Annotated in this window: 54 protein-coding genes and 5 pseudogenes (1 of these 59 cut by a window edge); 32 read left to right on the forward strand and 27 right to left on the reverse strand. The window is 70.5% G+C overall.

The window, feature by feature from the left end; translation table 11 throughout:
• Positions 1-82 precede the first annotated feature (82 nt).
• Both ABZ567_RS30075 and ABZ567_RS30080 read left to right on the forward strand, forming a co-directional pair.
• Positions 83-1,042 (forward strand): annotated as a pseudogene (locus ABZ567_RS30075) (transposase); the annotation flags it as partial.
• A gap of 96 nt (positions 1,043-1,138) precedes the next feature.
• Entirely contained in the window at positions 1,139-1,525 is a 387-nt protein-coding gene (locus tag ABZ567_RS30080; RefSeq protein ID WP_360795890.1) for a hypothetical protein, read from the forward strand.
• 454 nt (positions 1,526-1,979) lie between these two features.
• On the opposite strand, the gene ABZ567_RS30085 is transcribed toward ABZ567_RS30080, so the two are convergent.
• The 5 genes from ABZ567_RS30085 to ABZ567_RS30105 all read right to left on the reverse strand — a co-directional run bounded on the left by ABZ567_RS30085 (position 1,980) and on the right by ABZ567_RS30105 (position 7,161).
• Positions 1,980-2,165 (reverse strand): DUF1737 domain-containing protein, encoded by a 186-nt coding sequence (locus ABZ567_RS30085; protein WP_360795893.1) that lies wholly within the window; start codon positions 2,163-2,165, stop codon positions 1,980-1,982.
• Between the two features lie 85 nt (positions 2,166-2,250).
• Positions 2,251-3,321 carry a class I SAM-dependent methyltransferase gene (locus ABZ567_RS30090; protein ID WP_360795896.1) on the reverse strand — a complete coding sequence of 357 codons (1,071 nt, stop codon included), beginning with the start codon at positions 3,319-3,321 and terminating at the stop codon, positions 2,251-2,253.
• A gap of 47 nt (positions 3,322-3,368) precedes the next feature.
• A complete protein-coding gene (locus ABZ567_RS30095) occupies positions 3,369-4,742 on the reverse strand; it encodes a hypothetical protein (protein WP_360795899.1) in 1,374 nt (457 codons plus the stop codon).
• The gene (locus tag ABZ567_RS30100) at positions 4,739-5,896 is read right to left on the reverse strand and encodes an MFS transporter (protein ID WP_360795902.1); all 1,158 of its coding nucleotides are present in this window, start codon (positions 5,894-5,896) and stop codon (positions 4,739-4,741) included. The genes ABZ567_RS30095 and ABZ567_RS30100 overlap by 4 nt, the downstream gene beginning before the upstream one ends.
• Positions 5,893-7,161 (reverse strand): ATP-grasp domain-containing protein, encoded by a 1,269-nt coding sequence (locus ABZ567_RS30105; RefSeq protein WP_360795905.1) that lies wholly within the window; start codon positions 7,159-7,161, stop codon positions 5,893-5,895. The genes ABZ567_RS30100 and ABZ567_RS30105 overlap by 4 nt, the downstream gene beginning before the upstream one ends.
• A 632-nt stretch (positions 7,162-7,793) precedes the next feature.
• Between ABZ567_RS30105 and ABZ567_RS30110 the strand changes: the two genes are divergently transcribed.
• Complete coding sequence (locus ABZ567_RS30110) at positions 7,794-8,135, forward strand: hypothetical protein (RefSeq protein WP_360795908.1); 342 nt, start codon at positions 7,794-7,796, stop codon at positions 8,133-8,135.
• 333 nt (positions 8,136-8,468) lie between these two features.
• Here the strand turns inward: ABZ567_RS30110 and ABZ567_RS30115 are convergent, their stop codons facing one another.
• Both ABZ567_RS30115 and ABZ567_RS30120 read right to left on the reverse strand, forming a co-directional pair.
• Positions 8,469-8,927 carry a hypothetical protein gene (locus ABZ567_RS30115; protein ID WP_360795911.1) on the reverse strand — a complete coding sequence of 153 codons (459 nt, stop codon included), beginning with the start codon at positions 8,925-8,927 and terminating at the stop codon, positions 8,469-8,471.
• Between the two features lie 637 nt (positions 8,928-9,564).
• Entirely contained in the window at positions 9,565-10,227 is a 663-nt protein-coding gene (locus ABZ567_RS30120) for a helix-turn-helix domain-containing protein (RefSeq protein WP_360795914.1), read from the reverse strand.
• Between the two features lie 108 nt (positions 10,228-10,335).
• Here ABZ567_RS30120 and ABZ567_RS30125 point away from each other — a divergent pair, with 108 nt between their 5' ends.
• Positions 10,336-10,911 (forward strand): class I SAM-dependent methyltransferase, encoded by a 576-nt coding sequence (locus tag ABZ567_RS30125; protein ID WP_360795917.1) that lies wholly within the window; start codon positions 10,336-10,338, stop codon positions 10,909-10,911.
• 697 nt (positions 10,912-11,608) lie between these two features.
• Here the strand turns inward: ABZ567_RS30125 and ABZ567_RS30130 are convergent.
• Positions 11,609-12,595: a GNAT family protein gene (locus ABZ567_RS30130; RefSeq protein ID WP_360795920.1), complete on the reverse strand. Its 987-nt coding sequence runs from the start codon at positions 12,593-12,595 to the stop codon at positions 11,609-11,611.
• A 52-nt stretch (positions 12,596-12,647) separates the two neighbouring features.
• Here ABZ567_RS30130 and ABZ567_RS30135 point away from each other — a divergent pair, with 52 nt between their 5' ends.
• The 3 genes from ABZ567_RS30135 to ABZ567_RS30145 all read left to right on the forward strand — a co-directional run bounded on the left by ABZ567_RS30135 (position 12,648) and on the right by ABZ567_RS30145 (position 13,982).
• The gene (locus tag ABZ567_RS30135) at positions 12,648-13,292 is read left to right on the forward strand and encodes a TetR/AcrR family transcriptional regulator (RefSeq protein WP_360795923.1); all 645 of its coding nucleotides are present in this window, start codon (positions 12,648-12,650) and stop codon (positions 13,290-13,292) included.
• Between the two features lie 139 nt (positions 13,293-13,431).
• Positions 13,432-13,692 (forward strand): putative immunity protein, encoded by a 261-nt coding sequence (locus ABZ567_RS30140; RefSeq protein WP_360795926.1) that lies wholly within the window; start codon positions 13,432-13,434, stop codon positions 13,690-13,692.
• 41 nt (positions 13,693-13,733) lie between these two features.
• Positions 13,734-13,982: a hypothetical protein gene (locus ABZ567_RS30145; protein ID WP_360795929.1), complete on the forward strand. Its 249-nt coding sequence runs from the start codon at positions 13,734-13,736 to the stop codon at positions 13,980-13,982.
• Positions 13,983-14,342: 360 nt separating this feature from the next.
• Here ABZ567_RS30145 and ABZ567_RS30150 read toward each other — a convergent pair whose 3' ends face one another.
• From ABZ567_RS30150 to ABZ567_RS30160, 3 genes and pseudogenes are all read right to left on the reverse strand, one after another.
• Positions 14,343-14,849 carry a replication-relaxation family protein gene (locus ABZ567_RS30150; RefSeq protein ID WP_360796054.1) on the reverse strand — a complete coding sequence of 169 codons (507 nt, stop codon included), beginning with the start codon at positions 14,847-14,849 and terminating at the stop codon, positions 14,343-14,345.
• Positions 14,850-14,894: 45 nt separating this feature from the next.
• Positions 14,895-15,059 (reverse strand): annotated as a pseudogene (locus tag ABZ567_RS30155) (IS30 family transposase); the annotation flags it as partial.
• 62 nt (positions 15,060-15,121) lie between these two features.
• Complete coding sequence (locus ABZ567_RS30160) at positions 15,122-16,405, reverse strand: MFS transporter (RefSeq protein WP_360795932.1); 1,284 nt, start codon at positions 16,403-16,405, stop codon at positions 15,122-15,124.
• A 73-nt stretch (positions 16,406-16,478) separates the two neighbouring features.
• On the opposite strand from ABZ567_RS30160, the gene ABZ567_RS30165 reads away from it, so the two are divergent.
• Complete coding sequence (locus tag ABZ567_RS30165) at positions 16,479-17,237, forward strand: DeoR/GlpR family DNA-binding transcription regulator (RefSeq protein WP_360795934.1); 759 nt, start codon at positions 16,479-16,481, stop codon at positions 17,235-17,237.
• Positions 17,238-17,243: 6 nt separating this feature from the next.
• A complete protein-coding gene (locus ABZ567_RS30170; protein WP_360795936.1) occupies positions 17,244-17,870 on the forward strand; it encodes an HAD family phosphatase in 627 nt (208 codons plus the stop codon).
• A gap of 165 nt (positions 17,871-18,035) precedes the next feature.
• Here the strand turns inward: ABZ567_RS30170 and ABZ567_RS30175 are convergent, their stop codons facing one another.
• Positions 18,036-18,986, reverse strand: coding sequence for an alpha/beta hydrolase (locus tag ABZ567_RS30175; RefSeq protein WP_360795939.1), 951 nt, complete (start codon positions 18,984-18,986; stop codon positions 18,036-18,038).
• Between the two features lie 281 nt (positions 18,987-19,267).
• Between ABZ567_RS30175 and ABZ567_RS30180 the strand changes: the two are divergent.
• Positions 19,268-19,396: pseudogene (locus ABZ567_RS30180) on the forward strand (WD40 repeat domain-containing protein); the annotation flags it as partial.
• Between the two features lie 306 nt (positions 19,397-19,702).
• Positions 19,703-20,950 (forward strand): serine hydrolase domain-containing protein, encoded by a 1,248-nt coding sequence (locus tag ABZ567_RS30185; protein WP_360795942.1) that lies wholly within the window; start codon positions 19,703-19,705, stop codon positions 20,948-20,950.
• A 637-nt stretch (positions 20,951-21,587) separates the two neighbouring features.
• On the opposite strand, the pseudogene ABZ567_RS30190 reads toward ABZ567_RS30185, so the two are convergent.
• The 3 genes and pseudogenes from ABZ567_RS30190 to ABZ567_RS30200 form a co-directional block, all read right to left on the reverse strand.
• A pseudogene (locus tag ABZ567_RS30190) lies at positions 21,588-22,006 on the reverse strand (transposase); the annotation flags it as partial.
• Positions 22,007-22,206: 200 nt separating this feature from the next.
• A complete protein-coding gene (locus ABZ567_RS30195; protein ID WP_360795945.1) occupies positions 22,207-22,605 on the reverse strand; it encodes a hypothetical protein in 399 nt (132 codons plus the stop codon).
• Positions 22,606-22,863: 258 nt separating this feature from the next.
• The gene (locus ABZ567_RS30200) at positions 22,864-23,835 is read right to left on the reverse strand and encodes a quinone oxidoreductase (protein WP_360795948.1); all 972 of its coding nucleotides are present in this window, start codon (positions 23,833-23,835) and stop codon (positions 22,864-22,866) included.
• A gap of 483 nt (positions 23,836-24,318) precedes the next feature.
• Here ABZ567_RS30200 and ABZ567_RS30205 point away from each other — a divergent pair.
• The 4 genes and pseudogenes from ABZ567_RS30205 to ABZ567_RS30220 form a co-directional block, all read left to right on the forward strand.
• Positions 24,319-24,414 (forward strand): annotated as a pseudogene (locus ABZ567_RS30205) (hypothetical protein); the annotation flags it as partial.
• 89 nt (positions 24,415-24,503) lie between these two features.
• Complete coding sequence (cas6e, locus tag ABZ567_RS30210; protein WP_360795951.1) at positions 24,504-25,250, forward strand: type I-E CRISPR-associated protein Cas6/Cse3/CasE; 747 nt, start codon at positions 24,504-24,506, stop codon at positions 25,248-25,250.
• Positions 25,251-25,710: 460 nt separating this feature from the next.
• Positions 25,711-26,388 (forward strand): hyaluronoglucosaminidase, encoded by a 678-nt coding sequence (locus tag ABZ567_RS30215; RefSeq protein ID WP_360795953.1) that lies wholly within the window; start codon positions 25,711-25,713, stop codon positions 26,386-26,388.
• 13 nt (positions 26,389-26,401) lie between these two features.
• Positions 26,402-26,563: a hypothetical protein gene (locus ABZ567_RS30220; protein WP_360795956.1), complete on the forward strand. Its 162-nt coding sequence runs from the start codon at positions 26,402-26,404 to the stop codon at positions 26,561-26,563.
• Positions 26,564-27,578: 1,015 nt separating this feature from the next.
• On the opposite strand, the gene ABZ567_RS30225 is transcribed toward ABZ567_RS30220, so the two are convergent.
• Positions 27,579-27,779 (reverse strand): MMPL family transporter, encoded by a 201-nt coding sequence (locus tag ABZ567_RS30225; RefSeq protein ID WP_360795959.1) that lies wholly within the window; start codon positions 27,777-27,779, stop codon positions 27,579-27,581.
• A 281-nt stretch (positions 27,780-28,060) separates the two neighbouring features.
• Between ABZ567_RS30225 and ABZ567_RS30230 the strand changes: the two genes are divergently transcribed.
• Together ABZ567_RS30230 and ABZ567_RS30235 are read left to right on the forward strand one after the other, a co-directional pair.
• Positions 28,061-29,608, forward strand: coding sequence for an FAD-dependent oxidoreductase (locus ABZ567_RS30230; RefSeq protein WP_360795962.1), 1,548 nt, complete (start codon positions 28,061-28,063; stop codon positions 29,606-29,608).
• 104 nt (positions 29,609-29,712) lie between these two features.
• Positions 29,713-29,991, forward strand: a complete 279-nt coding sequence (locus ABZ567_RS30235; protein ID WP_360795965.1) for a hypothetical protein — start codon at positions 29,713-29,715, stop codon at positions 29,989-29,991.
• A gap of 84 nt (positions 29,992-30,075) precedes the next feature.
• Here the strand turns inward: ABZ567_RS30235 and ABZ567_RS30240 are convergent, their stop codons facing one another.
• Positions 30,076-30,363, reverse strand: coding sequence for a DUF6296 family protein (locus ABZ567_RS30240; RefSeq protein WP_360795968.1), 288 nt, complete (start codon positions 30,361-30,363; stop codon positions 30,076-30,078).
• 200 nt (positions 30,364-30,563) lie between these two features.
• On the opposite strand from ABZ567_RS30240, the gene ABZ567_RS30245 reads away from it, so the two are divergent.
• Both ABZ567_RS30245 and ABZ567_RS30250 read left to right on the forward strand, forming a co-directional pair.
• Complete coding sequence (locus ABZ567_RS30245; RefSeq protein WP_360795971.1) at positions 30,564-30,815, forward strand: hypothetical protein; 252 nt, start codon at positions 30,564-30,566, stop codon at positions 30,813-30,815.
• 462 nt (positions 30,816-31,277) lie between these two features.
• Positions 31,278-32,474, forward strand: coding sequence for a serine hydrolase domain-containing protein (locus tag ABZ567_RS30250; protein ID WP_360795974.1), 1,197 nt, complete (start codon positions 31,278-31,280; stop codon positions 32,472-32,474).
• A gap of 232 nt (positions 32,475-32,706) precedes the next feature.
• Here the strand turns inward: ABZ567_RS30250 and ABZ567_RS30255 are convergent, their stop codons facing one another.
• On the reverse strand, positions 32,707-32,931 hold the full coding sequence (locus ABZ567_RS30255) for a hypothetical protein (RefSeq protein ID WP_360795977.1): 225 nt from the start codon (positions 32,929-32,931) through the stop codon (positions 32,707-32,709).
• 726 nt (positions 32,932-33,657) lie between these two features.
• Between ABZ567_RS30255 and ABZ567_RS30260 the strand changes: the two genes are divergently transcribed.
• Positions 33,658-34,893, forward strand: a complete 1,236-nt coding sequence (locus tag ABZ567_RS30260) for a PP2C family protein-serine/threonine phosphatase (protein WP_360795980.1) — start codon at positions 33,658-33,660, stop codon at positions 34,891-34,893.
• 93 nt (positions 34,894-34,986) lie between these two features.
• Here the strand turns inward: ABZ567_RS30260 and ABZ567_RS30265 are convergent, their stop codons facing one another.
• Positions 34,987-35,868, reverse strand: a complete 882-nt coding sequence (locus ABZ567_RS30265) for an NAD(P)-binding domain-containing protein (protein ID WP_360795983.1) — start codon at positions 35,866-35,868, stop codon at positions 34,987-34,989.
• 108 nt (positions 35,869-35,976) lie between these two features.
• On the opposite strand from ABZ567_RS30265, the gene ABZ567_RS30270 reads away from it, so the two are divergent.
• A complete protein-coding gene (locus tag ABZ567_RS30270; protein WP_360795986.1) occupies positions 35,977-36,549 on the forward strand; it encodes a TetR/AcrR family transcriptional regulator in 573 nt (190 codons plus the stop codon).
• 215 nt (positions 36,550-36,764) lie between these two features.
• Positions 36,765-37,145, forward strand: a complete 381-nt coding sequence (locus ABZ567_RS30275) for a DUF393 domain-containing protein (protein WP_360795989.1) — start codon at positions 36,765-36,767, stop codon at positions 37,143-37,145.
• Between the two features lie 368 nt (positions 37,146-37,513).
• Here the strand turns inward: ABZ567_RS30275 and ABZ567_RS30280 are convergent, their stop codons facing one another.
• On the reverse strand, positions 37,514-37,738 hold the full coding sequence (locus ABZ567_RS30280) for a hypothetical protein (protein ID WP_360795992.1): 225 nt from the start codon (positions 37,736-37,738) through the stop codon (positions 37,514-37,516).
• A gap of 322 nt (positions 37,739-38,060) precedes the next feature.
• Here ABZ567_RS30280 and ABZ567_RS30285 point away from each other — a divergent pair, with 322 nt between their 5' ends.
• Both ABZ567_RS30285 and ABZ567_RS30290 read left to right on the forward strand, forming a co-directional pair.
• Positions 38,061-39,161, forward strand: coding sequence for a cation diffusion facilitator family transporter (locus ABZ567_RS30285; protein ID WP_360795995.1), 1,101 nt, complete (start codon positions 38,061-38,063; stop codon positions 39,159-39,161).
• A 12-nt stretch (positions 39,162-39,173) separates the two neighbouring features.
• Positions 39,174-39,830 (forward strand): class I SAM-dependent methyltransferase, encoded by a 657-nt coding sequence (locus ABZ567_RS30290; protein WP_360795998.1) that lies wholly within the window; start codon positions 39,174-39,176, stop codon positions 39,828-39,830.
• A gap of 280 nt (positions 39,831-40,110) precedes the next feature.
• Here ABZ567_RS30290 and ABZ567_RS30295 read toward each other — a convergent pair whose 3' ends face one another.
• On the reverse strand, positions 40,111-40,788 hold the full coding sequence (locus ABZ567_RS30295; protein WP_360796001.1) for an alpha/beta fold hydrolase: 678 nt from the start codon (positions 40,786-40,788) through the stop codon (positions 40,111-40,113).
• A 193-nt stretch (positions 40,789-40,981) separates the two neighbouring features.
• Between ABZ567_RS30295 and ABZ567_RS30300 the strand changes: the two genes are divergently transcribed.
• Positions 40,982-43,225, forward strand: coding sequence for a LuxR C-terminal-related transcriptional regulator (locus ABZ567_RS30300; RefSeq protein ID WP_360796004.1), 2,244 nt, complete (start codon positions 40,982-40,984; stop codon positions 43,223-43,225).
• 194 nt (positions 43,226-43,419) lie between these two features.
• Here the strand turns inward: ABZ567_RS30300 and ABZ567_RS30305 are convergent, their stop codons facing one another.
• The 3 genes from ABZ567_RS30305 to ABZ567_RS30315 form a co-directional block, all read right to left on the reverse strand.
• Positions 43,420-43,668: a hypothetical protein gene (locus tag ABZ567_RS30305; protein WP_360796007.1), complete on the reverse strand. Its 249-nt coding sequence runs from the start codon at positions 43,666-43,668 to the stop codon at positions 43,420-43,422.
• A gap of 120 nt (positions 43,669-43,788) precedes the next feature.
• On the reverse strand, positions 43,789-45,471 hold the full coding sequence (locus ABZ567_RS30310; RefSeq protein WP_360796010.1) for an amidohydrolase: 1,683 nt from the start codon (positions 45,469-45,471) through the stop codon (positions 43,789-43,791).
• 90 nt (positions 45,472-45,561) lie between these two features.
• Positions 45,562-47,049 (reverse strand): APC family permease, encoded by a 1,488-nt coding sequence (locus ABZ567_RS30315; protein ID WP_360796013.1) that lies wholly within the window; start codon positions 47,047-47,049, stop codon positions 45,562-45,564.
• Positions 47,050-47,184: 135 nt separating this feature from the next.
• On the opposite strand from ABZ567_RS30315, the gene ABZ567_RS30320 reads away from it, so the two are divergent.
• The 4 genes from ABZ567_RS30320 to ABZ567_RS30335 all read left to right on the forward strand — a co-directional run bounded on the left by ABZ567_RS30320 (position 47,185) and on the right by ABZ567_RS30335 (position 50,910).
• Positions 47,185-47,928 (forward strand): TetR family transcriptional regulator, encoded by a 744-nt coding sequence (locus ABZ567_RS30320; RefSeq protein ID WP_360796016.1) that lies wholly within the window; start codon positions 47,185-47,187, stop codon positions 47,926-47,928.
• A 238-nt stretch (positions 47,929-48,166) separates the two neighbouring features.
• Positions 48,167-48,349, forward strand: coding sequence for a Ku protein (locus ABZ567_RS30325; protein WP_360796019.1), 183 nt, complete (start codon positions 48,167-48,169; stop codon positions 48,347-48,349).
• A 66-nt stretch (positions 48,350-48,415) separates the two neighbouring features.
• Positions 48,416-48,847, forward strand: coding sequence for a DUF6003 family protein (locus ABZ567_RS30330; protein ID WP_360796021.1), 432 nt, complete (start codon positions 48,416-48,418; stop codon positions 48,845-48,847).
• A 173-nt stretch (positions 48,848-49,020) separates the two neighbouring features.
• Complete coding sequence (locus ABZ567_RS30335; protein ID WP_360796024.1) at positions 49,021-50,910, forward strand: SMI1/KNR4 family protein; 1,890 nt, start codon at positions 49,021-49,023, stop codon at positions 50,908-50,910.
• A gap of 109 nt (positions 50,911-51,019) precedes the next feature.
• Here ABZ567_RS30335 and ABZ567_RS30340 read toward each other — a convergent pair whose 3' ends face one another.
• Positions 51,020-51,352 (reverse strand): DUF6422 family protein, encoded by a 333-nt coding sequence (locus tag ABZ567_RS30340; protein WP_360796027.1) that lies wholly within the window; start codon positions 51,350-51,352, stop codon positions 51,020-51,022.
• An 18-nt stretch (positions 51,353-51,370) separates the two neighbouring features.
• Entirely contained in the window at positions 51,371-51,700 is a 330-nt protein-coding gene (locus tag ABZ567_RS30345) for a DUF6422 family protein (protein ID WP_360796030.1), read from the reverse strand.
• 490 nt (positions 51,701-52,190) lie between these two features.
• On the opposite strand from ABZ567_RS30345, the gene ABZ567_RS30350 reads away from it, so the two are divergent.
• The 3 genes from ABZ567_RS30350 to ABZ567_RS30360 all read left to right on the forward strand — a co-directional run bounded on the left by ABZ567_RS30350 (position 52,191) and on the right by ABZ567_RS30360 (position 54,069).
• Positions 52,191-52,499 (forward strand): SRPBCC family protein, encoded by a 309-nt coding sequence (locus ABZ567_RS30350; protein WP_360796033.1) that lies wholly within the window; start codon positions 52,191-52,193, stop codon positions 52,497-52,499.
• Positions 52,484-52,678 (forward strand): SRPBCC family protein, encoded by a 195-nt coding sequence (locus ABZ567_RS30355; protein ID WP_360796036.1) that lies wholly within the window; start codon positions 52,484-52,486, stop codon positions 52,676-52,678. Before ABZ567_RS30350 ends, ABZ567_RS30355 begins: the two co-directional genes overlap by 16 nt.
• Before the next feature lie 875 nt (positions 52,679-53,553).
• Positions 53,554-54,069, forward strand: coding sequence for a GNAT family N-acetyltransferase (locus tag ABZ567_RS30360; RefSeq protein WP_360796039.1), 516 nt, complete (start codon positions 53,554-53,556; stop codon positions 54,067-54,069).
• A gap of 590 nt (positions 54,070-54,659) precedes the next feature.
• Here ABZ567_RS30360 and ABZ567_RS30365 read toward each other — a convergent pair.
• Positions 54,660-55,489: the 3' portion of a pyridoxal-phosphate dependent enzyme gene (locus tag ABZ567_RS30365; protein ID WP_360796042.1), read on the reverse strand. 151 nt of this gene lie beyond the right edge of the window; only the last 830 of its 981 coding nucleotides appear in the window; its start codon lies off the right edge, out of view; the stop codon is at positions 54,660-54,662.

Consider the following 55,489-nt stretch of genomic DNA (forward strand, 5'->3'; position numbering starts at 1 on the left):
TCTGAGGGATCGGAGACGGCGACCAAGCTGCGGCATGGCCACCACCCTCGCACGTGGCCCGATCACCGTGAAGTCAAAGAGACAGGCTCTAGTCGAGCGGCTGATCACCGCAGGCCAGTGGCAGGCCGGCAACCCGGACGTCCTGGTCATCGCGGACGCCGGATACGACGCACCCCGCCTCGCCTTCCTGCTGAAGGATCTGCCGGTGCAGGTCCTGGCCAGGATGCGGTCGGACCGCGTCCTGCGCAGGCCCGCACCCTCACGGCAGCCTCACACCAGGGGCCGTCCGCCGCGGCACGGCGGCGAGTTCGTCTTCGGGCAGCCCGACACCTGGGGCACCCCGGACACCGAAACCGTCACCGACACCCGCCTTTACGGAACCGCCCGAGCGCGCTCGTGGGACCGGCTCCACCCCAAGCTCACCCACCGTTCTTCCTGGGCCGCGGCCGACGGCACCCTCCCGATCGTCGAGGGGACGGTGATCCGCTTGGACATCGAGCACCTGCCCAGCGGAGCCACCCCGAAGCCGGTCTGGCTGTGGTGGTCGGGCACCGACGCAGACGCGGCGGACACCGACCGGCTCTGGCAGGCATACCTGCGTCGTTTCGACATCGAGCACACCTTCCGCCTGTTCAAGCAGACCCTCGGCTGGACCTGTCCGAAGATCCGAACCCCCGAGGCGACCGACCGCTGGACCTGGCTGATCCTCGCCGCCTACACCCAACTCCGTCTCGCCCGGCCGCTGGCAGCCGACCGGCGCCGTCCATGGGAAAGGCCCGTCTCCTCAGACAGGCTGACCCCGGCACGTGTCCGCCGCGACTTTCGGCACATCCGCCCGACAGCTGCCTGCCCGGCCAGAGCACCGAAACCCTCCCACCCCGGCCCCGGCAGGCCACCAGGCCGCAAGAACACTCGACCCACCCCACGACACGACGTCCACACCCCTCGCAAGACGGGCAGTGCCACGTCCCGGAACAAGAAGTCGACTACTCCACGGCCCCGCCGCACAGACCAAAGGACAAGTCAGCAACCCGAACGTTGAGGGAAAGCACACCGTCCCCATCCCATCTAGCCCCCCTAGGCGCATGAATCTAGGGGGGCTAGACTTCCTGTCATATCCTAACGGAAGGCGTCGAGTATGGATCTGCCTAAGATCGTGGCCCACCGGACCGAGGGCGGGTGGATGCTCGAAGCAGAGGGTCTTGCCCCCGCCTACGTTCGCCGCCTAAGCGAAGCGGCAGATTGCGGACACGCGCTGATGAAAGCTGCCAACGTGCCCGGGGCCGATAAGGGCATCCTGCTCACGGTCGACCTTGGCGACGAGCTCAACCAGCGTGTCAAGGCTGCAACCCAGGCAACGGCTGACGCCTACAAGGCGCAACTTCAGGCAGCGAGAGAACTTCGGCGAACGGCGTCAGCCCTCAAGAGCCAGGGCATGACCGGCCGGGACATCGCTCACGTCCTACACATCTCGCCTCAACGCGTCTCTCAGCTACTCGCTCAGTCCGCCACCGCCGAAGGTTAAAGATCAAGCTAGGACCGACCGCGGCAGGGACGACCAATGACTTGACGGAGCGTCATTTGCGGCTGCCGGGTGGGCAAGCGTACGCGGCCCCACGGGACCCCGCCCCCTCACAATCGAACACCAAGGTGACGCCCTGCGACGGCCCCCCGAGATCTGTGCCAGAACCCACAACTCGTGAAGAGAGCCAACCATGCCATCCCGACCACCGATGAGGATCTCGCCGGGATGCCGCCGGCGACCTGGACCACGCGGCGAAGACCATGGCCTCCCTCCTGCGCGACGGCTCGGGCGCCCACCGCCAGCGCACGGCCTTCACCCGCCACGGCGACCTGACGGACGTCCTGCGCCACCTGGCGGACGAAACGGAGGCCTTCTGATCAGCCCGGGGACGGGGCGGTCACCGGCACGGCCGAGGCCACGGCCGCGCCGGAGGCCCGCCGCCCCGGGCGGCCCGCTACGGCCGCGCTCGCCAGACCAGTGCCTGGGCGACGACGACGTGCTCGCCGTTGAAGGTGATGGCGGGGCCTTCGTACGGTTCGTAGCCGAGGGCGATCGCCTCGCTCACGCGTTGACAGAAGGTGGAGTCGTCCCGGCCGGTCAGCACTCGGTAGACGGGCAATCCTTCGGGTGGTGTGCTCATGAGGAAGAGGATGCCCTGCCGGCCGGGGCCGAAGCGGCGGTCCCCCGGGGCAACCGAGGGGACCGCCGCTCCGAGCGGAGCCGGGTCAGGAAGCCCGCTGCCCCCCGTCCAGCGGCTTCTGGAACAGGAGCATCGTCGAGGATCCGAACGCCTCGGTGTTGGTGTGCGTGCTGCTCACCAGGGCGAATCCGTACCGCGTGATCTCCTCGGCCAGGGCGCCGCCGGTCCGCTCCGAGAAGGGGAGCACCTCCAGGCCGATGTCCTTCTCGGAGTCCGCGACCCGGATCCTGCGGGAGATCACGTTCCCCGGTACGAGGGCGTCAGCGACCTCCGTGTAGTCGGGGATCGAGAAGAAGCCCTTGCCCCACTCGCTCGCGCAGTGGTCCACGATGAAGTGGCCGCCCGGGCGCAGGATGTCGTAGACCCGGGAGATGTGGCGTCCGCGCTGCTCCTCCTCGACGAGCATGTGCAGGCAGCCCATGTTCATGGCGAGATCGAAGCCGTTGTCCTCGAAGCCGCGCAGATGGATGACGTCGCGCTCCACGAACCCCGAGGGATCCAGGTCCGCGGCGGCGGCCCGCTCGCGCGCGCGGGCCAGGGCGGAGTGCGACACGTCGACCGAGACGACCCGGTGTCCCTGCGAGAGCAGGTAGAGGGAGTCGCGGCCCTCACCGCATCCCAGGTCGATGATCTGCCCGGCGAACACGTCCGGGCGCTCGCCCATCATCTGGAGGAGCGAGGCGTTGGGTTCCTCCGACTCCCACAGCTGGGCGCCGTTCTCGTACACCGTCCGGTAGCGGTCTTCGTAGCCGAAGTAGTAGTCGCCGATGGTGGCGACGATGGTCCGCACGTCGTCGGTGGTCGGCGAGAACTCCACCGGCGAGACGGTGACCTCCTCCTCGGCGTCCGCGCCCAGGACCATGAGCGCGGTGTCGTCGAGCAGTCCTATCGCCAGGAGGTACTGCGAGGCGTCGCATTCGACCGCTTCGCCCACCCCGAAGGGCGAACAACACTCTTTCAGCGCGTCCAGCGTCAGCGCGCCGGCTTTCTCACAGGTGAACAGGGCGGCCCGGCCCCGGGTCACCTTGACGGCGAAACCGGCCGGGGCGTCCAGCTGCCACACTGTGGTGGTGTCGGAAAGCTTGATCTCGGTCACGTTCGGACCGCCGGGTGCCGTTTCGCCAAGAATCGCTTGGTAGAGACTCACTTGGATACCCCCTGTGTGTGGTGTTCACGGTTTTCTCGGTGTGCGGATGTGCACAATTCCGCCAGGCGGGCCTCGTACTCCTGGAGTACGGGGCCCTGGTGGCGGAAGATTCTTCCGGATTCACGAAAGCGCTGGGCGATCTCGCCATCCTGGGAGCGGAGGGCGGCTTCTATACCGGTGAGCTCGATGACATCGCGCTGGGCATTGCTGCCGCCCATCGGGAAAGAGGCGTGGAACGACCTGGCCAGTCGGGCCGCGGAATCGGCGTAGTCGCCGGTCGTGAAGGAACGGAATCCGAGGAATACGTCGACCATTTCCTCGGAGACTTCCTTGCCCCGCGCCCGGACCGCTTCCAGGAGGGCGTCGGCGTGGCCGTACTCCCCGACCTGGCAGTAGGTGAGGTAGGCGTGGAAGTCGTTGAAGAGGTACCAGTTCTCCTCCAGGTAGGGCTTCCAGTCCTGGAAGAGCGCCTGCCAGTAGGCGGAGAGGTCGAGCGACGGCCTGACGAGGGCGAGGCGCCACAGCAGCGTGACGGCGTCCAGGTCCTCGGGCGACCGCAGGGACGTCTTCCTGCGGATGCCGATGCGGTAGCAGGCCAGTACGTCCTGGATGTTGCCCTCGTAGAGCTCGAACAGCGCGTAGTGCCACCAGATGTGGATGCGCATGGGGGTCGAGCCGTCCCTGCCGCGCATGTACTCCTGGATGTAGCGGGCGCCCTCCGCGTGGCGGCCCTTCTCGTAGAGGCAGTGCACCATCGCGTGCATCGCGTAGATGTCGTCGGGGTGCAGTTCCAGTGCGAGGCGGGAGCGTTCGATCGCCGTCTCGATCAGGCCGTTCTCCTCGAGGGCGAACCCGTGCAGTCCGTACAGGTAGCCGGTGACCGGGTCGTCGGGCGCGAAGGCCGGGACGGACTGCGCGATCGAGGCGAGCATGTGCGGTGCGTCGCCGATGTAGAAGTCCAGCATGTGCACGGTGTAGATCGACACGGCATCGCCCGGATGCGCGTCGACGACGCTCTGGAAGCCGTTGCGGGCCGCGGCCAGGTCTCCGGCGGCCCAGAAACCGATGGCGGAGAGCATCGCCCTGGTCCGCGGCTCGGTCGGCCCGGCCCCGGTGAGGGAGGCGCAGATCTCCGAGGCCGCCATGACCGCCGTGCGCTCCATGGCGCACAGGAGGTCCACGGCGAGCATGAGCTGGACGGCCACGGGCGGGGTGGATCCGTCGGACGGTCGACATCGCTCGTGGTCCAGCTTCATCGAGACCAGTTGGACGATCGCCTCCTCGACGAACTCCATGTCCGAGGGTCGTTCGACGAGATGCGGAACGCCCCGGGAATCGCTGAGCACGGTCATATCGCTGAGCACGGTCATACGGACACCTCCGTGGGGATGGGTCCGCTGCTCTTGCCCTGGGCCCTGCGGATGCGGTGGAACGCCAGGACGAGCAGCAGGGTCAGGACGAACGGGGCCAGCCAGATCAGCGAGGGGACGAGTCGTCCGCCCGCCAGGACGGCGGCCAGCAGCACGAGGGAGCAGGCGTTGGCGTTCGCCACGATCGAGCCGACCTGCCGCGGCGAGAACGCCGACGCCGCCTCCGCGCGCAGGATCACCCGCAGGGAGCCGAAGGCGCATCCGAGGGCAAAGATGGCGACCATCTGCGGCACCCCGAAGGCCGGCAGCAGGAGCCAGACCGCGATCGCCGCGGTCACGGCGCCGACGGCTCCCGTCAGGACCCAGCCCACGCCCAGGCTCTTGGTGAGGCGGTGGAGGAAGGTTCCCGCGACCGCCATTCCGATACCGAGGATCATGTCCATGATCCCCACGGTGAGCATGCCCTGGTCGTGGGCCAGGGCCTGCAGGGGCAGCATGAAGTTGAAGGTCCCGAGGATGGGCCAGATGAGCAGGAAGGCCAGCAGGTACAGGGCCTTGAGGCTGCCCGCGCCCTGCGGCCGGGCCTCCTTCTCGAGCTGCTCGGCGGTGGTCTCGGTGCGGTGCGATCCCAAGCTCAGGACCGCGACGCCCGCGAACAGCACGGCGCAGCCGACCAGGACCCACTGGGCGCTGACCACGCGCGTGAACAGGGGGGCGAACAGCGGTCCCACCATGAGGGCGACCTGGTTGACGGTCATGGTCAGCGAGCTGTGCCGGCGCAGGGTGGCGCCGTCGAGCCCGGAGGCCTCGTCGTTGAACCACACCTCCCAGGTCGACTCCAGGAAGAAGAAGAAGATCCACAGCACGAAGTTCAGGGCGACCAGCACGTGTACGTGGTCGTAGCCGGCCGCGATCAGGAGCAGGGTCAGGGAAACCCCGGCGAGTCCGGCGGCGGTCATCCTGGCCCCGCCGGCGATCGGGCTGAAGCGGACCAGCGGCGGGACGAACACGGCAGGCACGAAGGAGAGGGCGGTCGCGATGGCCAGCGCGTCGTAGCCTCCCCCTTGCGAGGAGGCGATGTGCCAGTTCAGGAGCAGCAGCACCACTCCGCTGAAGAACCGGTAGGAGCCGGAGTAGAGCGTGTACCGCTTCACTCGCCGACCGTCTCGCCCGCTCCGATCATGAAGATCTGATCGGAGAGTTCCTTGGCCGTGGTCACGGGCAGCCAGGTCTTCTCGCCGAACAGCTCGTCCCATTCGAGTTCGATGAGGCCCTCCCTGGTGCTCCAGTTCTTGGCCGCCTGGGAGAGGTCGCCGGGCTTGGCGCTGATGTTGATGCTCCGCACTTCCAGCGGCAGCGGCTTCCCGTCGAGGACCTCCTCGATCCGTCCGGGTTCGGCCTTGAGGAACGCGATCGCCGAGGTCCTGACGGGCTCCGCCGCGGCGACGACGTCGAGGAGGTCGTTCCCGAGGTACGAGCCGACGTGCAGCCAGTAGGGGTTGATCCCGTACGCCCGCTCGACCTGGTCCATGATCCCGTCGCCGCCGGGCCGGGCGGCGACCTCGATCACCCAGGCCGTCCCGTCCGCGTCGAACTTGATCTCGACGTGGGCGAGGCCCCGGTCGATGCCCAGGGCGGCGCAGGCCCGCACGGCGAGGGCGGTCAGCTCCGCGTCCCCGGTGCGGTGGCTCGGCACCAGGTGCGCGACCTCGGCGAACCAGGGGCGCGGGGACAGGTACTTCTCGGTCACGGCCAGTACCTCCGCACGGCCGGCCCCGCACAGGACCTCTACGGAGACCTCGTCGTCGGAGTCGACGCACTGCTCGACGAGGTACTTGTCGCCGAGGATGTTGAAGGCCGACCCGTACTGCGCGATCACGGCCTTCGACGCCGCGAGCCCGGCGACCGCCTCCTCGCGCGTGGTGGCCAGGACCACGCCCCCGCTGCCGCCGAAGTCGTACGGCTTGACGACCACCGGCAGCCCGATGGCCTCGACGGCTTCGAGCAGCTCCTCCTCGGACTCCACCAGCCGGGACCGGGGGGTCAGGACGCCGGCGGCCACGAGGGCCTGCTTCATGTCGTACTTGTTCCGGGCGTTGGTCACGGTGTCGGCGTCCAGCCCGCCCAGCCCCAGGGCCCGGTTCACGGCATTCGCCGAGTCCACCGTCCAGTCGTTGAGCGGCACGACGACCCTGGGGTGCCAGCCCTGCGCGGAGTACGCGCGAATGGCGCTCAGCAGGGATTCCGCGTCCCGGGGATCGGCCGACAGCATGTTGTCGAAGGTGCGGTTCAGCTTGCGTACGGCATCTTCCGTGGCCGCCCAGACGGGAATGTCGGTGGCGCGCTTTGCTCCGGAGAAGGCCCGTTCACGGAGATACTGGTCGGCCCCGAGCAGGAGTATGTACTCTTTGTGCAGCATGGATTCCTCGCCATATTCCAGGATGCCCCGACCCGACCTGCACTGTCCGCTCCCGGCGATGGCGCCGGTGATCGGGACGGGATGAGTGAATTAATTCACGGGCCAGGAGGGTCAGCTGCCATCATCCGCAGCAATTGGCATTCCATCTCTACTGGCGCGCCATTGAAAAATCTGCATGAATCCCCCAATTTCTCCGAAAGATCGTAACCGCGCACCCAGGGCCACGCAAACGCCTATTTCCAGAAGTGGCGCGAAATCGACCAAAAGTCGAAATCCAGCCACCGTGAAAGCAGGACATCCCATTCCGATTCCCACCAAAGCCGCCCCGACCCCACACCGACCCCACACCGGGCCCGCCCCGGCCCCACCCCCCGGGCCCTCCGCCGTGATGGCGAGGTGAGGTGGCACCCCGCCATGCGACCACCTGCCCATGCTGGAGATCGCAGGTTAAGAAGACGGCCCGCTGGTCGACGGTTCGGGCTTCCTCGACCTGCCGATCTTCTGGCCCTGCCACCTCGGCTCCAGCCTGCGGGGCGAGGAGGCGCAGGCCCGCCGCCTTCGGCCCCGACCGGGATGACGCCCAGGAGCTGTACAGGACCGCCTCGTCCCCCGATGAGTGGCCGGCGTTCACCGTGCACCTCCACTCCGGGTACGTGCTCCACGTCGTCTATCGCAACTTCGAGGGCGACCACAGCGTCGACGACCTGCTGTCGCACCCCGACCGGACGAAAGCCGTCACCCTCGCCATCGACGACGGCCACTTCGTGGGGCCCGGTCTGTCCTGGCCCGAGCTGGAAGCCTCGGCCGACCAGGGCGCCGCATCCGGGGTCACCGACCCCAGCGCCCGCCTCTCCGCGCTGCCGCGCGGCGCCGCCGAGCAGCCAGGTCGGCCCGCCGGTCGAGGGCCCGGTCGACCGTGCGCAGCGCCAGGCCCGGCCGCCCCGGGGGCCAGGGGCGTTTCAAAGTCGCGCTGATCACGCGGGTCCGCAGGTCACGGCGGTATGAGGAGTCCAGGTAGGACCCTCACGAACGCAACGAAACTCCGGTTGAACGGGGTGACCTTCCCAAGTCGCCCTGAACCACCGGAGTTTCGATGTGCCGCCAGTCTGCCACCGTCTGCCTCGTCAAGTCGCCCGCTCTGGAGGGGGTAGCGGGACTCCCGCTCGTGGATCGGTGCGGGTGCTGCGCGGTCCGCGTCGGCGGCGTGGGGTGCGTCACCCGTTCGTGGCGGTGCTGTTGGTTGCCGCCTCGGCGGTGACCGCCGGCGCGCGCTCGTACGCGGCCATCGGACAGTGGTCCGGTGATGGTCACCCGCCAGACGAAGTCCGGCCGGGGGCCGGCGTCCACCGCAGGAAGGCTTCGAGATCGTGCACGTCGGTCAGTGCCCAGTCCTGCTTGCCGCGCTCGCTGGCGAGGAACAGGGCGAGGTCACGCACGATGGCCAGTGCGGCTTCGATGGTGTCGTCGGTGCGGGGCAGCGTTCCGGCACGCCGGGATCGCTCACGCGAGCGAATCATGAGGTCGGAGAAGGCCTCCACCGAAGGTCGCAGGGGGCCGGGGACCGCGAGGACCCGGCGTTGTCGCAGGCCGGCCGCGAGCCGCTCGGCCTGGTCGGTGGCCATGGCCAGACCGCGACTGATGAAGAATGTTTCCAGGGCGCGGGCGAGGGAGCCCATCGAACGACCCGGGCGGCGGGAGCGTTCGAGTACGGACTGGGGGAGGTTGGGCCGGCCGTCCCGAAGAAGCCGCCCGAGGGAAGTGATCATCGTGCAGGCCCGGCCGACGGAGTATTTTGCGGCGAGATCTGTCGTGAAGTCCTGCAGCCAGTCGGGGGATTGTCGAGTTCGGCAATGAGGTGTTCGGCCCGGACGAAGGGGCGATCGGGGTGACTCTGCCAGCAGGCCGAGCCCAGTCCAAGCCCTGCGTGCTGCCGCGCTCTGCCGCATTGCTCATAGGCACGGGGCGGCTGTTTGGCCTGCCGGGGATGCGAGCAGTGCCCGCACCAGCCGGTGTCCTCGCGCAAATATCCGGGCCGGCTGCAACGATGGCATAGATTCTTGGCGGCGTCGCGTTCGGACTTCGGCAGGGAAGTGCGGCAAAGAGCGACGGATTTGCTCCGCAACGGGTGCCCGCATGCGGAGCATACGCGAGAGCAGGTGATGCAGTGGCCTGGGCGTCGGATACGCCCAGCCATGGGCGAACCCGCGCGCCTTCCACCCCCACGACAACTCCCGCGGACCGCTCTCCCGGCTCGACGCCCCATGGACCCCACGCCTCGTTCAGACCACCTGGACGGGCCAGGCGTCCCGGGCACCGGTTCTTCGGGCCCGACCCGCGCCGAGCCCGGAGCGTTCGACCTCCCGGAAGGAACGGGAGCGAACCGCCAAGGCATAGTCCCGGTGCCTACTCGTGGTCTGTGCAGAGGTGGGCACTCAAGGCCGCACATGCCCACTCTTCCCAGGCGTCGGGGGACCAACCCCGGTCGCGGACAAAGATCAGGTACAGCTCCGGACTGAGCAGCCCGTACAGCAGGTCGGCGGCGCGGGCGGCATCGATGTCGGGGCGGGCGTCGGGCTTGGAGGTCAATGCCTTCGCTGCGGCGTGCTGGACGGTGTAGCGCGGGTCAGGGCCGACGGGCCACTGCGCGGCGATCTCCGGGTCCGTGGCCGCCGCAGCCGCGATCAGCGGAATGATCGGGGCGACACGGCCAAGGATGTCGCGTACGCCCCGCACGTGGATGCGCAGTTGCCCGGCCGCAGTGGGTTCGGCGCACGCCGCGCGGAACCAGTCGCGGTCCATCGTGGCGACCGGCTCGGCGTCGCCCGCGATCGACGTGTCGACGACTTCCTTGAACAGCGCGCGCTTGTTGCGGAACACGAAGTACACGGTCTGGACTGCCACGCCCGCGCGATCCGCAACCTCCTGAAGGCTTGTCGCACCGTACCCCTGCGCGACGAACAGCTCCCGCGCCGCCGCAACGATCTTCTCGCGGGTACGCCGCGAGCGCTCAACCCTCTTGTCGGGGCGCTTGACGTTCTGTCCGTCGGATCCCTTGACCACATCCATGTCGAGAGTCTATCTCTAGAGTCAGACATTAGAGATGGACTCTAATATCTTGGAGGGGTAGCGATGAGTGAGACTCGGACTGCTGCAGAGCTCGACCAAGAGGCCTCTGTGCGCGGCGTGTTGGAGGACTTCTACCGAGACGGTAAGCCGCCGTGGGACAGCGGTGTCACGCCGCCCGAGCTCGTGGCCCTGGTAGAGGGGCCCGACGCGTTGATGGCGGGCCGGGTGCTCGAACTCGGCTGCGGCACCGGGACCAACGCGGTGTACCTGGCCCAGCACGGCTGGCAGGTGACCGCCGTCGACCTGGTCGACCGCGCGGTCCGGCAGGCGAGGGAGAAGGCTGCCGCGGCCGGAGCGGACATCACGGTGCTGTGCGCGGACGCCACCCGACTCGACGAGGTGGGCATGCCCGGGCCGTACGACCTGTTCTTCGACCTGAGCTGCTACTGCGGGATTCCACCGCACCGCCGCGACGCCTACACCGCCGGCGTCACCAAGCGCGCCGCCCCCGGTGCACGATTGCTGATGTTCGGCTACGGGCCCGGGGCGTTTGACGACTCGTGGTCCGGCGTCACTGCGGACGAACTCAACACCAGGTTCGCCGGGTGGCAGCTGACCGACGTGACGCCGGGCACGAACCCGGTCCCGACTTTCTGGTTCACACTGCGCCGCGCCGCCGCATGAGTTGGGGCTGGCCGCGCCGCCGTATGAGTGGGGGCTGCAAAAGAAGCAGTGCGACTCCGATCATGGCGGATTGCACCCGTGACCAGCCGGAACATGGCAACACCGTCCGAGGCGGGGGGCCGCGTCGGTGGGCATAGATGACCGGTTCCCAAACGAGCTCGTGGCCATGCCGTCTGTTGTCAGGCTGCGGCGATGCGGGTGACGGCGGCTTGGAGCCGGCGGATCGCGGCTTCGCTGCCGTGTACTGGTGGAGGACCGGCGGGACGGCGCCGAGGGTGGGGCCGTCTTCGGCGGGCATGGCGCGCCAGTGCAGGATCGGCGTGAGGAAGGTGACAGCTGCCCCGAGGAACCAGGCCAGGCATCCGTGGACGTGGGCGATGGCAACAGCAGCGAATGCTTCTCCGCAAGTGTTCCCATCGGTCAACTCCTGGGAGGGCCTGCCGGGACTGCGGGGGGGGCACCGACACCGTGCAGATCGGCGGCGGCCTTTGCCGCGACGGTACGGCCAGCGGGTGTCACGGCCCACGCCTGATCCCGGATCAGCCGTCCGGCCTCCTCCACCAGTCCTTCGATATCCGACCGCCATGTGTCCGCGGCCGTCACGCACGCAGTCGGTGAGCGCGCTCACCGACTGGCGGGCTGCCGGTGCGTCACCGGCGCCGCTGGCCGGGGAGCGCACTCGCACTTGACCATGTGGTCATGCCGTAGTGGTTGCCGCCACGTCGTCCCAGGCCAGCGAGGCGATACGCCATCCTGCCGGAGTTCGAAGGAACTGGGTGGTCTTGTGGCCGGAGCCCTGGAACGCCTCACCATGGTGGATGCCGGACTTGCGGTATCGGCTGAACCGGTGCGCTATCGATCCGAGAATCTCGGTACTTTCGGATACCTCCCATTCGGAGAACTCCGTCAGCGTCCCGTCCGTGAGCATCTTCTGCCGGGGCTCGATGAAGGCGTCGAGGTCGTAGATCACGGGCTTGCCCCCGACGTTCGAGATGATCCTGCCCTGGGGGATGAAGACGTCGCGGATGACGTCGAGATCAGGGCGGTTGCCGCCGGTGTTGGTAAACGCACCGACGAACACTGCCATCAGCCGATCGAGCTCGGCCTTGACACCGGCCTCGGGCGCTTCGGACGCCTCACCGGGGCAGGGCCATTCCTCGGAAAGGACCGACCAGACTTCGCTGTCGTGCCGCACACCGCGGTGGGCAGAGCGCCGCCGCAGCACTCCTTCACGGGTCATACCCAACCGCTGTGCGACATCGACGCTGCGGGTGTTACCCGCCGCGACCCACCATTCGACGCGGCTCATCCCGCGTGTACGGAAGGCCCAGTCGATCAACGCCCGGCAAGCGCGGGTGACCAGACCCCGCCCCTCCGCCGCCCGTTCCAGCCAGCAGCCGATCTCGCAGACCCCGGAGGCACTGTCGAAGCGGGTGAACATCACCCCGCCGACCAGTGTGCTGTCGAGCCAGATCCCGTAGATCCGGCCGGTGTCCAGGGCCGCACGGTCGGCATAGCGCTGGAGGGTGGCCGTAGCCGAGTCACCGTCGGTGCTCAACGACGCCCAGGGTATCCACGGATCCACGGTGTCCCGTGCGCGGTCCATATGAGAGAGGAACTCCTGAGCCTGCCAAGGCTCGAGCGAGCGGAGTTGGGCCCGGTCGCCGAGCGGCATGGTGAACATGGAAGCCTCACTCTCGGGTGCGTAACAAGCGTTCGGTACGTAGGTTGGCAGCATGCCACCCGCACCCGGAGATCGAGAAGCCCGCCGCCAGGACGTTTCCGAGGCGGTCTGGCGCGTCATGGCCGACAAGGGATTCGGTGGCCTGACCCTCCGTGCGGTCGCCGCCACCATGGACGTCTCGACCGGAATGCTCATGCACTACTTCCCGACGAAACGAGCCCTGATCCAACATGCCTTGGACCTGCTGGAGCACCGCACCGCACAGAGGCCCCGTCGCGCACGTCCCGGACCCGGCCTCGCCACCGTACGCGCCGCCCTCCTGGACATTCTGCCGCTGACCTCGGACGACACTGCCCGAAACCGCATCTGGGTCAGTTCCTGGGACCTCTCCCTCGCCGACGATGAACTGGCCAGGCAACAGGCCGACCGATACACCCGCCTTCGCTCGGCCATCAGCCCCCACTTCGAGGTCGCGCGCGACCTCGGCCAGCTGCCCGCAGACGCCGATCCGGAACGACTGTCGGCAGGCGCTGTCGCCTTCGCACATGGCCTCGTCGTGCAGGCCCTCTTCGATCCCGGCCGATTCCCTGAAGACGTACAAATCGCCATGCTGGACGATTTCCTCACTGCGATCGCACGGCCACGGGTCGACAGAGACGGCAGCCGAGCCGCCCCGGATGCCTTTGAACGGCCCTGACGTGGGACGGTCAGTTGATCGGATGTGTCTGTCCGGTTGGTGATCTCCGAGCCTTTGCCAACTTGAATTCGCTGGTGAAATGCCGCCGGAGCCGCCCCTACCAACTTGCGGTCCAGCGCAGTCGATGAAGATGGAACCCATGACAGAGGACCGAAGCGAGATCGTTCTGACCAAGCAGGACCTTCGTGAGATCGCCGCGTTCGCTGCGGCCTGTGCTGAGGCGGCGCTTGAGGAGTTCGAGACCGATCAGCCGGACGACTCGCGGCCTCGAAACGCTATCTGTGCCGCGTGGGAGTTCGCTCGGGGCTGCGAACGCGGGAAGTCTCTGCGCGACACAGCATCCGCCGCCCTCAGAGCAGCCAAGGACGCGGACACTGCCGCTGCCCGAGGGGCAGCGTAGCCTGCGATGTCTGCGGCCGGCGAGCCGCCTACCTGCATCCGTTGGCCAAGGCCACCCGGGTCAAGCACATCCTCGGAGCCGGCGCCTACGCGGCCAGAGCAACCGAACTCGTCACCGGCGAGGACCGGAGCGTTGGTGCCGAAAGCATCGAGCAGACGGCGCGTCGTGCGACACCAGTCGTCATTGACGTGCTCAAACGCTTCCCGGCGGCGCCGCGTGGCCGCGGACAGGTTGGCGAGTTGATCCGCATGCTGGACGCTGACCTTCGTTCACTCACCGTCGCTGAGTGACTTTCAGCGCACGGCGCCCTGATCCGCCCCCGAGATGGGGGTACCCGCCCGCGGCTTCACCACCGCGATACACACCTGGGGCGGCGTGACGGCTGGCGCCGCGAGTCGGTCTACCGGCCCGCCGCCACCCCGCTCCCATCGGCTGGCGGCGGCGTCTGGCGTTGGCCGAGCACGACCGCACCTGTCGCGGGTCAGGAGGGGCAGGGTCGTGGTGGCCACGGGGAGCCGGTAGTTCACGCTCCCCACCCTGCGGGCCCGCTCGTGGAAGACGGCCTCCCTCGTGGTCGGCGCCGCGCGGCGTGGGGCCGGGGCGAAGACGAACAGCACCGGCGGGAACAGCCGCTCCAGGGACGGGCCGGCCTAGGTCTCCTGCCAGTGGCTGCGCGGTGCGCGGGCGGCGTTGCCGCGGCCGGATGCCGGGGCGTTGCGGTAGGCGTCGTAGCGCTCCAGCTTGGCGACCAGGCGGGCGTAGGACATCGTGCGGTCGATCTCCACGAACGCGCTGGAGCCGCTCGCCAGGAGCACCCCGCCGTTGGGGATCAGGTTCCCGGCCGGGGTGGGGTGGGCGACTTCCACCTGCCAGTCCGCGTGGTCGGCTACCTCCCCTTGGTGGAAGGCGACGACGGTGTCGACAAGGGCGAGGCCTTCCTCGCGCAGGCCGGTCTTGCCGGCCGCGCGCCTGCCCGTGGTCCGGCCGACCGTCGGCGCGAGCTCGCCGGAAGCCGCGACTTCAGCGAGACCCGCCGGCGTGCGGTACCAGGAGCTCTGCTGGGCGCGGTGAGTCCGGCCGACCAGAGCCGGGGATTCGCCCTGGAGGTTGCGCAGCGCCCGGCGTACGTGGTCAGTGCCCTGCTGGTGCGGCAGCAGAAGCGGCGGTCTCTAGGGGGTCGTCGCAACGCGTGATCGTTTGTGTTAGGCGGCGAGCAGTTTATGCAGGCTCTCGGCTGGGGTTTCCCAGTCGAGCGTTTTGCGTGGGCGGCCGTTGAGTTCGGCGGCGACGGCGTCTAGGTGCTCTCGGGAGTGGACGGACAGGTCGGTGCCCTTCGGGAAGTACTGCCGCAGCAGGCCGTTCGCGTGTACGCCGACACGAGGACGCCTTTGGTGGATGTGACGGTCGAGAGAGGCCTGCGATACCGGTTTCAGGCTGTACTCGTGCCGACCGTCGGCCCATCGGACGCCGGCCGGGTGGTCGCCCCGGCCCCGGGTCGCGGGTCGGGGCGGAGCACGCCCGCCGCCGCGGCGGCCACCGCGCAGAGCGCGACCGGGAACAGCAGTGCGAGATTCAGCGGTACGAGGTGGGTCAGCGGGCCGATGACGGCGGGCCCGGCCAGCATGCCGAGGTAGCCCAGGCCCGCAACGCGGGAGACGTGGGCGCCGGCCGCGTCCAGGTCGGTGTGGCCTGCGGCGCTGAAGAACTGAGGTACGCAGCCGGACAGTCCCAGCCCGAACACGGCCCAGCCCACAAGCGTGGGCGCCACCCACGGGGACAGCGCAGCAACGGTCAGCCCGGCGCCCGCGGCGGCGGCACCGTAGCGGACGACGAACACCGGGCCGGTACGGGCGGCGACCCGGTCGGTGAGCAGGCGGCCCACCGTCATGGCGGTGGCGAAGGCGCCGTAGGCGAGGGCGGCGGTGGCGGCGGGCGCGCCCAGCACGTCCTCCAGGTGCAGCACGCTCCAGTCGTTGGCGACGCCCTCGCAGAGCATCAGCAGCAGGGCCAGTGCGGCCAGGACCCACACCCGCCGGGGCGTCCGCCGCCGGCCGGCCGGGCGTGCGCCCCGGCCCGTCGTGCGGCCGCCGACCGCCGCTCTCTCGGCGGCGGTGTCCTCCTCCCCCGTGGTGCCGGTCTCCTTCCCGGCGCCCCGGGGCGGGCCGAGCAGTGCGGGTGTGGCGAGGAGGGTCACCAGGAGGCCGGTCGCGGCGGCGGCGGCCAGGGTCGCGCCGAGGTCCCAGCCCCAGGTGATCAGCCGGGCGCCGACGAGTGCGGCGAGCACGCCGCCCAGCGAGAACACCGCGTGGAACGCGGACATGACCGGCCGGCCGTAGGCGCGCTCCACCTGGACGGCGTGGGTGTTCATGCTGACGTCGAGGCAGCCGTTGCCGAAGCCCAGCAGGAACAGCGCGATCCCGAGCCCGGGCGCGTCGGCCGCCAGGGCGGGCGCCACCACCGCCGCGCTGCACAGCGCGGCGCCCGCGGGAACCACCCTGCGGGCGCCGAGGCGGTCAGTGAGACGGCCGCACAATTGCATCCCGGCGAACGCGCCGCCGCCCAGCAGCAACAGCAGCCATCCCAGGACGGCGTGGCTGATCCCGGTGTGGGACTCGACCGCGGGGATGTGCACGATCCACATGCCCATCACGAAACCGTTCAAGGCGAAGAAGGCGAACGTGGCGAGGCGGGCGGCCCGCAGGGTTCTGTTCATGACTGCGAGCATAATGAACAAGAATTATGTTTGATATGTTGACTTTCGCACTCGATTTGTGTGCAATGCACGCATGGGAACCACAGAACGCCACCGCCGGATCGCCCATGCCCTGCGGGAGGCGCACGAGCTGAGCGTGGCGGAGCTGGCCGGGCTCACCGGCTGCTCCGAGATGACGGTGCGGCGCGATCTGGAGATCCTGGCCGACCAGGGAGTGCTCGAACGGTTCCGCGGCGGTGCGCGCAGTCTGCTGCTGCGGGGCGAGGAGTCGCCGTTCGGACTGCGGGCGCAGGAGGGCGAGGAGGTCAAGCGCCGGATCGCCGCCGACGTCGCCGCCCTCATCGCCGACGGGGAATCCGTCGTCCTGGACAGCGGGACGACGTGCCTGGAGGTCGCGAAGGCGCTTCGCGGCCGTCGTGTCACCGTGATGCCGCTGTCGCTGCACGCCGCCAACGCGCTGACGGGCGTCCTGTCCGTGCGGCTGCTCCTGCCGGGCGGTGAGCCGAGGCCTGGCGAGCTGGCACTGACCGGGCCCCTCACGGAGGCGTCACTCGCGGCGGTCCGCTTCGACACGGCCGTCATCGGCTGCTGCGGCCTCACCGCCGACGATGGCCTGACCGCCTACGACCTCGCCGACGCGGCCGTGAAACGGGCGGCGATGGCGTCGGCACGGCGCACCATCGCGGTCGCCGAGGCGGCCAAGTTCTCCCGCACGGCGCTGGCGTTCGTCGCGCCGCCCACCGCGCTCCACGCCGTCGTCACCGACGTGACGGCACCGGCCGCAGCGACCGACGCGCTGGCCGCGGCCGGCGTCACCGTACGGAAGGTGTGACCCGCCATGACGTCTCGCGGAACCGTCCTGTTCGACCTGTTCGGCGTCATCGCGCTGCCCCAGCCCCTAGAGGCGCAAGCGGCTCTCGTCGCCACGGCGGGCACGCCCGCACCGCCCTTCTGGGACGCGTACTGGAGGCTGCGCCCACCGTACGACCGGGGTGACCTGACCGGTCCGGCCTACTGGCGCGAAGTGGGCACCGCGCTGGGCACACGCTTCGACGCCACACGCGTCGGGGCGCTCATCGACGCCGACCTGGCGAGCTGGAGCGCGGTCGACGAGGAGATGGTGGCGCTCGTCGGCGAACTCGCCGCAACCGGACCGCGCCTCGCCCTGCTCTCCAACATCCCGCCCGAACTGGCCAACCACTACGAACAACATCACGCCGCCTGGCTACGGCTCTTCGACGTACGCGCGTTCTCCTGCCGGACCGGTCATGCCAAACCGGATCCCGCCGCCTACGCGTGGTGCCTGCGGGCACTCGCCGTACCACCCCGGGACGTCCTCTTCGTGGACGATAGGGAGGAGAATGTGGCCGCGGCACACGCCGCCGGGCTGCACGGCGTGCTGTTCACCGGCGCGGCCGACCTGCGCACGGCGCTGCGGGAGCACGGGGTCAGCGCGGCCGCGTAGCCGGTCGCCCTGCGGGAGACCACCAGCCACCGGCCACCGGCGGCCGACGTGACCGGCCACGGATCACCGGGGGCACGTGTCCGCTTCCCCCTGGCGCTGCCCGCGGCGCTGCCCACCGACCGGCCCGTCGCGCCCGAGTGCCCGGTTCGGGGACGCACAGGGTCTTCATGTCGTGGCGGCGCCGTCGAACGCGGTGCACAGGAACGCCGCTGCCTGTTCCACCGCGCGGCTCCCCGCATCGAGGGTGCCCGCCATGGCGAAGAAACCGTGCGTCACACCCGGGTAGCGCGCGCACTCGGCCTCGACGCCGCTGTCACTCAGGCGTCGGGCGTACTGCTCGCCCTCATCGCGCAGCGGGTCGTACTCGGCGGTGATGACGAGCGCCCGGGGCAGGCCCGCGTGGCTGGGCGCGCGGAGCGGTGACACGAGAGGGTCGTTGCCCTCCTCCGGCGAGGTCAGGTAATTGTCCCAGTACCACTGCACGGACTTGTCGTTGAACAGCAGCGGATCGGTGTTCTCGCGGCGTGACGGCGTGTCCGCGAAGTAGTCCGTGTTGGGGTAGACGAGGAGTTGGGCCCGGATGGCGGGGCCGCCCGCGTCCCGCGCCATGAGGGTCGTCGCGGCGGCGAGGTTGCCACCTGCGCTGTCACCGCCGACGGCGATGCGCGTGGGGTCGCCGCCGAGGCGTACGGCGTTCTCCGCGGCCCAGCGCAGGCCCGCGAAGCAGTCGTGGACCGCAGCGGGGAACTTGTTCTCCGGTGCCAGGCGGTACCCCACCGCGACGGTGAGGCAGTTGGCGGCGTTAGCCAGGCTGCGGCAGATGGCGTCACTCGTCTCGATGCTGCCCAGGGTCCAGCCGCCACCGAAGAAGTAGACCAGCACCGGGAGGGGCCCGCGGCCCGCCCCGGGCCGGTAGAAGCGGACCGGCAGTGTCCCGGCGGGACCCGGTATCAGCTCGTCGAACACCTCCCGCACGGGCTCGGGGGCGCCCGCGCCCGCCCGGACGGCGGCTAGGTCGGCCGCCCTCGCCTCGGCCAATGTCATCTCGTACAGCGGCCTGGCTCCTTCGGCGGCACGCCGGTCGTACAGGGCTTGCAACTGCGGATCGAAAACCACGGTCTCTCCCGTCCGGTCGGCTCACAATGGGAGACCCCGGCGAGGCGCGCGGCGCTCGGCGGTGCGGCGCGTCGACACCGTTCAGCCGCGGGCGCGTTGAGGACCGGCGATGTCCACCGGCTGCCCTGCTTGGTCCCTGGCCCGAGCCTACGCGACGGCATCCCCGAGGCGGCGGTCGCACGGAGGGAGGCAGATCCGCGGGAGGGAGTGGCCGTCGGGTCTGTGGGACGTCGCAACCGGCACAGTGAGCGCCACCCTCACCGAGCACACGGCAGAGGTGCCCCGACAGCCGCACCCTCGCCTCCGCCAGTTTCGACATAACCGTACGTCTGTGGGACGTCGCGACAGCCAAGACCCGCACCGGACACACGGGCGCGGTAGCGGCAGTAGCCTTCAGCCCCGACGGCCGCGTCTGCCTCATGAGAAAGGTGATGGCTGGCGCTGGCACTCTGCGGCAGGAGAGAGCGCTGTCAGCGAAGTTTCGTGCCCGCTGGGTTTTCTCAGCAAAGGTGAGTGGCCGCCAGCAGTCGTAGTCGCCCGCGTCCCGGGTGTCCCCTTCGTGGCCTTCCGCCCGCGCGATGTATGCGTCCTTCCCCCGGCCTGTCCCGGACGTCCCTTACCGGCTGGCCCGACCTGAACCCTGGGGGTATCCCCACACCCGTTCCGGGGGCTGCCGCCATGGGCGCAGCCGGCCCGCCCCGGCAGAGTGTGAGGGTATGAAGGCAACACAGAAGACCTCGCGGGCCCGCATTGCCACCGCCGCTCTCCTCGCTGCCGCCGTTGCGTCCACGGCACTCGCGCCTGGTGCTGCCGCCGCTCCTCACCCGGCGTCCGCGGACACCGCCGCCTCCGCGGACGGCCGGCTCACCTCCCGGCAGCTCCAACGCGAAACGGCCCGCGTCCTTGCAGAGGGTGGGTTCGTCGGCATCACAGTGCAGGTGCGCGACGGCGCCCGCACAGTACACGCCCGAGCGGGCGAGGCCGAGCTGCACGCCGGCCGCCCTGTGCCGCGCGGGGCGGAGTTCAGGATCGGCAGCGTCACCAAGACGTTCGTGGCCACCGTGGTGCTGCAACTCGTCGCCGAGGGCCGCCTGTCCCTGGACGACACCGTGGAGCGCTGGCTGCCGGGTGTGGTGAGCGGCAACGGCAACGACGGCAGCCTCATCACCGTCAGGAACCTACTGCAGCACACCAGCGGCATCCACAACTACGGTCCCGAAGAGGACACTGGGAACACCGCAGCCGATTTCGAGCGGACAAGATTTGACCACTGGGACCCCGAGCAGCTGGTCGCCGGCGCGGTGCGCCACCGACCGGACTTCCCACCCGCACCGGCCGATGCCCGCAAGCCCGACTGGAACTACTCCAACACCGGCTATGTCCTCGCCGGGATGATCATCGAGAAGGCCACCGGGCGGCCCTGGGCCGAGGAGGTACGCGATCGCATCATCCGGCCGCTCGGCCTGATCGGCACCTACGCCCCCGGCGACGACCCGTACCTGAAGCCGCCGCATGCCCACACCTACCACCTGTTCCCCGGCTCGGTCACCTGGACCGACACCACGGCCAGGAACATCTCCCAAGCGGACGCGGCCGCTGCCCTCGTCGGCACCGAACGCGACGTGGACCGCTTCTTCACCGCCCTGCTGGGCGGGCGCCTGCTGCCTCCCGCCCAGCTCGCGGAGATGCGCAGGACCGTGTCCGTCAGCGAGAACTTCCAAGTGGGGTTCCCCGGCCTGCGGTACGGCCTGGGACTGATGCAGCAGCCGCTGACTTGCGGCGGCGATACCTGGGGCCACGGAGGGGACCTGGAGGGATTCACGGTGCGCACCGGCTTCACCGCAGACGGGCGCCGCTCAGTCGTCGTCGTCGCCAACGGCACCGGCAGCGGCGAGCAGCTGCTCGCCGCCGAGCGGGCCGTCCGCAGGCTTGTGGACCGCGCCCTGTGCCCCGGTGCCGAATGACGCGACCCCAGGCACTCGGTGCCCTGCCACGCCGCCCGCCCATACGGTCGCCACGGGCACCTACAGGACGGGCCCCCGGAGCCGGCCCCGCGTCCCGCACGTGCGCGGGCCCGGCTCCCTCCTTCAGTTACGCGGCCGCACCATCGGCCCGCGTTCCCACTGTGGGCGGTGAGTCATCCGATACCAGGCCGGATGCCGCTGACAGGGACGACAGAAGAGCGTTGTGGCCGGTGCACAGTGGATGGCGGCGGGTGAGGGTCAGCTCACGGACGCTCTCCAGCCGTCTTCGGCCGCGACGAGCAGGGCACCCTGGTGCAGGTCGAGGCTGCAGGCGGCAGTGGGCTTCCCTGTCTGGGCAAACGGGCCGGGTCCCTGGAACGCGTCGGCATGGAGATGAAAGGAACTGGCTTGCTTCACCCGCTCCCGAGAACGCTCGGCACAGCTTCAGTACGGGGACGTGATCCGCGCGGGCGGCGTAGCGCACGGAACGGAGTTCCAGCATGACGTGGTGCAGAAGAAGCGGCGGCAGCGTGTGCGTCGGGGCCCAGGTCTCCGCCTGGCGGCCGCTGAGGGCGGCCCGACCGGCTGGCACGGGGAGGGGTTGACGCGTCCGCCCGTCTACCGGCGGTCGACAGGTGCTGCCCGGACCTGCTCGGCCGACCGGGCTGGGTCCGCTTTTGGGCCCCGCCGAGCGGCCCGCACGTGGCTGGAGCCGATCACCGCCCTCGACCAGTCCAGCTGCTTCGACGACCGCAGCTTCGTCAGCAGGACGACATGGAGCCGGTCCCACACGCCGGCCTCGTTCCACGCGGCCAGGCGTCGCCAGCACGTCATGCCCGACCCGAAGCCGAGCTCCTGGGGCAAGCACTCCCACTGGCTGCCAGTGTGCAGCACGAACAGGATCCCGCACAGAGCCTGCCGGTCAGGCACCCTCAGCCGTCCCGCGACCAGTTTGGGTACTGGCTCTGGCAGTAACGGCTCGATCAGCAGCCACAGTTCGTCCGAGACGATCCACGGCCGAGAGTTCTTCTTCCCCACGAACAGACCAACGAGCATCCAAGCCGATAGCCACACCAGCAACGGCTTCTGTTAGGACCTCTTAGAGGGCATCTGATCAACGTTCACGCCGGTGTGGGTGGCATGTCCGTTTCGATTCGCCAAGTTGGTGCGGATTCTCCGGTGAGTTCGCGGCTCATTTTGTTAGCGACAAGCTCGGTGTGGTCCTCGGCCGGGGTGTTGTTTGTAGGCATACTTCATCAACTCGCGCCGGGGGTCGCCTGGTTACGGTTCATGGCAGGCCGATCACGGCCGGATGCGGTAGGTGCCGTTCGGCAGCTTGTGCAGCCAGCCCCGCGCGGCAGCTTCGACAGCTTTCCGCGAAGAGGCTCCAGCCAACCCGGCACCGAGGCGTCGATGCCCAGCTCGGCGCCGACCTCCTTGACCATCATCGGTCCGCCCGCGGCCTTAACGATCTGCAGCATCCGCTGGTAGTCGACGGGCAGCGCGGACGCATCCGCCACCTCGCTGCGGTGCGGCACCTTCAACACCGAACGTCCCGCGACCTGCACCAGCCGCGGCGTCCCGGCGTTCTGCTCGGCCGCGGTGGCCTCGGCCTCCTGCTCGTACAGCCGCCGAAGCACCCGCTCCGCGACCACCAGCTCCTCCCGAACGACCAGGCACCCCGCCGCGATCGTAGGAAGCCCGCCGCTTACGGCGCGGCCAAGGCCGGAGGCACCCACCCCCGACCCGTCAGATGATCTACGCGCCAGACTCCCGCCCCCGACCAGCAGGAGCACCCCACCCGCCACCCACGCCAGCACCGCTGACCAGCCCGGATTCTTTGGAGCGATAGCTGACACACCAACAACAGGCTGGCTCGCGAGAGCTCGCGTCGCCAAGCGCTGGAGCGATGGTCAGGGGATGAGCAGCACCTTCCCGGCGGTCTTGCGAGCCTGCAGGTCCTCGTGGGCCTGCCGCGCGTCGGTTAGCTGGTATGTGGCGCCGATCCGTACCTTGAGGGAGCCGTCGACCATCGCTGCAAAGAGCTCGCCGATCCGCCACTCCAGCTCGGCGCGGGTCTGGACGTAGTCGTCGCTATTTGGGCGGGTCAGATACACCGAACCAGCCTTATTCAGCTGTTGCGGGTCGATCGGCGGCACTGGACCGCTTGAGGCGCCGAATAGCGCCAGCAGGCCTCGCTTGCGCAGGCTTGCCAGGCTTCCATCCACAGTGGACCTGCCGACCCCGTCGTAGACGACGTGAACGCCCTCACCGTCGGTGAGCTTCCGGGTTGCATCGGCGAAATTCACTTGGTCGTAACGGATCACCTCGTCGGCCCCAGCCTCGCGGGCAAGCGCCTCCTTCTCGGCCGTCGACACCGTGCCGATCACCCGCGCTCCCCGCGCCTTGGCCAACTGGATCAGCAGCAACCCAACCCCCCCGGCCGCCGCGTGCACCAGGATCGTTTCGCCCTCCTTGACCGGATAGGTCGATGTGACCAGATAATGCGCGGTGATCCCCTGCAACGGCACAGCAGCGGCGATCTGGTCGGTCACGCCGTCCGGTACGTGCACCGACGAATCGGCTGGCACCAGCGCCCGCTGCGCGTAGCTGCCCGGCACGCCCTGCCAGGCCACCCGGTCCCCCTCGTCGAAACCGCGCACGTCCGGGCCGACCGCGACGACCGTCCCGGCGCCCTCCAGGCCAAGGATGTAGGGCAGCGGGACCGGGTAAAGCCCAGCCCGTTGGTAGGTGTCGATGTAGTTCACACCCGCAGCCGCCACGTCGACCAGGAGCTCGCGCGGGCCTGGCGCGCCGATCTCCACCTCCGCGAGCTCGAGCACCTCCGGGCCTCCGGTCCGCCGAACCTGCACTGCTGTGGGCATGCTTCCTCCTCACTTCGGGTCACGTTCTCGGCCGCTACGACTGTAGCTGCCGAAAGGTTTTTCCAGCTGACCGGAGGTGGGTGTGGCAATCGGGTGGGGTACGGGGCCCAAGCCGGCACTGAGCTGTGGGGACACTTTCGTGCGCTCTGGGCCTCGGCTCGGTGTCAGCTCGGCATGCCGTCGCGAGATCAAGGCGCTCAACGGGCCACAAGATCAGGGTGATTGTTCTCCGGACCGCTGCCCTTCTCGCCGCTGCTGTCTCCACGTGCCTGTTGTGAACGACGGCGATTCTCGGCTATGCCGAAGATCTTGTGATGCCAGGCTGCTGAACTGGGCATTCAACAGGTGCGTAATTCAGGGAATTTGGGACGATTGCTGCCGCATTTGGCGGGTGGTGGTCGTGGAGCCGGTCGAGAGGATGGCAGGAGCGGTCACGCTTCGCAGCAGGTGCGAGGCGCTCCCGGCCAGATGTCCGCCTTCGCGATGCCGTCGTGGCGGGTGCACGGCCGTTACGTACGTCACCTCGCCGACGCACCCATCGGCGGCGCCCCGGTGTTCATCAAGGTCGTGGTGCGCAGGTTCAAGTGTCTCAATGCCGGTTGCCCCGCGGTGACGTTCGTGGAGCAGATCGAGGGGTTGCGCGCCAGCTCATCAACTCCCCCCAAGCCATGCACGCTGCCGTCCTCGGCGCCGTCGCCTACCACCCCGATCCCGGCCGCACTCTGTGGCGCCTGGACGCCGACAACCCCGCCCGCCCCTACCTCTACGTCCTCACCCACCCCCAGCCCGACTGGACCGCCTTCGTCGAGCAGGCCGGATGGGCCGTCGACCACGCCAACGCCAAACCCGCTGTCGCCGCATACAAACCCCTCCTCGCCCACCTCCAAGAAGGACAGGAGTACACGTTCCGGCTCACCGCATCCCCCGTCATGAGCACCAAACGCACAGCACTCCTGAACCCCACCCAGACCACCCGGCAGGAAGCCAAACGCCGGAACAACGACCCCTCACAACGCCGGTCATACCGCGTCGCTCACCGCACCATGTCGGCACAGCTCGCCTGGCTCACCAGCCGCGCTCACAAACACGGCTTTGAACCACTGTCCATTCCCGGCACCGCCGACCCAGCACCCGGAATCTTCCCCTTCACCGACACCGCACCTTCCCCCGAGCCCATCCCAGACATCCGCATCACCCGACAGAACAGGCATGTCTTCGCGAAAGACCTCACCGACCAGACCGGCACACGAACCGGCACAACGAAGGTGAGCATCGACACCGCCACCTACGAGGGCAGCCTCCGTGTCACCGACCCCATCACCCTGGCCCGCGCCCTGATCACCGGCATCGGCCCTTCCAAGGCCTACGGCTGCGGACTGCTTACCCTCGCGCCGCCCACCCCACAAAACCCGTAACACGGCCAGCCGCAACGCCCACTCCCCCAGCAACCACAAGGCCGCCACCCAGCACACGCAGGCCCATTGATCGATGCGGCACTTCGCCTGAAGTGCCGCATCGATCAACCAGACTGGTCTCGAGGACGGCACCGGCACGGATGCGATCAGGAACCCAGCCAGCAGCGTCGAGCAGGAAACCGTCGAGCGGGCCTCTTATCAGCTCGGTGTAGGCATGCCCGGCAGCAAGCCAGCCGGCGCCCGAGCGGAGGAGCCATCCCCGCGCCCGCGGGGATGGTCCCACTCGCGGGGCCCGTCCCGCCGTCCACTCGCCCTGCTCCCCGCACTCGTGCCCCCAGAAGGGAAAGTGACCTACACGGCCGGGGCCGGTACCTTGCCGTCAAGTGCGGCCGCCACACCGCTTCGGCGGCACAAAGCGACCACGACGAAAGTGAGTTCACCCATGGCAGTGGGACGAAGAGTGTTTCTCGGTGCCTTCACCGCGGGCGCGGTCACCGTCGCCGCAGGCTCGGAAGCCGCGGCCGCGAGCGCCGACAACGAGTACACCCTGTACACCTCGCCGGCCCAGTTCTACGGGGCGTCGACGACGGCGCACACCGTCACCATCAATCACAAGGCTCCTTCCGGGGACACCGCGGCGCTGAACGTCACATCCGACAACCCGGCCACCTCGGCCATGTATCTGACCGGCGTGGAGACCTCGCGCGGCACACTGAAGATCTCGCACAAGGGATACGCCGACGGCTCGGACCCTGGGGCTTCCGGTCTCTCGATCGACCTCAGGACCGCCGGGACCGCAGCGCAGGGCATCTTCGTCACCGCGACCGACGGTCCGACCAAGGGTTCCCTGATCGTCCTGCGGAACAACCCGGGGGTTGAGGACTTCGTCGTCAAGGGCACCGGCCGGACCGGCATTGGCATAGCCCGCGGCGCCACGCCCCAGTCCCAGCTCCACGTGGTCGCGGCGGCCGACGCCCCCTCCGCCATCTTCGCCGAGGGCGCGGTGCGGCTCGCCAACGTCCCCGCCGCACCGACCAACGCGCCGGCCGCAGCCGGTGGCGGTTCCCTCTTCTCCCAGGACGGCAAGCTGTTCTGGAAGGGCGGCAACGGCACCGTGACCGAAGTCGCGTCGGCGTAAGGGGAGGACCAGGGTGCAACTGACCCCCGAAGAACTGATCTCCGAGTTCCACGATGCTGTCATGGAGCTGTACTTCGCCCGCAAGCGCATTGCGCGTCTGGAGGCGGAGAATGCCGACTTGAAGGCACGGCTGGAAGCGGCGGAGACGAAGTCCGGCACGGACCCGGCCGCCTGAGCGGGACGGGTCGGAGAGCCGGCCGCGGGAGAAGGCGGGCCTCCGCCGTATGACGGAGGCCCTCCTCAGCTGCGTACGGCCGTTACGCCGGAACCGCCGCCGTGCGCGGAGCCAGGCACTTCTTGCCGTTCACTCGCTCCGGACACGCCCACGCGGTCCAGAAAGGGCGTGCTGCCGCCCAGGTGAAGGGCCAGTTGGCGCCTCGCTTCTGCGCAAGCACGGTGCTCCGACGGCGCCACCCTGACCACCTACGACTACCCCGGTCAGGCAGTCCGTTGGAGCATCGCCCAGCTCGGCGCCACGCTTCGCGACCCGGTCGCCCGCGCCTGCCGCCTTGCCGCGGCCAACCCCACCCTCGCCGAATGGGAGCGGATGGCCCCGGGCGTCCCCTTCCGCCGCGTCTGCCCCACCCTCACCCCCGCCCCCTCCCCGCCCCCCACGGGTACCTTCCCGACCTTCCCTGTCCGCCCGACTCCGCTCCCTGCGGGGAACTGAGGACGGCCCGGGCTCGCGAACCGCTGCATCACCCTGCCCGCCCTGACTACGCGGGTACATCGACCTCGCGTTGCTGGGCGGTGGCGCCGATCCGCCCCGCCGGAGTACGTGCCCCTCGTGGGCAAGCCTTCGCCATCGCCCCTTCGCGTGCAGGGCAAGCTTTCGGGCAAGCCGCCCTGAGGAAGCTGGCTGGAGTCGCCCGCCATTCGGTGGGAAGGGGTCACCCGTTTGCCGGTTCCCCGAAGCGGGTACCGCCAGGGCCCTGTTCAAGGAGGCCGGCCATGTCCGGACGTCGACCCCCTTCTCGTACTGCGACTCGACGACGGGGGGCGCGGCGCCGGGTGGCCGCGTGCGAGGCGTGTCCACGGTGTGGCGAGCCGTGGACGGGTGCCCGTAGGGCGGGCGGGGCGCCGAAGGCGTTCGCCCAGGAGCAGGAGGGCGGGGGGCAGGAGCAGGAGGGTGGCGGCGGCGGAGATGGCGACTACGAGCATGCCGGTGAGGGCGATGGACCGCAGGAAGGTCAGGGGGAAGAGCAGGAGCGTGGCCAGGCACGTGGGGATGGTCGCGGCGAGTAGAAGACGGCGTGGCTGGTGGCCCGTACGGCGGCGGTTGCCGCGTCGCGCACGGAGGTGCCGGTGGCCAGTTCGCCGCGGTGGCGGGTGACGACGAGGAGGGCGTAGTCGACGGCGAGGCCGAAGTCCAGGGCCGCGCACGGGTTCATGGGCGGACAGGGCTGCCCGCGCTGCCACAGACGGACCGATATCTCCCGGCAGGAGACACAACTGTTCGCCGAACTCCAGCACGTCCTCACCGGCGAGGACCAGCAGTACCCACTGACACCGTACGGCGGCTACCGGCTCCACATGCTTCTCGCCGTACTTCACGACCAGGCCGTGGCCGTGGAGTTCGACGGCTCGTACTGGCACCACGACGCCGAGGAACGCGCCCGGCGAAAGGCAGACGCTACGCATCACCCGACGGCTCTGCGGGCAGGCGCGGAGCATGAATCGACTCCCCGACGCGAGCAGCTCCTACTGGATGCAGACGGTCGACATGCCCGCCTACCCGTCCTTGACGGCGCCGGCGGAAGCCGACGTGGTGGTGGTCGGCGCAGGAATCGCCGGTCTCAGCACGGCGTGGGAGCTCTCCCGTGTCGGCCTCCGCGTCATCGTGCTCGAAGCGGGCCGGGTCGCGGCAGGCGTCACCGGCCATACGACAGGCAAAGTCACCGCCCTGCACGCGAGCATCTACAGCGAGCTGCGCTCCCAGCACGGGGAGGAGGGCGCACGCCTCTACGCCACCTCGCAGAGCGCCGCGCTCGGCCGGATCGTGGAGGTGGCAGAAGAACTCGGAGCCAACTGCGAGCTCGAACGGCGCCCCGCCTTCACCTACTGCCAGGACCCCGACGGGGTACAGGCCCTGCATGCTGAAGCGGAGGCAGCCCGGCAGGCGGGCCTGAGCGCGACCTTCGTCACGGAGACCGATCTGCCCCATCCGGTGGCCGGCGCCGTCCGGGTCGACGACCAGGCCCAGTTTCATCCCTTGAAGTACCTGCGCGCACTCGCCGCCGATCTCACCGCCCGCGGCAGCGAGATCTACGAGAACACCCGCGTCACCGACCTCGACGAGGGTGAGCCCTGCCGGATCACGACGAGTTCGGGAAGGACCGTCACCGCCCGGTACGTGGTCGTGGCCACCCACCATCCCGTCTTCGACCACGCCCTGCTGTCCACGCGCCTCACCCAGCATCGCGATCTCGCCATCGCCGGCCCCATCCCCGCCAGCCAGGACCCCGGCGGCATGTACATCACCAGCGAAGGCGGCAAGCGGTCCGTACGGACGGCCCCCGGCCCGGGCGATGAGCGGCTGCTGATCATCACCGGCGAGGCCTTCACACCCGGAGCCGGAGAGGACACCGTGGCCCGCTACACCCGGCTACAGACCTGGGCCGAGCAGCGCTTCCCCGGCTTCAAGACCACCCATCGGTGGGCGGCCCAGGACAACAGCGCCACGGACACCGTCCCGCTGATCGGCCCCCTGCACCCCGGAAGCAAGAACGTCTACACCGCTACCGGGTTCGCCGGGTGGGGCATGACCGGCGGCGTACTGGCCGGACAGCTCCTCGCCTCGCTCATCACTGCCGCCCCTCGCCCGCCGTGGGCCGAGTTCTATGATCCCCGCCGCCTGGGACCAGCCGTTCGGACCGCCCCCGCGTTCCTCAAGGCTCAGTGGGACACCGGCAAGCACTTCGTGAAGGACCGCCTCGACGCACTGGGAAACGGAAGCAACGGCCCGGTCGCCTCCTTGCGCCCCGGCGAGGGCACCGTGGTGCGCGCCCACGGCAAACCCTGCGCTGTCCACCGCGACGACCAAGGCGAACTCCACGCCGTCTCCGCCGTGTGCACCCACCTCGGCTGCCTCGTCGCCTTCAACAACGCGGAACGCACCTGGGAATGCCCCTGCCACGGCTCCCGGTTCGGCATCGACGGCGACGTCCTCCAAGGCCCCGCCCTCCACCCCCTGGAACCGCAGGACACCGACAAGCTCTGATCCCACCGCGCTGCCGAGCGCCGGAACAGGTCCTGGACCCGGTCCCACGGCCCGTACCGCTCCGGCACGTCGCTTACAGGGCGCCGGTCCTGGTCCGCCCCCGTATGCCGCCTATCAACTGCCGCCAACTGCCGCCGGGTCCACACCGGTGGACGGCCCGGCTTCTGCCCAGCGGCAGCAACGGCTCAAGCCGCGCCCACCAGTCGCTCGTCAAACTCGCCCGCAACCCCAAAGGCGCGGGGCACACGGCCCTGCGGCGACGGCTGATCCGGCTCTTCGCCGAGATCCGTTTCCACCCGTACTGGGCCCGGCCGCGCCCAGGCGCCGGCCGCGTCGAACTGCTGGGCCAGGCGCGCGCCCTGCACCGGGAGCAGGAGGGATGAGCGCGAACGCGGACGGCGCATCCGATCCCGTCGGCACCTGCCCTTCCTCCGGCCTCGTCACCGCGGGGGCATCGCGAGGTGGCCCTACCCGAACGCGGAGTCAGGCCCGGACGTGGAGGGGCCGGCGGGACCTTTCGGATCGGCTTCGGCGAGACGGCGGGCCAGGACGTGCTGGGTTGGTGCCTGGTGTCCGCCTGAGGCGAGGATGCGCACCTCGTCCTGGTCACTGATCTCCGCCCGGATGATGCCGGTGGGATCGGCGTAGACCGGGTGACCGCCGGGCCCCTTGGAAGAAGTGCGCTCGACGATGGCGATGTCCTGAGCCGAACCCGTGTCGTCGGAGAACACCAGCTCATATCGGAGTGTGCTCATTCACACCATTTTACGCCGTTCTCCCTGCTACGCCCCCGGCCGACCAGCCGAAAACTCCCTGGTCAGAGTGGTGCGTGGCCGCGCCGCTTCACCAGGGGGCGCGAGACCGGGCGGACTGCGGAGCACAGGGTCCCAGGCGGCCCGACGCCCCCTCCGTTTCGTCCGGCGCCCGGCCGCCTGCCCCGGAAGCCCCGCCTCACATGACTACGGACATCGCTCCGCATCCCGATCCCATCCCGGCCGTGACCGGCATCGCCGCCGTTCCCCGCGACCGGCGCCCGCGCCTGGCCCGGATGGCTGGCCGTGCCCCGGTGCGTCCGACGCCCGTGGCCGCCGCCCACAACGTCAGCGCCGCCGCAGCGGCTCTTCTCGCGCTCGTCGCGATCGGCGCCGCCCTCCACGAGCCCGTGCTCATACCCGCGCTCGCCGCCAGTGCCGCACTGGTTCACTGAGCCCCCGGGCTGCCGCTGGCCCAGCAGCGAAGCGGGGTCTGCCCCTGATGGGCGACACGGGACGTCAACGTCAGGGCGCTGCCCTGACGGCTCGACGGCCCCGGAATCTGCACAGGGAGCTCCGGCTGCTCCGCCGACGCCGACGCCGACGCCGACGAGCCGGGCACCAGACGCCCGCGCGGGGCTTACCTCGCGATGTGGGCGCCCATCCCTCATGACCGAACCAACGATCCGATGACGGAAAGACACTCCCTAGCGGGGCTACGTCAGCGCTGCGTCCTCCGTCCCACCCGCGCGTCCGCGCGGCGCGACACGCCGGGGCGGGCCACTGCCGTGTCCGCTGACCGGGGGCAGCGGCGCGCGCCGCCACCCCTGCGCGGCCACCGGGCTGCTAGGCAGGCAGATGCACCGGCCGGTGTCGCCGACCCCTGCCGCCCCACCGCACACCCAGGAGACACGCACGTGCTGACCCGTGCCCACGGACGCCGATTCCGCACCGGACTCTCCGCCGCCGCCCTCACCACCGCTGCGCTCGGCGGGCTGCTCCAGCCCGCGCAGGCGGTCGGCGGCCCCGAGCCGGACCGGGACCGCCCGCACCACGACACACGTCTCCAGCAGCAACTCGAGCGGCTCGTCGCCCAGGAGGACGGCCCGCCCGGGGTGATCGCCGTGCTCACCCGCGGCGACCGTACGCAGGTGTACACCGCCGGTGTCGGCGACATCGAAACCGGCCGCCCGCCCCACCCCGACGACCACATGCGCATCGCCAGCATCGCCAAGGCCTTCAGCGGGGCCGTGGCCCTCAGGCTGGTCACCCAGGGAAAGCTGTCCCTCGACGACACCATCGGCGAGCGCCTGCCCGACCAGCCCGCCGCCTGGCACGCGGTGACTCTGCGCCAGCTCCTCCAGCACACCAGCGGCCTGCCCGACTTCTCGGCCGACCCCGAGTTCCTGAAGGTCATCACCGCCGACCCACGCCACGTCTTCGACTCGCGGCGACTTCTCGGCTTCGTGGCCGACGAACCGCTGCTCTTCGCCCCCGGCGCCCTGTACGAGTACTCCAACTCCGACAACATCGCCGTGGCCCTCATGGCCGAGGCCGCCACCGGCCGCCGTTACGAGGCCCTGCTCAAGGAGCTCGTGTACCGTCCCCTGGGTCTGCGCCGCACCAGCCTGCCCCAGGGCTACCGGCTTCCCCAGCCCTACTTCCACGGCTACGACGTCGCACCGCCCGCCGAACCCGAAGACATCAGCGAAGCCATCGGCGCTTCCGGCGTCTGGGCCTCCGGAGGAATCGTCTCCACCCCCCGGGAACTGGGCGCTCTCATGCGCGGCTACGGCGGCCCCGGCCTGCTGTCGGAGCAGACCCGCAAGGAACAGCTCACGTTCATCCCCGGAGGTTCCTCCGAGCCGGCCGGCCCCGGAACCAACGCCGCCGGGCTGGCGATCTTCCAGTACACGACCCGCTGCGGCGTGCTCCACGGCCACACCGGGAACACCCCCGGCTACACCCAACTCGCCGCCACCACCCCCGACGGCACCCGATCACTGACCTTCTCCATCAACACGCAGACCAGCAAGAGCAACAAGCCCGCCCTGCTGGCCCGGCTGCGCACGGTACAGGAGAACTTCGCCTGCGCTTTGTTCGAAGACCGCTGACCCGCAGCCGCATCGACCGCGCCGAGGGGCCAACGTCGTGCGGCGGAACGTGGCGTCCTCGTCACAGTGAGCCATCTGGCAACCTGCCACCCCACCTCCGGACCGCCGCGAGGCCGTGAGATACCGCCACGTCACTCACCAACCATGAGCCGGAACCCCCGAACCCCGCTGTCGCGCATGCGGGGCTGGGCCCGGTACCCGGTGCCGCGTCCGTTCAGCGCTGGCGGCGTGGTCAGGCGGCGTTCCACTGGTGTGCGCGGCCGCCCCGCCACTCGACCCAGGCAGGATCGTCGATCACCGCCTCGGGGTCGAGGAGTCCGGCGGCTTCCAGGAAGACGATCAGGTCATGATCGGAGTGCGCCAGCCCGAGGATCTCGTCCTGTCCGCCCCGGCGTACGGTCACCCGCCGGCCCCCGGAAGCCGAGGGACGGTGCACGGTGATCGGCACGCTGTTCACCTTCCCAGACTCACCCCACCCCGCCGTACGGACCAGTCGGGGCCCGGGATCACTCCTGGACGTGGTCGAGATCGGGGAGCGACAGCGAGAAGTGGCGCTCAAGGATCTCCATCAGCGGTGGAAGACGGCGAAGCCGTCTGTGCCGGCCTGCGCCTGGACCAGCTCGGCAGGGCATCGACGAACGGCTGGGCCGGCGTTTCCGAAGGCGTTCGTCCGCGGCGCGGAGGACGCCCTTGGCCCAGGCGTTCTGTGCTCTGAGCTGCTGGGAGCCGACCTCGAAGGTGATCCACCCCGAGCGGCAAGTTACACGGTCACCATCCGTTTCTGGCCGCCGTCGGGCCCCGGCGGCACGGCGCGTGATCACCAGCCGGGGTCCGTGCCAACCTGGGCGCCCGCAGTGGTTCGGAGCCGGAGGTAGACCGCCCGTGACGGCGAACAACGACCCCACCGTCAGGGGGCGGCGCCTGGAGCTGTGCCGGCTTCGCACGGCCAGCGGCCTGACCGGCAAGCAGGTGGTGGACCCGAGATACGCGTCCGCGTCAGCGGGGTGGGAGACTTGCGGGGATCGCCGTCCTGGCCGGCCCCTCGCCGGGCCCGGGGTGGGCGTGCCGGTGTCGCTTCTTCGGGTTTGAATCCTGGGGTTCCCGGTGGCGTATGCATTGTCTTTTCGCGGGCCCGTGCGGTCGTGCGCTGGTTGGGATGGGTCATGGCAGAAGAGGAATACGTATGCGGCGGGCTGGGGCCTGGGGCGCGGAGACGGGCGTGACGGCGCTCGGCTTGGCACGGGCGCTGACCGGCTTGCTGGAGGCCAGTCACACGGCGCCGTTCGAGCAGTTGCCCCGCCTTCTCGACGATGCCGCGAAGGAAGCCGGTGCGGGCGGGGCGCGGCTGTTCGTGGCGGATCTCCAGGAGGAGGTGCTGCGCGAGGTCACCGGGATCGGTCTGAGCGCCGGCAAGGGCGGCGAGGAGTACGCGATCGAGGGCACGCTGCCCGGCCGCACGTACCAGACGGCCGAGGTCACGGCGCCGGCACGTGGCGGGGCGTGCTGGGTGCCGGTGCGGGACGGTGCCGAACGCCTGGGGGTCCTGCTCGTCGAGCCCTGCGAGGGGAATGGGGGCAGGCCCGATACGGAGGTCATGCGGGCGCTGGCGTCGATGGCCGGGCTGCTGCTGACCTCCAAGCGAGCCAACAGCGACTCCCACGCCCGGCTGACCCGCGTCCGGCCGATGGGGATACAGGCGGAACTGCAGTGGAGCATGATGCCGCCGCGGACGTTCTCCGACCGGCGGGTCACGGTCAGCGCCTTCATGGAACCGGCGTACGAGGTGGCCGGGGACGCCTTCGAGTACGCGGTGGCCGAGGACGTCCTGCACCTGGCGGTCTTCGACGCCATGGGCCACGACACGTCCGCCGGCCTGACCGCAGCCCTGGCCATGGCCACCTGCCGCAGCCACCGCCGCGCCGGCGCGAGCATCCCCGACGCCAGTGCGGCGATCGAGCACACCCTGGTCGAGCAGTTCGGACACAGCCGCTACGCCACCGGCATCCTCGCCGACCTGGAGCTGGACACCGGAAAATTCAGCTGGGTCAACCGCGGACACCTGCTGCCGGTGCTGATCCGCGGCGGTCGCTGGGCCAGCACGCTTCACTGCCCGCCCGCCGGGCCGATGGGCAGCGGCTTCGACCTGCCCATCACCCAGAGCACCGAACAGCTGGAGCCCGGCGACCGGCTGCTGCTGTTCACCGACGGCATCACCGAAGCCCGCGACACCGCAGGCCGCGAGTTCGGCGTGGAACGCTTCACCGACTTCATCATCCGCCACCACGCCGACAACCTCCCCCTCGACGAGACCCTGCGCCGTCTCATGCACGCCGTCATGGACTACCACCAGGGACGACTGGAGGACGACGCCACCGTCCTCTTCTGCGAATGGCACGGCCCACGCGCCTCGGCAGGGTGAAACAACCACCGAACCGGGGCCACTTCACCGCCGCGAGGCGGCGAAAGGCGTCCCTCCTGCCAACCACTCCCCTACCTCGTCGGGCCGGTACGGTTACGCCTTGGCCTTCGTCATCAGCCGCAGCAGGCTGGAGAAGCTGTCCGCGGCGTGGCCGGCGTCCATGCCGCGCCGGAAGAGGTCAGCGACCGCGGCCGGAAGCGCGATGTCGACGCCCGCGTCGGCATTGGTGTGCAGGACGTGTTCGACGCTGGCCGATCCCATGGCCAGGCGGTCCACGTCACCCGTGTGCCGGCCGGCATCGACGCGCTCCGCGTAGAAGGAGAAGAATCCCGGCAGCGAGTTCGCGGTGTCCACCGCGTGCGGCAGGATGTCCGCCGCCGTCAGGCCGTTGGCGTCGGCCAGGGCGATGGCCTGCCAGTAGCTCAGCATGGAGGTCCAGAACATGACCATGCCGATCTGGTACATGAGCGCGGCAAGCCCGGGGTCCTCCCCCCGGTAGTCGGTCCGCCCCGTGATGACTTCGAGCGCAGGCCGGTGCTGGTCGAAGACCTGACGCGGGCCGCTGTAGAAGGTCGAGGACTCGGCCTGTCCGACCCCGGAGGGCGGCACGGTGACACCGCCGGTCAGCTGGACAGCGCCCCGCTCGGCTGCCCAACGGGCCGCGGCGCGGGCCTTCTCCGGTGTGTCCGAGCTGAGGTTGACCAGCGTCCGACCGGTCAGTGCGGCCGAGGCGGGCTCAAGGGTGGCGTACATGGCGTCGTAGTCCGTGAGGCTGAGGATCACCAGCTCATTGGAGGCGAGGGCCTCCTTCACGCTCGGCGCGAGCACCGCTCCACGGGCGACCAGGGCGTCTGCGCGCGACGTGGTGCGGTTCCAGACGGTGACGTCGTATCCGCGGTCGAGGAAGGCGCCGACCATGGCCTGCCCCATGGGGCCGAGGCCGATGACGGTGACCGACTGCTTGGTGCTGCTCATGCCGAGATCTCCATCCCTCATTAAAACGAGCGCTCTATTTAAAGCGTGGCGAGAACCTACCACGCTCTAGAACGAACGCTCTACTCAATGGGGCGTTACGGTGGCTCCATGCAGACCACCACCAAGGCCCGGATCGTCGTCGCCGCAGCACGCCTCCTGCAGCGGCAGGGTTACGTCGGCACAGGAATCAAGCAGATCGCCCAGGAGGCGCAGGCCACGCTCGGTTCCGTGTACCACTTCTTCCCGGGCGGCAAGGAGGCCGTCGCCGTCGCCGCGATCAAGCACTCCACCGAGGAATTCGCGACGCTTCTGCGGAAGGCGCTGGACGGCGACGACGACCCGGCGGAGGCCGTGATGGCCTGCGCCCGGCAACTCGCCGAGGAAGTGCGCGAGTCGGGCTGGATCGACGGCTGCCCCGTCACGGCAGCAGCTCTGGAGACGCTCGGCACCGACTCGGAGATCCAGCAGGCATGCGCCGACGCACTGCGCGGCTGGGAGCAACTGGTCCGTGACAAGCTGCTGCGCTGCGGGTTCCCCTCCCAAAGCGCCCGGGAACTGGCGACCACCGTCATCTCCGCCCTGGAGGGTGCCGAAGTCACCGCCCAGGTCAACCGCAGCGAGGAACCTCTCCTGGTGGCGGGCCGGCAACTCGCCCGCCTCGTTCGCTCGTACGAGGTTTAGGAAGTCTGTCGGCATGCGCGTGCCAGGTGTACGCCCACATGCGTGATTGCAGCCTTCGCGCCGGGAGGCATGTGGTGGGCGCACGCTGCGGACGCACGACGTCAAGCCGGGGCGTCCGCCACGGGCGGCGTCGTGTGACGTCGGCACCCCATGGCGGAGGAGCGGTGTGCGGCCGGCCCTGGGACCTTCGTGTCGCGACGCGGCATGATGGAGGCATGCGTTCCAGGCCTGTGCTCGTCTACGACGGAGACTGCGGCTTCTGCTCGATGTCGGCGAGATTCGCCGAACGACGCGTACAGCCCCGCTGCGACATCGTTCCGGGGCAGTTGGCGGACCTCGACCGCCTCGGCGTCACCCGAGAGCAGGCCGAGTACGAGGTGCTGTGGGTGACGCCCACCGGGACGGTCGAGGGAGGGGCCCGGGCCGTTGCCAAGGCTCTCCTGAGCGCCGGCGGGTTCTGGGCGCCGCTGGGTGCGACGCTCCTGCTGCCGGGCGTGCGGTGGGCTGCACGGCGCACCTACCGGCTCGTCGCGGCCCACCGCCACCGGCTCCCGGGAGGAACACCTGCCTGCACCCTGCCACGCCGTCCTGAGTGACTTGGGTTGGGGCGGCCCGGTCAGATGGCGGCGTAGACGATGCCGGGTCTGGAGGGCTCGTAGGCTCCGAGAACGGCCGGGGCCGTAAGCGGCGGGCTCGGTCAGCCGCTTTCCCGGTAGTTCATGAACCAGTGGGTGTCGAAATAGCGGGCCATCGTCAACGGGTGGTGCGGGTCGATGAGGATGCGGCACTGACAATGGTCATCGTCCAACCTGAAGCCGGCAGGTCATGGGGCCGGCGTGGGTCGAGACTGGAGTGCTCGCACTGGTCGCCACGCCTCAACTTCGCGGCGTTGGGTGCTCACCCGTCACCACTGGACCCCGGCATTCGTCAGCACGAGGAGGGCCCGCACCAGCGTGGTCGCGTGTCAGGCGTTCACGCGGACCTTGGCGAGGAACCTCCAGTTCCTCACATCGGCGAAGCCGTGCTCGCTCGCCGCCCGCTCGCAGCTGATCAGCTTGTTCGTCCTTCTGAGCGGTACTGAGGGGATGACCTCGGGTCGGTGACGGCCGGTGATGATCACGGGGTCGTCGGGATCGTCGTCCAGGCCGGTGATGCCGAGGTCCGCCAGCGCCGAGGCCGGCCTCCCCACAGCCTGGTGGTGATCTTGTCGTGCCGGGCGGCGGTCACTTCGCTGGAGCGGCCCGGCCCTGCTGCCGAAATTCACGCCCGGTTGCCGCGCTCGTCGGTCAGGGCGGGAAACAGCAGAACATGGGCCTTGTGCTTCCCGCTGTGGTTCGGCGGTCGGCCTCCCCGGCCTCCGCCGTCCCACGGGATGTCGCACAGCAGAAGGGGTGTGAGCTGGCGGTTGTCGGCCAGCTGCCCGGCGCGCGCTGTTGCGAGGTCATCGCACCTGGTCAGGGTGGGTATGACGGCTGTGGCTGCAAGCGAATCCGTATGCCACGGTGAGGTCCATGGAGGGGAATCAGCACACTCACCCACACGACCACCACGGGCACGGGCACGGGTCTGCGGAGACGGCGCACCGGCACGGGCCCTCGCGGCGGGCCCGGCTGCGGCACCGGGTCGCCCATCTGGTGCGGCCGCACAGTCACGAGGCCGCCGACATGGTCGATGCGGCGATGGAGACCTCCCGGGAGGGGATGCGCACGCTGTGGATCTCCCTGGCCGTCCTCGGGATCACCACCGTCGTCCAGGCGGTGATCGTCGCCCTGTCGGGGTCGGTGGCGCTGCTCGGCGACACGATCCACAACGCCGCCGACGCGTTGACCGCCATCCCCCTCGGGATCGCGTTCGTCCTCGGCAGGCGGGCACCGAACCGCCGCTACACCTACGGCTACGGCCGGGCCGAAGACCTGGCCGGCATCCTCATCGTGGCGACCATCGCGGCCTCCGCGGTCCTGGCCGCCTGGGTGGCCGTCGATCGGCTCATGAACCCCCGCGACATCACCCACCTGTGGGCCGTCTCGGCGGCGGCTCTGACGGGGTTCGTCGGCAACGAGTGGGTGGCCCGCTACCGCATCCGCACCGGACGGAAGATCGGTTCCGCCGCGCTGGTCGCCGACGGGCTGCACGCCCGAACCGACGGCTTCACCTCCCTGGCCGTCCTGCTGGGCGCCGGCGGCGCGGCCCTGGGCTGGCAGGCGGCCGACCCGGTCGTGGGCCTGCTGATCACCGCCGCCATCCTGCTGGTCCTGGGGGACGCCGCCCGGGAGGTCTACCGGCGCCTGATGGACAGCGTCGACCCCGCCCTGGTCACCACCGCCGAGCAGACCCTGCGCGGCGTGGAGGGGGTGCGGGGCATCGGGCCGGTGCGGATGCGGTGGATCGGCCACGCCCTGCGTGCCGAGGCCGACATCGTCGTGGACTCGCACCTGACCGTGGTCGAGGCCCACGAGGTGGCCGTCGCCGCCGAACACGCCCTCATCCACGCCGTCCCCCGGCTGACCGCCGCGACCGTCCACACCGACCCGGTCCCTGTTCCGGGCCACGACCCGCACCAGACCCTGGCCCACCACAGCGCTCACCCCACGGGCGTTGTCAGCGGCGGCTGAAAGAATCACCGGATGACGAACCCCGCCGCCGCCATCACCGCCTACTGGGACGACGCCGCCCCCAGCTTCGACGACGAACCGGACCACGGCCTCAAGGCCGCTCACACCCGCGCCGCATGGGCGAACCTGTTGACCGCCTGGCTGCCCACCACCCCGGCCGACGTGCTGGACGTCGGCTGCGGCACCGGGTCGCTCTCCGAACTGATCGCACAGGCCGGGCATCGGGTGACCGGGGTCGACCTGGCACCGCGGATGGTCGAGGCCGCCCAGGCCAAGCTGACGGCCGCCAACCTCGCGGGCCGGTTCCTGGTCGGGGATGCCGCCGTACCGCCCACCGGCCCGGAGACGTTCGACGTCGTGCTCTGCCGCCACCTGGTGTGGACCCTGCCCGACCCCCACACCGCCCTGCGCGAATGGGCCGGGCGCCTGCGCCCCGGCGGCCTGCTGATTCTCATCGAGGGCCGCTGGCGCGAGGCCGGACAGAAAGACGTGCCCTACGTCGCCGGGGCCGAGACCCTGCCCTGGTACGGGGGCATCGCCGCCGACGATCTGGCCGACACGGTACGCCCGCTCGTCGCCGGCCTGCGCATCGAACCCCTCAGCGCCGACACCGCCCTGTGGGGCCACCCGGTGGCCGACGAACGCTACGCCCTTGTCGCGCGAACCTGACCACCTGGCCCGACTGCCTCGACAACTCCCACCGGCGGCCCCCGGCTTCTCCTGGCGTCTGGACACCGCAAAGACGTCCCCCCGCAGCAGCCTCATGCGCTCGTGGTCCGCCGTCTGTCGGTGGCGCGGGAGCGGGTGCCCGACGGGACGCCGTCGCCCGTCCACCGGTCCTTCGCACGAGACGGACCCGTGACCCGGTCCCGGGCTGAGGCACCCCGGCGGAGGACGGCCCTGGGGCGACAGCCCTCCGCCTTTGGGGCTCACTCGGTGACGGCTCGCGTCATCTGACGAAGTTCCGCGTCAGCTGCGAGACGTTCTCGCTGACCAGCAGCCACGCGTGCTCCACACACCCCACGTTGGTGTTGCTCGCGCCGGACAGGACCGTGCTCGAGTCCGGATTGATCAACTCGTCGCACGTGGACCAGAAGGTCCCGTAGTTGACGGCCCCGGGCGTCTCGTCGCCGCTGTTGAGCGCGGTCAGGAAGGTGCTGCCCGTCGCCATCTCCTTGCACGACGCGAGCGCCCAGTCGCAGACCTGCGCCGCGTTCGTGCCGTGGTTCGGGCCGCCCAGGGACACCCAGTCGTCGACGTACGAGGTGCCGCCGAGGAACTTCAGGTACCAGCGCGAGCCCAGGCCGCCCATCGAGTGGGTGACGACGTCCACCTTCGCCGCGCCGGTGCGGGCGCGCAGCGCGTTGACCTGATCACGGATCTGCACGGCGGTCGTCTCGTTCGACTGGAACGGGTTGTACGACATCGCGTACAGCCGGTCGGCCGGCCAGCCGGACGCCTTGAAGTCGGAGACCATCTCGTTGAAGTTCCACGCGCCGCCCTTGTATCCGTGGACGAACAGAACCGGATCGGGCACCGCCGCCTGGGCCGGGGCCGCAGGCAGCAGGACGGCCGCCGCCGCCGCACAGGCCGCGGCGGCGGAGAGCGCACGGGTGAATCGTCGCATCGGGGTTCCTCTCACGTGCTGGGGGAGCCCCAGAGTGAGGGCGGCGCGACACCACGGCCATCGGCTGTCTCACCAGTCTTTACACGCCGGTAACTTAGCTCTAGCGTTACGAGACATGCCAGTGGGGCCACACAGCGCGGGTGCGCTGGAACAAGCGTCGGGTGACTGCGCCCCCGGGCTGTCGCAGGACGGCGTGAGCGTTCGCGTCCGGCTCGCGGTGTACGGCGACGCACGCGCGGCGGCCGAGTTCACCGCCGCACTCACCGCGCGTGAACGCGCCGGCCTCGACCCGCTGCCGGATCCGCTGACCCGCCGGCTGCTGGCCACGGAACAGCACCGCGCCCGTCTCGCCCGGCTGCCGGCCGCCACGCGCCGACTGCTGCTGCTCGCCGCCGCCGACCAGCACCCTGTGGAGAGCCGGGCGTTCGACCGCGCGGTGGTCGCCGCCGGGTACGAGCCCACGGACCTCGAACCCGCCGAGGAGGCCGGCCTCATCCGCCCCACCGCCGCCGGTCTCGTCTTCGCCGACCCGCTGGTGCGGGACGTGGTGTACGACAGCGCCGGACCCGAGGAGCGGCGTCTGGCCCACCGGTCGCTGGCGCTCGTCCTCGACCCGAGGGCCGAGCCCGGCCCGTGGAACTGGCATCGTGCCTGCGCCTCCCTCGGTCCGAGCAGCCGCCTCGCCCGCGCCCTGGCCGGCGCACCCGCCCCCGACCCGGCGACCGCTGCCCACCACGCGGAACGCTCCGCGCTCCTCAGCCCCGACACCGCCGTCCGCCACGCCGCCCTCGCCCGTGCCGCCCTCCACGCCTGGCACGGCGGCCTGCCCGACCGGGCACGTTGCCTCCTCGCCGCCGCGGAGCGCACGGCTCCCGGCACGGACCCCCGCGTGCGACTGCTGCGCGGCCTGGTCACCTTGCGCTCCGGGCATGCCCCCGATGCCTACGACGACCTTGCCGAGGCGGCGACCTCGGCCTTCGCCGGCGCGCGGGGGGCGTACGCCGTGACCGGCGGGGGGCGTTCGGCGACCGGCGGTACGCCTGCCGACTCCGCCTTCGCCGCCCCCGTGACCGCCGCGTACGCCCTCGCGTACGCCGCTGAAGTCGGCCACTACACCGGCGACCTGCACCGCTGCCACCAGGCCGCGGCCCTCGCCCGGAAGAGCCCGCCGCCGTCCGCTCCCGCCGCCCGCGCCCTGCTCGCCGGACTCACCGGGATCGCCTCCGCCGTACGTGGCCGCTACGCCGAGGCCGCCGTCCGGCTCCGTGAAGCCGTGTCCCTCGCCCGGCACGGCGACGACCCCACCGTGCTGGTGCACGCGGCGCTGGCCGCGCTCTACCTCGGCGACGACGACCTCGCCCTGGCCGTGGCGCACCGGGCCGAGTCAGCCGCCCGGGCCCAGGGCGAACACGCCGCGCTGCCCCGGCTGCTGGAGTTCCGCGCGTACGCCGAGGCGTGGAACGGGCGCCTCGGCGCCGCGACGGCCACCGCGGTCGACGCGCACCGCCTGGCCCGCGAAACCGGCCAGGACAACGTCGCCTGCCACATCCTGGCCGGCCTCGCCCTGCTGGCCGCGCTCCAGGGCGACACCACCACGTGCCGGGACCGCGCCCGGCAGGCCCGGACGTACGCGGCGGAGCACGGCATCGGGCTCGCTACGGCGCTCAGCCTCTGGGCGCTCGCCTACCTCGACCTCGCGCAGGGCCACCCCGCCGAGGCCGCCTCCCAGCTGCGCACCCTGGCCCGTCTCGGCCCCGGGCACGGGCATCCGGCGATTCGGCTGCTCTCCACCCCGCACTACGTGGAGGCCGCCGTCCGCGCCGGCGAACCGGCCGCCGCGGCCGCGGCGGCCGTCGGCTACACACGCTGGGCGGACACCGTCGCCAGCCCGGGTCATCTGGCCCTCGCGGCCCGCTGCCGGGCGCTGCTCGCCTGCGGCCCGGAGGCCCTCGCCCACTACCGTGACGCCCTGGACCTGCACGACGCGGATGGCCGTCACCTCGAACGCGCGCGGACCGAGTTGCTGTACGGCATCGCCCTCCGGCGGATGCGGCGAACCACGGAGGCGCGGGACCGGTTGCGTGCGGCGCTCCAGGCGTTCGAGCAGTTCGGGGCCCTGCCCGGCGCGCGCCATGCGGCGGCGGAGCTGCGCGCACTCGGCGATACGGCCCGGTCCGCCCGCCTCCCGGCAGCGGCGGCCCTTGGCGCGCTCACCGCTCAACAGACCCTGATCGCCGGGATGGTGGCGGACGGAGCGACGAATCGAGAGATCGCGATCCGGATGGTCCTCAGTCCTCGCACGATCGACCACCACCTTCGCAGCACCTACGCCCGCCTCGGCATCTCGTCGAGGGTGGAACTCGCGCGCCTTGTCGACGCGCAGGGTACGGCGGGCACCCTCAGAGGTCTGGACAACGACGAAGCCCCAGGTCGGTGACCTGGGGCTTCGTAAGAAGAGCGGATCGTCGGCGGCCCTCGGTGCGGGGCGGTCGGGGCGGGAACGACGCTCACGCTGTGCGACGGTACGCCGTAGCGGGGCCGGGCGGTGCCACCCTCGGCCCCGCGGGCGGCAGGATCGCAGGACCTCCACAGTGACCCGCCCGGTACAGGTGAACCCCTTGACGACCCCTTTCACCATCTCCGTCGAGCGGCCGCCGCGTCCCCACTGGACGCTGGAGTCCGCCCGACGACGCCCCTGGGCCAACTCCTCCCCGACACGGCGAACATCGCGTCGCGCAGCTTCGGACGCGACACCGGCCCGTGGGAACGGACCGCGTCCTGCCCCGCCTCCCGCCAGGCCTGACGCCGTCGCTGGACCGACCGGACGCCGACCCGTAACTCTTTCGCGATCTCCGTACTGCCCCGCCCGTCGGCGAGCATGGCGACAGCGCTGTTCTCGCTGGACGGGTGAGGTTACTGGCCTTGAAGTCGTCTTGTCGTAGGGGCTGCGGAGATCTCACGCCTCCGGGCATACCGCGACGATCGCCACCCTGCACCCGTTCAGGGCGTGCCGGGGGCCGCATGCCCGTCCGTGCTGTAGACCCGCACGCCGCCCACGTACGTCTCGACCGTGCGGACCGCGTGGAGGTCGGTGGGGGCGACGGCGAACGGGTCGCGGTCCAGGACCGCGAGGTCCGCGAGACGGCCGACCGCGATCACACCGGCGTCGTCCTGATGGTTGACCCACGCCGAACCGGCCGTGTAGGCGGTGAGGGCGTCGCTGAGAGCCAGGCGCTGTTCGGGAAGGAACGGGGGGCGCAGATCCGGTTCGCCCAGCTCTTCCGCCCACACCTGGCGGTTGACCGCGACGTGGATGCCGTGCCAGGGGTCGGGGCTGGAGACGAACCAGTCGCTGCCCGCCGCGAGGACGACGCCGGCCGCGTGCAGGGCTCCGAAGGGGTACTGGCGCCGCCCCCGTTCCTCGCCGAGGAAGGGCAGCGTCAGCTCGTCCATCGCCGGTTCGTGCGCGGCCCACAGCGGCTGCATGTTCGCGGCGGCGCGCAGGGTCCGGAAGCGCGGGATGTCGTCGGGGTGCACCACCTGGAGGTGGGCCAGGTGGTGGCGCAGGCCGGTGTGGCCGTGCGCGGCCACGGCCGCTTCGAGCGAGTTCAGCGCCTCGCGGACCGCCCGGTCGCCCAGGGCGTGGAAGTGGATCTGGAATCCCCGGCCGTCGAGGGCGATCACGGCGTCGCGGAGCACGGCCGGGTCGACCATGGAGATCCCGGCGTTGTCACCCGGGCAGCCGCAGGAGTCCAGGTAGGGCTCCAGCATGGCGGCGGAGAAGTTCTCCACCACCCCGTCCTGCATGATCTTGACGGTGCCGGCGGTGAAGCGTCGGCCTCCGGCCGCCTTCTCGCGGCGGGCGAGCAGCGAGTCGATCTGGCCGAGGTCCTGGTCGCGTTCCCACCAGAGCGCTCCCCGCACCCGTGCGGTCAACGAGCCGTCGGCGTCGCAGGCGAGGTAGGTGTCGAGGGGGTCGGGGAAGCCCGCGTACGTGCCGACGAGGGCGTCCTGCCAGCCGGTGATCCCGAGCGAGTGCAGCAGTTGCTGGGCGGCGAGGAGCCCGGCTCGGGCTTCGGCCGCCGAGGCGGGGGGCACGAGGGCGCCGACGATGGTCATGGCGCCCTCGTGCAGTACGCCGGTGGGTTCGCCCGTGGCGTCGCGCTCGATGCGGCCGTCCGCGGGATCGGGTGTGTGCCGGTCGACTCCGGCCAGGGCGAGGGCGCGGGAGTTCACCCACGCCGAGTGTCCGTCGCGGACGGGGAAGTAGGCGGGCCGGTCGGGGAGGATGTCGTCGAGCTGGTCGCGGTGCGGCAGACCGCCCGGAAAGGCGTCGAAGGACCAGCCGCTGCCCTGGATCCAGGCGGCCCCCGCGTGGGCGGCGGCGTGGGCGGCGATCGTGGCTCGGTAGTCGCGGGCGGTGCGGCCCGCGCTCAGGTCGCATCCGAGCATGCCGATCCCGGCGATCACCGGGTGGACGTGGGCGTCGGTGAACCCGGGCTGTACGAACCGGCTGCCGAGGTCGGTCACCTCGGTGCGCGGGCCGATGTGCTCGCGGACCTCCCGGTCGGTGCCGAGGGCGGTGATCCGGCCGCCGGTGACGGCCAGTGCCGATATCCGGTGGCGTACCGGGGATGCCGTCCAGATGGTGCCGTTGACAAGGACGAGGTCTGCGTGGCGCATGTGTGGACTCCGGTGGGTGGGTGGGATGGGAGGGTTGGAGGGTGGCTGGGGCAGGCGTTGCCGGCGTCCGCGTCCGCGTCCGGGCCGCGGTCAGCCCCCGGCGGCGGCCGGGGCGGGCGCGAGCGGGGCCGGCGGTTGGGTGAAGTAGGCGGCCCTGCGCCGGTAGCGGGTCCACAGGGCGGCGGGTATGCCGAGGGCGATGACGGTGAACGGCAGGACGGTGAGGAAGCGCCCGTTGTCGGCGTCGAAGGCCAGGTGGTCCACCGAGTTCCACTGCTGGTGGGCCACGAGGCCGCCGAGGAGCAGCAGCGCGATGCCGCCGAGCAGGGGCAGCAGGCCCACGACGAGCGTGTCCCGTATCCGGCCCCTCAGTTCGTGGCGGAAGGTGACGACGCAGGCGATGCCGCCGACCCCGTACATCAGCGAGACCAGGATGCCGACGGAGTTGACGACGGCGACGACCACTTCGGACAGCGACCCTGCGGCCAGCCCCGCGAGCGACACCCCGACGGCGAGGGCCGCGATGCGCACGGTGGAGGTGGCCGGCGTGCCCCAGGCGGGATGCAGCCGGGTCCAGCTCGGGCCGAGGACCCCGTCGCGGCCCATGGCGAGCGTGAGCCGGGCCCCCGCGATGACGCTCGACTGCATGCAGGCGACGGTGGCGAAGAGCATCGCGGCGAGGGCGGCGGTCGCGCCGGCGGTGCCGTAGAAGGTGCGTGCCAGTTCGGTGACGCCGGACAGCGGGTCCGCGAGCTGTTCGGGCGTGAGGGCGTGCAGGAAGCCGGTGGCCGAGAAGAGGAAGAACCCGGTGGTGACGAGGATCGCGATGATTCCGGCCCGGCCCGGCGAGCGGGCCGACGTCGACTCCTCGACCACGGAGAAGGCGCTCTCCCAGCCCCAGAACATGTACGCCGCCATCACGGTCGCTCCCAGCAGGGTGAGCGTGTCGGGGAAGGCGAACGGCGAGAACCACGAGGCGGAGACGGGGGCCGCGTCACCCCGGGCGAAGGCGGTGGCCACGAGGACGGTGACCACGACCGCGGAGACGCCGAGCAGCACGCTCTGCACCGCGGTGGCGCCCCGCACCCCCCGCAGCGCGCTCCCGACGATCAGGCCGCTCCACACCAGGCCGGTGGCGGTGACCGCGAGGGCGTTGTCCGGGGAGACGGCCGTGACACCTGCCTCCGCGAGCAGTCCGAGGGTGAACTGTCCGGTGAGCTGGCCCGCGTACGACAGGAACAGGATGTTGGTCGCGACCGAGGTCCATCCGGTGAGGTAGCCGGTCCAGGGGCCGAGCGCCCGCCGCACCCAGACGTACGCCGTCCCGCAGTTGGGATCGCGGGCGGCGAGCCGAGCGTAGCCCCCGGAGACGGCCAGGATCGGCAGGGCCGCGAGCAGGAAGGCGGCGGGCATCGCGGTGCCGGCGAGCGCGGCGAGGAAGGCGAGGCCGATGCCGACGCTGACGGTGGGGCTGATGTTGGCCAGCGCGATGACCACCCCGTGCCGGGTGCTGAGGGTCTTGCGGAACGCGGCGACGGGCGGTGACGCCTCGCCGGGGGCGGGGCTTGCGTGGTCCATGAGCAGCACTCCTCGGTTCGGGGTGCCCCGCAGACAACCGCTCGCCGCACCATTTTGTCAACGGTGTGGGTAAAAAGATTTCACGCCGCCCGGCGGGGCTTGCGGAGGCGCGGCCCGGCCTGGTCTGATCACCCCATGGCAGTACGAGGCAGAGGCCGTCCCCCCAAGGTCGAGCTGGACCTGCGGATCATCGTGGACGCCGCGCTCGCGCTGACCGACGACGAGGGCGCGGCGGCGCTCAGCGTGCGGCGGCTCGCCGCCCGACTGGGCGTCGACCCCTCCGCGCTGTACCGGCACGTCAGGGACAAGGACGAACTCCATCTGGCCCTGGCCGACCGCCTGTTCGAGGAAACGCTGACGGGGTTCGAACCCTCGGAGAGCTGGCGCGAGACGCTGCGCGACCTCGCGCTGCGCACGCGCGACACGGCGCTGCGCCACCCCGGCGCGGCGGTCGTGGCCACCTACCGCACCACCCGGCGCCCTGCCGAGATGCGGATCGTGGAGCACATCCTGGCCGCCTTCGGCCGGGCCGGCTGCTCCCCCGCGCTGGCCGCCGTACTGCACCGGGTCTACGGGGACTTCTCCCTGGCCTGGGCCGGGATGGACGCGGCGTTCGAGACGCTCGACGGGGCGGCCCGCACGGGCGACGAGCAGGCATGGATCCGCGACTACCCCGCGGCCGACCCAGTCGCCTACCCCGCGATCGCACGGAGTGCGGCCCACATGGCACGGCTGGACGGGACCACGGTGTTCCTCGCCGCGCTGGAAACCCTCCTGGACGGGCTCGCGGCGCGGATCGCGGCGGAGGCCTCAGGCCGGCGCCCGGACGTGCCCGGCGCACCGGCGGATCAAACGCCGGCCACACAGCCGCCCCCCTAGTCGCGACCGGCACCGGGACGTCTGGGTGGAAGCGGTGGTTGCGCCACGCGCCATCCTGGGCGTGTAGAGCCGCGCGTACGGGCCCAGCATGGGCGGCTACAGCCTCCCCGGCGGACGACACCACATCCCCCGCCCCGCTGCTCGCCGGCAGTTCCGGTGCGGCACTCGCCCTTGCGGGCGGAGTGGCTGTGATCCTCCGACTGCGCCGACGCGCAAGCAAGGGCGCGGCCTGCGCGGGATGGACGGCAAGGCGCCCACCGACGACGAGATCGGCAAGGGATTCGAAGCCGGCAAGGACCATGTCATCCGGTTCACCGATGAGGACCTCGCAGGGACGCCGCTGCCGACCGCGAAGGCGATCGAGACCGTGGCCTTCATCCCGGCCGATCAGGTCGGCCCGGTGCAGTACGAAGTCGGCTAGGGCGGGGCGAAAGCGGGTAGGCGGGAGCAGAACAACGCCACGACAGACCTTGGAAAGTGATCCACCATGACCGACGACGCCTACCTCTTCCTCGCCGACACCGTCCCCGGCTCGGGCTTGCTGGGCACGCCCGTCTCCCTCACCGGAGAGCTGGAATGCCTGCAGACACCGGCCGTACGGGCCTGGCTCGACGCCCACCAGACCGACGCTACCTCGCCGGCGCTGCGCATCGTGCCGCCCGAGCAGACCGGGATGATCCCCGACGGAGCCGAGCGCCTGCCGGTCCCGCTGAGCGGGGAGGAGCTGGAACGGGTGCGCCGGGCCGGCGACACCGATCCGGTGGCGGTCGTCGAGCAGGAGCTGCTGTCCTACCGTGACAGCGAAGAGGGCCGCGACGCCCTGCTGCACAAGGCCCTCGCCGCAGGCGTACCGGCACACCGCATCGTGGAACTGTCCGGAGTGGACCCCACAACCCTGCCCACCGCACCCCGCGCCTGACCGATCCCGTTCCTGAACGGCCCCACCAGCGCCTCCTCCGGGCGCACGGGCCCGCTCGATGTCCTCGAGCGTAACGGGCCCCTGTGTCGCTCTCACCACGCATCCGGACAGTCCACACATTGCCCTTCGGCACAGGACGCCGCCTTGTCGGTGCCGGATGACATCCTCCGGCCATGAGGAGCGAATCTTTCAACTGGCACGAGTTCCTGGGACGGTGGCAGGAGGAGTGGGTCGCGCGTTCGGACGCGGACGAGGACGGCGAGCAGACCCTCGTCCGCCCGGGCCTGCCCGGGGCGGGCGAGGCGGCGATCGCCGCGGCCGAGGAGCGGCTGGGGCGGCGGTTGCCGCCCTCGTACCGGGGGTTCCTGGCCGCGAGCGACGGGTGGCACGTCGACCAGACGGCCGCGATCCACCGGCTCGGGGGCGCCTCGGACATCGACTGGTTTCGAGATCCGTACGACATGACCTCGTTGTACGAGCCGGATCCGGGCGTCGACCCGAGCCAGGAGGAGGTCCTGCTGGCCGGAATGTGGCGGCGGGCACTGCGCCTCGAGACGGACTCCGACATGTCGCACGCCCTTCTCGACCCGGGCGACAGCGACCAGGACGGCGAGTGGGCGCTCTACGTCTACAAGGGCTGGAGCGGTGAAGTGCCGGACCGCCACCCCTCGTTCCGCGCGTACATGGAGGCCATGTACCGCGGCTTCCACGCCGACCGGGCGGCGCAACCCGACTTCGTGAACGCGACCACGCGCGCCCGGGACGCCCACGTCGACGAGGCGCGCCTGCTGGCCCTGCGTGGACGGTACGAGGAAGCCCTGCCCCTGCTGGAAGAGGCATTCGCCTTCGGGAGGCCGCGCAGCGCCGTCCTGCTGAACCAGCTCAGGCAGCTGCTCGCTCCGAGCCGCTCCCAGGGCTACGGCCACCTGGTGGCGGACCCGCTGTACCTGCCGGAGGTCCTGCCCCTGGAGGCCATGGAACAGGCGAACGACCGGAGGCGGTCGGGCGGGGACGAGCATTGGCTGCGGATGATGGTCGCGCGGGGGGCCGCCACGGAGGCCGCCGAGGCCGTGCTGGGCGCCGTGCGGGACGGCACCCACCAGTACGCGCCTCCCGGTCCGTGGGGCCGGGCCGTCGTGGAGGCCCGGGGGGCGGCCCGCTGGGGTGCGACCGACACCGCGTGGCAGGTGCTGCGGGACGCGCTGCCGCTGTGGGAGGCGCCGGGGCCACTGATGGTCGTCCCGCTCGGCCTGCTCGCCGATCCGGTCCTGGGGCCGCTGATCACTCCGGAGCGCGGGCGGGAGATCCTCGCGACACCGCGGGCCGGGGAGACGGGACCCGCTCCCGAGCCGGTGCCCGCTCTCGATCCGCCGGGTTTCGCCTGGCTGGCGGAGCCGTTCAGGTACGGGCAGCCGCTCGACGGCTACCGCTGCGTCTGGGTCGAGGGGGCCGATCCCGGCGACCTGCCCGCCCTGATCGGCGAGGAGGGCGCCGAGCTGAGCGCGCCAGTCGACCTGGCGAGGTCTTTCCGGCGGGCGCCCCGGCCGCACGAGCGGGAGGGCGTCGAACTCTGGGAGGACCGGGCCGTCGTCGCCGTCGGCCGCACGGCCGAAGGGTGGGCCTTCGCCTTCGACGGGCCCTCCCACCGCCACCTGCACGACCTGTTCCTGTCTCCGGCAGCGGCCGCCTCCTCGTCCGGCCGCGCGGTGGTGGTGTGGTGCGACCCGAGGCACCCGGCCCCGGACGATCCGGCGGCCTTCCATCTGTCAGTGGCCGAACATGGCGAGGAGCTCTACGCCTTCACCGTGCGGGATACGGAGATCCAGCGCTCCGGCGCGATACCGGAAGCCCTGGACCCCGCACGGCTGTTTCCCGCGGAGGGCACTGAGCTGGACAACGAACTGCGTGTGTTGGAGGCCTTGCATACCGAACTCGGGCTCTCACTCCCCCGCTTCGCGTTGACCCAAGGCAGGCTCTGTACCTTCACTACCCGATCCTGGACCCGGTCGCCACGCGCGGGCGAGGGCTTCGCCTATGTGAGCTTCGTGCGGCACCGGTCCTGAACGCGGGCGGGCCCTGACGGACTTCGTCAGCGGAGCCGCTCCGCTCACCGGCGTCGATGCGAAGCCGTTCCCGGAGCCGTCGACGTCGGCGGTCCGGTAGACGAACGACTCAGTACGCGCCGTGGGTCTCCTTGAGATGCCCGCATCTCACCCACTGGTCTCCGCCCACACCGCCGTGGTCGGGGAACTCCGTCCGGCAGGGATCGTCGCCGCCCGAACCCCTGTAGCGTCGGCACCGGCACCAGTGCGGGGTCGGCGGAGGCGGCAGTTCTCCGGAACACGCGAATTCGAGCGAGTTCCGCTCCGCCGGGCTCAGCTCCAACCCCGACTCGCTGATCATCGCCGCGGCCTTGTCCTCCGCTTCGATGAGCAGCGCAGCGGCCTCGGCCAGCATCCGCGACTGCGCGTCGGTCCTGTTGTCGTTCCGCTTCGGCTCGGACATCTGCGTCCTCCTGACTGGTCAGATCTGGGCGTGCTCGGATTCCGTGTGCTCGCAGGTCCTCGTGGGCGAACCCGTGCCGAAGTCGGGGCCGGTGAAGTCGATCCAGGTGTTGAGGCAGGGTTCTTCGCCGCCCGAGCCGCGGTAGTCGCCGCAGCCGCAGAAGTGCGGGGTCGGCGGAGGGTCCAGTTCGGCCAGGCAGGGGCGGCCGACCCAGTCGCGTTCCTCGGGGGACAGCTCTGCGCCCGAGGCGCGTACGATCTCCGCGGCCTTGCGGCGGGCTTCGACGAGCAGAGCGCCCACCTCGGCCAGGGTCCGGTTCTGGGGTTTCGTTCTGTCATTCCAGTTCACGGCTGCCGTCCTACCAGGGATCGCGGACCGATCCCGCGCGGCGCGCCCGCGCGGCTCTCCCGCCCATCCGTCAAGGGCCAAGGGGACGAACAGCAGGCGCGCCGTATCGGTTGATATGCAAGGGACCCCGGAGCCCTTGGCCGCCCCCGAGTGCGGGGCTGCCCGCAGCGTGGGCTCGAGTCGAGCGGTGATCGGCGGTAAGTGACTACTACCGCCGGTGCCACCCTGGTCCCCGGTTACCGATCCTCCTCCTCGAGCTGGGTGAAGTACTCGTCCAGGCACGCCCGCACAGCTCGCCGGTACGGTTGCCCAGGACCTTCCCCGCCCGAGCAGCCACTCCCAGCGTTCGTCGGTCTGGTGCCCCGCTGCGCCCCTTTACTCGCCCCGTACCGCGCTACCCTCGGCTGCGGGCACAGAATGCGGTGCCCGCAGCCGAGGAGCACGACGAGCAGTACAAAAGCACGTTGTCCCAAAGGAAATGATGCGCACCATGAAATACACCGTCTCCACCGAGATCGCCCTGCCGCGGGAGAAGGTGGCCCAACTGCTCGCCGACCCGGCACTCCTGCCCAAATGGCTGCGGGGCCTGGTGCTGCATGAGCCGCTGGCCGGGGAGCACGGGCAGCTCGGTACCACGTCGCGGGTCGTGATGCAGATGGGTCAGCGGAAGCTCGAGTGCACCGAGACCATCACACGCCGGGAACCGGCAGACCTACGCGTGATCCCGAAAACGAGCGTCGTTCACTTCGACCGCGAATCGTCGGCGAGGGTATGTGGAGCGCCGTGCGCGACCGGCTGACCGAAGCCGGTCCGGAGACGACGCTCTGGGAGAGCGAGAGTGAATACCGGTTCAGCGGTTTTCTCATGAAGCTGGTGGGACTTCTGATGCCCGGCGCCTTCCGTAAGCAGTCGCGACAGCACATGCAGGACTTCAAGGAGTTCGCCGAGCAGGGAAAGGACGTCCGCGAGGCGACGTAGTGATCTGTCGTACCCAGTCAGGCGCCTGACGGCGTGGCATGTTGAGCTTCCTCTGGTTCGAAGATGGCCGACGGGCCGAGTTGCGCCGGCACTGGAGATGACCGTCTCCGACGACGTCCGGGCCGGCGCTGCGGCGCGCGATACGGTGAATCCGCGGCATCGGCCCGACCGAACACCGGGCAGCCGGGACGCGGGCTAGAAACTGAGCCGTTCTGTTCGGCCAGGGCCTCGTGCAGAAGAACTTTTGCGCATGCCCCTTCCACCGGGGGAGGTCGCGCCGCCTGGCCGTTGGTACGCCTCCCCCGTGCCGCCCACCACCGGTGCCCCCCGGCCGCGGGCGGCACGATGCGTTCCCGGAGTCCTTCGGGACCGGGGCGTAGGGGACGACGGTGGCTTCGCACGGGCTGCCGGCACAGACATCGTGGCGTCGACCCCGCTCTGGTCAGCCGCCAGGCCCCAGCGGAGATCGGTCGCGGTTCACTCGGCCACGTAGCGTCAGGTGCGTTCGGGACCGACGGCATCCACGTGGCCGGGTCCTGGTCGGCCGTCCGCGCGGTCGACGCGACGAGGCTGGGGGCGCGGTTGCAGGGCCGCCCACTCATCGTCGCTGAGATCCCTCTGCAGAGCATGATCAGGCAACGAGCCGCCGCGCGAAGGGATGCAACCTTCAGCGAGCGAAGGTTCTGGTCAGCGGCCCGTAAAGGAGTTGCCCGGGCAGAGACGGGGCTACTAGCCTCACGCCAGCGCGACAGACGCGTGATCTCGGGATGAGGAGGTTGATGAATATGGCTGCCGTCGGCCGTCATCAGCATGCCCTCATCCGGTTCGTGCGATAACAGAGCGCGGCCGGTCGTTTCAACGACCAGGAGAGACACATGTCTTCCTCTTCTTCCCCCGTCCACGCCGACGTGGTCACCAAGCGCCTCGTCCTGCGGCCCTGGACCAGGAGCGAGGCCATCGCGGTCCTCGACGACACCCGGCCCTCGCACTGGGCGGACGACTTTCCCGCCGAAGGCGATCGCGTGGTCGCGGGCCTCTTCGAGCAGTACCCCGACTGGCTCGGCCCCTACGGTCACCGTCTGGTCATCGAGCGCGACAGCGGCCTGGTGGTGGGCTCCATCGGCCTGTTCTGGCCGCCCAGTGAGGGGGTCCTTGAGATCGGCTACGGCATCGTAGTCTCCCGGCGTGGCCGAGGCTATGCCCCCGAGGCCACCCGGGCCCTCGCCGACTTCGCCCTCGCCTTGCCAGATGTCCACACGGTGTCCGCCGACGTGGAAGAGTCGAACCCGGCCTCAGTCCGAGTACTGGAGAAGGCCGGCTTCCGCCGTTGGACGACCGAGGAGAACGTAGTCAAGTTCAGGATCTCGAACCCGGACCGGGATCTGCGCTGATCGCGTGGGGTCCTGGAAGCGCTGCCCTCCAGGACCCCATCGCGGCGGCGTATTCCCGGCTATCAACGTGATCGGAGAGACGGGACTAACGAGCTCGTGCCCCGCAAGGTCCTGGTGGGGAGGCGGTGTGGGCGCCGTCATGGAGGGCACCCAGGACGGGCGGGAGGATGTCGGGGTGCAGTCGACGACGTAGATCACCTCCTGCACGATGTCGTCGGGGCCGGCGCCCGCGGCGGCGAGGGCGGTGGTGAAGTTGCGAGCGCTCACGGCGGTGTGGGCTGCGTGATCCCGCCGGAGGTGTCCCCGGGCGACCTGCCCGAGGGGGGTGGATACGCCGACGGCCGGAGGTCGTGTCGATCTGACCGATGAGGCCGCGTGCGACGTGCGATCCGGGAAGGTCGGTGTGCTGAACGGTCCCGGCGCGGCTCACTTGCAGTGGGTGGGGGCGAGAGCTGCGATGAGTCTGCCCATGCGTGGCGTTGTCGTCCGGTGCGGTGCTCGCCCAGGCGATGGTCCAGCACGTCCGGGCCGTGGCCGAAGCCCATACGGCATCGGCTGGGACATCGACTCCACCTCGGTCCGAGTAACTGTCAGGACTTGTGGAGGGGAGCCGGGCCGACCCAACGGTGGTAGGCGTCTACGTCGACGTTGCTGCCGCAGACGATGGTGGCTACGTGTCGTCCGGCGAAACGGTCACGGTCTTCGAGGATCGCCGCGACGCCGAGCGCGGCCGACGGCTCGACAACGAGCCCGGCGTGGTCGAGGAGCATCCGCATACCCGCGACGATCGACGCCTCCTGGACCAGAACGGCGTCGTCGGCCACCAGGAGCAGGTCGTCCAGGACGGCCGGGATGGGACGCCGGCCGGCGACGCCGTCAGCGATCGTGTCGGTCGAGTCGGTAGTGACCACTCGTCGCATGCGCCACGAGTGTGTCATCGCCGGTGCACCCAGCGGCTGGACGCACATCACCTCGACCTGGGGCGCCAGGGCCTTCACCACATGCCCCACACCGGTGGCCAGCGCCCCACCGCCAAGGGCGATCAGGACAGCGTCGAACGACGGCTCGGTACCCACCAGTTCCAGGCCGATGGTCGCCGCGCCCTCGCAGGTCTCAATGTCCAGGCTGTCTTCGACCAACCGGATGCCGTCGTACCGCGCGATGGCCGCCGCCCGCTCGCGCGCCATCTCGTGGTCTCCGTCCACCAGCTCCAACCCGGCGTCCAACGCGCGGATGCGATCAAGCTTGGCCCGAGTCGCAAAACGGGATGCCACGACTGTGACGTCGATCCCCCGGCTGCGACCGGACCACGCAAGGGCTTGGCCGAGGTTGCCGGCGCTCGCGCACACCGCGGCTCGCGAGGCATCGTCGGCCAGCAGGCTCGCGACTACCTCGGTGCCACGGGCCTTGAAGCTGCGGA

Source organism: Streptomyces sp. NPDC016459 (genome assembly GCF_040632845.1).
Taxonomy (GTDB): Bacteria; Actinomycetota; Actinomycetes; order Streptomycetales; family Streptomycetaceae; genus Streptomyces.

Coding starts and splice junctions, on each gene's coding strand:
- ABZ567_RS30080 (WP_360795890.1), top strand. CDS start 1,139: ATGGATCTGCCTAAGATCGTGGCCCACCGGACCGAGGGCGGGTGGATG.
- ABZ567_RS30085 (WP_360795893.1), bottom strand. CDS start 2,165: ATGAGCACACCACCCGAAGGATTGCCCGTCTACCGAGTGCTGACCGGC.
- ABZ567_RS30095 (WP_360795899.1), bottom strand. CDS start 4,742: ATGACCGTGCTCAGCGATATGACCGTGCTCAGCGATTCCCGGGGCGTT.
- ABZ567_RS30105 (WP_360795905.1), bottom strand. CDS start 7,161: ATGCTGCACAAAGAGTACATACTCCTGCTCGGGGCCGACCAGTATCTC.
- ABZ567_RS30115 (WP_360795911.1), bottom strand. CDS start 8,927: ATGATCACTTCCCTCGGGCGGCTTCTTCGGGACGGCCGGCCCAACCTC.
- ABZ567_RS30120 (WP_360795914.1), bottom strand. CDS start 10,227: ATGGATGTGGTCAAGGGATCCGACGGACAGAACGTCAAGCGCCCCGAC.
- ABZ567_RS30130 (WP_360795920.1), bottom strand. CDS start 12,595: ATGTTCACCATGCCGCTCGGCGACCGGGCCCAACTCCGCTCGCTCGAG.
- ABZ567_RS30135 (WP_360795923.1), top strand. CDS start 12,648: ATGCCACCCGCACCCGGAGATCGAGAAGCCCGCCGCCAGGACGTTTCC.
- ABZ567_RS30140 (WP_360795926.1), top strand. CDS start 13,432: ATGACAGAGGACCGAAGCGAGATCGTTCTGACCAAGCAGGACCTTCGT.
- ABZ567_RS30160 (WP_360795932.1), bottom strand. CDS start 16,405: ATGAACAGAACCCTGCGGGCCGCCCGCCTCGCCACGTTCGCCTTCTTC.
- ABZ567_RS30165 (WP_360795934.1), top strand. CDS start 16,479: ATGGGAACCACAGAACGCCACCGCCGGATCGCCCATGCCCTGCGGGAG.
- ABZ567_RS30170 (WP_360795936.1), top strand. CDS start 17,244: ATGACGTCTCGCGGAACCGTCCTGTTCGACCTGTTCGGCGTCATCGCG.
- ABZ567_RS30185 (WP_360795942.1), top strand. CDS start 19,703: ATGAAGGCAACACAGAAGACCTCGCGGGCCCGCATTGCCACCGCCGCT.
- ABZ567_RS30200 (WP_360795948.1), bottom strand. CDS start 23,835: ATGCCCACAGCAGTGCAGGTTCGGCGGACCGGAGGCCCGGAGGTGCTC.
- cas6e (WP_360795951.1), top strand. CDS start 24,504: ATGCACGCTGCCGTCCTCGGCGCCGTCGCCTACCACCCCGATCCCGGC.
- ABZ567_RS30225 (WP_360795959.1), bottom strand. CDS start 27,779: ATGAACCCGTGCGCGGCCCTGGACTTCGGCCTCGCCGTCGACTACGCC.
- ABZ567_RS30230 (WP_360795962.1), top strand. CDS start 28,061: ATGAATCGACTCCCCGACGCGAGCAGCTCCTACTGGATGCAGACGGTC.
- ABZ567_RS30235 (WP_360795965.1), top strand. CDS start 29,713: ATGCCGCCTATCAACTGCCGCCAACTGCCGCCGGGTCCACACCGGTGG.
- ABZ567_RS30240 (WP_360795968.1), bottom strand. CDS start 30,363: ATGAGCACACTCCGATATGAGCTGGTGTTCTCCGACGACACGGGTTCG.
- ABZ567_RS30245 (WP_360795971.1), top strand. CDS start 30,564: ATGACTACGGACATCGCTCCGCATCCCGATCCCATCCCGGCCGTGACC.
- ABZ567_RS30260 (WP_360795980.1), top strand. CDS start 33,658: ATGCGGCGGGCTGGGGCCTGGGGCGCGGAGACGGGCGTGACGGCGCTC.
- ABZ567_RS30265 (WP_360795983.1), bottom strand. CDS start 35,868: ATGAGCAGCACCAAGCAGTCGGTCACCGTCATCGGCCTCGGCCCCATG.
- ABZ567_RS30270 (WP_360795986.1), top strand. CDS start 35,977: ATGCAGACCACCACCAAGGCCCGGATCGTCGTCGCCGCAGCACGCCTC.
- ABZ567_RS30275 (WP_360795989.1), top strand. CDS start 36,765: ATGCGTTCCAGGCCTGTGCTCGTCTACGACGGAGACTGCGGCTTCTGC.
- ABZ567_RS30285 (WP_360795995.1), top strand. CDS start 38,061: ATGGAGGGGAATCAGCACACTCACCCACACGACCACCACGGGCACGGG.
- ABZ567_RS30290 (WP_360795998.1), top strand. CDS start 39,174: ATGACGAACCCCGCCGCCGCCATCACCGCCTACTGGGACGACGCCGCC.
- ABZ567_RS30295 (WP_360796001.1), bottom strand. CDS start 40,788: ATGCGACGATTCACCCGTGCGCTCTCCGCCGCCGCGGCCTGTGCGGCG.
- ABZ567_RS30305 (WP_360796007.1), bottom strand. CDS start 43,668: ATGCTCGCCGACGGGCGGGGCAGTACGGAGATCGCGAAAGAGTTACGG.
- ABZ567_RS30310 (WP_360796010.1), bottom strand. CDS start 45,471: ATGCGCCACGCAGACCTCGTCCTTGTCAACGGCACCATCTGGACGGCA.
- ABZ567_RS30315 (WP_360796013.1), bottom strand. CDS start 47,049: ATGGACCACGCAAGCCCCGCCCCCGGCGAGGCGTCACCGCCCGTCGCC.
- ABZ567_RS30320 (WP_360796016.1), top strand. CDS start 47,185: ATGGCAGTACGAGGCAGAGGCCGTCCCCCCAAGGTCGAGCTGGACCTG.
- ABZ567_RS30325 (WP_360796019.1), top strand. CDS start 48,167: ATGGACGGCAAGGCGCCCACCGACGACGAGATCGGCAAGGGATTCGAA.
- ABZ567_RS30330 (WP_360796021.1), top strand. CDS start 48,416: ATGACCGACGACGCCTACCTCTTCCTCGCCGACACCGTCCCCGGCTCG.
- ABZ567_RS30335 (WP_360796024.1), top strand. CDS start 49,021: ATGAGGAGCGAATCTTTCAACTGGCACGAGTTCCTGGGACGGTGGCAG.
- ABZ567_RS30340 (WP_360796027.1), bottom strand. CDS start 51,352: ATGTCCGAGCCGAAGCGGAACGACAACAGGACCGACGCGCAGTCGCGG.
- ABZ567_RS30350 (WP_360796033.1), top strand. CDS start 52,191: ATGAAATACACCGTCTCCACCGAGATCGCCCTGCCGCGGGAGAAGGTG.
- ABZ567_RS30360 (WP_360796039.1), top strand. CDS start 53,554: ATGTCTTCCTCTTCTTCCCCCGTCCACGCCGACGTGGTCACCAAGCGC.